Source organism: Streptomyces sp. NPDC002133 (assembly GCF_040296405.1).
Lineage (GTDB): Bacteria > Actinomycetota > Actinomycetes > Streptomycetales > Streptomycetaceae > Streptomyces.
Map to the genome: position 1 here is coordinate 1 of NZ_JBEOXF010000067.1, position 40533 is coordinate 40533.

A 40533-nucleotide genomic window follows, 5' to 3' on the forward strand; every position below is an offset into this window, starting at 1 on the left:
ACAACAACCGCATGACGGGCGCTGCTCGTCCACCTGTCCCGGGCCGTGCGCACGTAAACAGTCTGGCGACCGTGATCCGCGGTGATGGCAGCCCCTGGTTGGTCGAGGCCAACGGAAGTACTGATCTTGATAATCCACGGCATGGGCGAGCCGCCAGATGTCCCGTTTGGCCGCCACCCGGAGCAGATTCCACGGCGTTACGTGTCCCCACTCAGTCGGCGCACGGCACGGGGATGACTCCAGGCCGGCCCGCTCGGGCTCTCCCTTGGCGGTGGCTAGTTATTGGAACTGCCCGAATGCCTCCCTTCCAGCGGCCGGTGACTGTTCGCCGCGGCGTGAGTCATCGGCTGCGACGAGGAGAGTGAGCGTCGTGTGCCGGGCGGTCGATGAGGACGAGTTCGTAGTAGTCGATGCGGATAAGGCCGAAGTCGTGGAACGCTTCCTCGGGAAAGCTGTCCCAGCACTTATCTGCTGGTCGCCTTGTGGATCGGGATGGTGTAGATCTCCTGATGCAGGCGTGATGCGAGTGATCTGGGACGCGGCCAACTGCCTCACCGGTCCGTCGCCGCGCAGGGCTGCTAAGACCAGCATCGCCCTGATGGTGTGACAGAAACCTCCCCGCGCGGATGGGGACGATGTGAACGGCCCGTCTGCCCACAAGCCCCGGCCGCGTCGGCGAAGCCACCCCCGCGTCGCCCGCCGCCGCGGCTGCGGCGCGTGTGGCAGCGGTGCACGGCGTCAGACAGCTCGAGCAGCGCGTCCGCACGCCTGGTCAGTCGGGAATAGAACACGCCCCGGAAGCAAGCCAGTTCCGCGAACGCATCTTGCCCGACATGCTGACACCGGACACTCATCTTCAACGGCCTTCGCGCTGGTCACGTGTATCACTTGGTCGGAGCCATGATCAGCCGAAGGACGCGTACGGCGGATACCAGGCCGAGTGTCAAGTTCGAGCGGTGATTCGATCTCGCCGCATCTCGCGGGTCAGCCGGCGGAGGGACGAGGGGCGCGCAGGTGCGCCCGCTTCTTCAGCTCGTCCTCGTCGACCAGCGTGTACATCGGCTGACCCGGCTCGCACAGCATGAACGCGACGAACTTGGCCGTCGCGTCCGAGAGGGCGTTGGCGTCCTGGTAGTGGATCACGTCGCCACCCGGCTCCCAGAACGTGTCACCGGCGGTGACCACACGTTCCGGCTCACCCTCGATCTCGAAGCGCACCGCGCCCTCGATCACGTAGCCGAAAGCCGGCCCCGCGTGGCGGTGCGGAGGAAGGCCGGGGTGACCGGGAGGCCACTGGACGAGGATGGTCATCCCCGCGGCGCCCTCGGGAATGAAGGGCGGCTGAACGTCCGCAAGCATCTTGGGGCCGAACTCCTGCTCGGCCGTCTCGTTCACTGAGTCCTTCTCCGACACTGCAATACACCTCCGTAGGCCTGCCCGGAGCGGATGACTTGCGTCGGTCACCGCCTCCTGGGCCGGTGCACCGTCGGCTCGTTCGGCGTCGACCGGGTTCCTCAATTCCGGGCTCGCACAACGTGGTTCGCAGTGGAGACAAGGTTCGGGCCCGCATCGGTGGCACGCCGTGCGACGTGTGCCTCGTGCAGACAGCACCCCAGACCAGGGTGTCTCCTGCCGGCCGCCTCCGCATCCGGGGGCAGCGGTCAGGACCAGGCAGGACGTAGCGCACCGTCGCAGTCTCGGCCGTGAACGCTGCCACAACAGCAGCACGGTCCTAGTCCCCGTAAGCCCGGGTCCACCGGTGGGTGATGCGTGGGTCTGCGGGACGTGGTCGGCTGCGGCCTGGACAGACAGAGCGTCCTGCGCACCCGGCAGGAGCGGGAGGCCCGCTTCTTTCATCGCATCAGGTCAGCAAGGGTGTCCGCAGGCCGAATCGCGTACCGGTGGCGGAGTGGAATAGTGAGTTACGGAGTTGGTTCGTCGGTTCGCCCGCACCGCGCACGCCACGTTGCCACCCCATGCAGGGAGGGACACGCTCTCCGTGCTGTACGCAGCAGGCGCGCATACCGAGAGTCGCCGGTGTGCTCGCGCAAGGCGTGGGGGTAGCCCTCAGGAACGTCCTCCGGAGCGGAGATTCCTTGGGGCCGGCCACCATGGCGATGACGCTCGCGGCCCTCCTCACCGCGTTCGTCGTCCTCGCCGCCGCCGGCACACCGGCACACCGGCACGAGTGCACCGGCCACCACCCCCACAGGACAAGCTGGTCATCAGCGGTTGCCCCGGCGAATCGCCAGTTCGTCGCGTTCTCGCTGTGGGAAGGCCGGTCCAGGCCAGGCGGTGAACACTTGGGACCAGATAGGCGGGTTGAGAGCCCTCGTCCGTCGGGCGACCGGATCTCCGGCGCGGCCCTGGGCAAACCCCCGATGTCAGTTGTCGTTACCCGGGATGGTGCGAGTACGCGGGGGGCGGCTTCCGGGCCGAGCGTCCTTGCGGTGTTCAGCAAGGGCGGCCTCCGTGAGGTGGCGCGTGGCGATGCGAGCCAAAACCTGTAGGGCCGCTTGTGCCTCCAGATGGTCGAGGCTGTCGGCGCCCTCGACCACGAGGGGGCTGTCGCTCGTCAGGCGGGTCCAGCCGGTTTCGTCGCGTCCCACCTGAAGCGTGATGGCCCCGCCCGTCGGCAGAGTGACAGTCACACTCGCTCCGTCGGCCACCGCGTGACGGCCGCCGTGGAGGACGCCTTGTCGGTAGCTTTCGGAGCTTGCCATGAGTTCGGCTGGTTCGGCGAGGGCGGCCAAGGCCCGGCGGCTGTGGTGCGCAAGCTCCTCCCCCTCGCCCGCCAGGCTGGGCAGCGTCTCTCGGGGTGTCCAGCCAGGCCCCTGGTCCGACGGTGGCTCCAGCACGTCGGCCACCGTCTCCAGCGCGCGCGACGCAGCAAGCGCCACCCGGACAAGTGGATCGTCGGGGTCATGAGAGACGGCGGGCCGGGCGACAGCGTCGGCGATCCTGGCAACGGTGCGCACCGAGTCGGCTCGGAGGGGAATTCCGCTGCCCTTCTGGGGGCCTGGGATCTCCTGCTCGCGAGAGCCAAGGTTGATGGCTCGGGCGGCCAGATCCGCGTAGATCGTGTCGCGGGAGACACGGGCGAGGCGGGCGAGCTCGGCAACGTTGCGGGTGCCGGTGCGCCAAGCAGCGGCCACAGCGTCGGCACGGTCCTCGCTGAGCCGTTCCCGGCGTTCGGCCCAGGCGATGAGCTCGGACAGAGCGGCGAGGCGTGCTGCTTCGTTCGGGTCGGTCACACCAACGATGCTATGTCGAATGAGTCGACATGTCGAATGGATCGACATACTGCTCCGGCGCATCCAAGGGGGCCCGTACGGTCAACAGCTCTGCTCCGTAATCAGTGGTGACGAAGCGGGACAACGACGGCGCCCGCCCCGAGGACGTGCCCGCGGTGCTTGTTCGTGCGGTCGTGGCCCGGCGGCGGGATCGAGGGAATCGATGGAGGCGCTCCGCCCAGCACCCGAGGCAAGTTGCCTGTGCGCGGCGTTTGCGCCGTCACACAAGGCCACGTGACCTTCCCTGACAGCCGGAGCCGACCGTGGTCGGCAGACCGGCCGCGTCAATGAGGTCCTCAAGGCCCGGCCCTCGGGGCCCGTGCAGTGGGCACAGTGACGGCCGGCGGCGCTGTCGCTCTCCGCCTGAGCGGCCTTACGCCTGGCTGCCTCCGTGAGGACGGCGACGCAGGCGACCAGCCGACCGTCCACTGCAGCGATCCGATCGAGGTCACCAGGACGGCGCCCCGCGCCTGTGCCGCTCCCGCACCACCGACGAGAACGGCCGCAGCCTCCTCCTCTTCCTCGACCAGCTGTCCCGCAGGTGAGGCACCCGCCACAATCCCGACGGCAAACCCATCTGTGCAGAACAGCCCTTCACGCTCGGACCGTGAGACCGACCACCCCTCACAGTCACCCCATTGACAGGTGACGGAGAGGGGTGCAAGGGTCGACAGTGAACGCAGCTGAGGACACATACAGGGCCGGCCGGTAAGGAGCGGCCTATCGACACCGGCCCCGACCGTTGCCGCCCCTGACGGGCCCCGCAGGCAGCACCCCCGGCCCACGCAGCGCCTGCGGCCCCCGTCGTGGGCGCGGACCGCAACCGTTCCCCCATCCCCCACCAGAGGTTCCCGTGAAGATTCCCAAAGCACTCAAAACGGCCACGGTAGCGGTGGCCGTGCTCACCATCACGTGCGGTTGTTTCCTCCAGGTCTTCTGACGTCCGCGGACGACGGCAAAAACCGGGCATCGTGCTCGGTGCCTTACGCCGCCACCGAGTCCACAACACCGAATCGAAAGGACGCGGCACATGCCGAACACCCAGAAGGTCAAAAAGGTCGACACGGTTGAAGACACCGCCGCCTCGTCGCGGCAGGCCCGGTTCGGATCCCTGCCCGAGCGCGTCCGGCCGGAGGACACGACGGAAGTGGTTCCCCTCATAGCGCGGTACCCGTCGCAGGACCACTACGACCACGAAAAGTGGCTCACCTGCAGGTACTTCTAGCCGCAGCCCCACGGTCCCGGCTTCACCGGGCGGCGGCCCGCCGGCCCCTCTCGCCCACCTCCCCGCACAGGGGACGCCACCTGCGCCCGCATCGCGCTCCTCGGCGGCGGGCAGGCCCTCCCCGGCCTGAAGGCCGCGACCTCCTGGGAGACATCAGGTGAACAGCGCGGCCGATGCTCGGCGTGCCCGGCTTCGTTCACGTTCAGCAGCAGCGTCGGTTCACTGCGCCGAGGGCATGCGCGCCGGCGGCGAGGCACGTGGCCGTCTGGGCGACGATGCGGCGGGCCATCGGCTCGTCGGTGTCGGCGTGCTCCTTGGTGTGCGGGCGGTGAGCCGCTCCTCGGGCGGGTAAACGGCCTCTGCCTACTCCCAGGGCTCCTCGCCGTCCTCCTCACTGCTCTGACCTGGGCGAACCCGAGCCACCAGAGCGGCAGCGCGACCGCAGTCGCTCTCTGGCTCGCCCTGGAGGACATCGGCCACAGCGACATCCGCGTAGGCCAGCACCGCTGTCTTCGCCCCCATGCGATCCATCTCTCCGCTGCGTTGTGGACTCCCGCCGGGAGATTACCGATCAGGACTGACAAGCAGAGGAGCGGGCCATCCAGCACCGCGAGGCGCGCTCCCACCCCGACCCGGGCCGCGAAGCTGACCCACATGCAGCTCCAGGCCGCGCTCAAGCGTGCCGGCCGCAAGCGCGGCATCGAAGCCGACGCCAACCGGCTCCGCGAGGTCTTCCGCACCCGAGCGGGCCCACCAGCCGCCGCTCGCCGAGAACGCACTCGGCCGACAGATGCTCGCACTCCTCATCCAGCTCGAAGCTGCCTCGCAGGCCGCCGATGACCTGGCCATCGCGGTGGAGGAGGCTTGCCCCCGGCACCCAGACGCCGAGATCATCACTAGTGCTACATCAAGGCAACGATTACCCCGTCGTGCTGCGACGCCATCGTGGTTCCCCGGCGCCGGTCACGACGTCTCGATTGAGGTACGGCTGGGCGACTAGAGTCGGGTGCCCACCCCTTACGCAGAAGCTGGAAGCACCATGTCAACGGGACAGCACCGCCCCACCATCCACCCTGCGACCCGGGAAGATCTTGACACTCTCCAAGCTCTCGCGCGTCGCACGATCGACACCTGTTACCGCGGGTTTCTCGGCGACAAGGCAGTGGACTGGTTTATCGACAGTGGTGCTTCGGACACACACGTGAAGAGTCACTTGGAGCGGGGTGGCGTGCACTGCCTGAGCCAAGACGGCCGAATCGTCGGCCTCTCCATCCTCGATGGCCCCACGGTCGACCTCATGATGGTCGACTCCGATCATCACCGTCGAGGGCTGGGCCGCTTCCTGCTTCGGCACGCGGAGGAAACGCTCCTCGCTCAGTACTCGACCATCCGGCTGGAGACCTTCCCGGACAATACGGCGGCGAAATCGTTCTACGAGGCGTGCGGCTGGGATCACGGGGATCGGCTTGAGGGCGAGGGGCCGGCCAGAGTTGAGTACACCAAGGGCGGCACGGACGGCTGAGGGCTGCCCAGGTCGGATCACGCAATCCTTGCCCCCTCGATGACGACGCGTAGGCGCCGGTCGTCGGCGTGGCGGTTCCGCCAGATGATGTAGCGGCGGATCGTACTGCTCTACCTTCCGGCCGCGGTCTACTTTGCCCGGCGCGGTTAGGGGTTCGGGCGTCAGGTGGCTGTTGGCCAGGTCCGCAGCAGAGCAGCGATGTTCGCGGCGGTGCAGGTGGGGTCAAGGAGCAGGTCTTTGAGTGCGATGGCGTCGTCGCGCGTGGGCTTGACGGCGATGCCGGTGGCTTCGAGGTACATGACGCCCGTGGCGGCCGCGACGGCCATGTTGGAGCGCTCCAGCCAGCGGCACCGACCCAGGGTGTGCACGAGGGCAGCTGCCTTGGCATAGGGGCCGTCGTAGACCGGCTGTTCGAACAGCTCGGCCCGGTGCCGGGCGACCGCCGAGACGGGCACGCCGTAGTCGTCCGGGGCAGGGTCGTCAGCCCCGGCGGCCTCGGCGACCTGCAGAATCCAGGGAACGTCGATGTGCAGTTCCATCAGGCCGCGCGCGCTCCCCGCGAGGTCTGCCGGCCGTCCTCGGCCTCGTCGAAGACGTCCTGGTGCTCGGCGAGGAAGCGGGCGGCCGCATCCACCGCGCGGGCGCGCAGGCCGCTGGCGTCGTCCTGCACCAGCCGGGCGAGGTAGTCCCCGATGCTCAGCCCGAGGTCGGCGGCCCTCATCTTCGCGAGCTCCGCGACGTCCTGATCCACTCGTGCGCCCAGCTGTGTCTTCGCCATACCCGACATGGTAACAGTTGTTACCGCGGCATCCAGGCCACAGCGGCGGGAGCGGCGTCCTCACCTGCCCAGTCCCCGTCGAAGAGAACGACGATCAGGCGTTCGTGAGCGGCGTCGAGCTGCCCGGTGCGGTGCTTCGGTGCCTGGTGCGGGTCTCGGCGAACCAGGGGCCGATCCGGACCGTTTCGCCGTCGCCGGTGATCGTCTCGCGGGCGGTGGGGGCGCGGCGTTCGCGGTGGAGGAAGAGTTCGATGAGCTGGACGGTCTCCTCGAAGGTGCGGTGGGTGCTGCGGTCGGGGGCGAAGGGATTGGTGTCACGGGTGAGGCCGAGGCGGGTGAGCAGGTGCTGCTGGCCGGGGTGGAGGTTGCGCCAGGTGGTGAGCGGGCGGTGCAGCCAGGATCCGATCTTCACCGTGCCGAGTGGGCGTCGCGGGTGAGGGCGGCGGGGGTCGTGGTCGGCGGACAGGTGGTGGCGCAGGAGGTGGTAATTGCGCCAGTCCGCGCTGTACGGAGCCGCCAGTCTGAGTACGGGTCGAGCGTGTTGAGTGCGGCGGCCCGGGCCGCATTCAGCTGGTTCTTGGCTGGGAGGTGCCACTGTTCGGCCAGCCACGCCCACCGGGGTTACGGCGGGGGAGGCGAGGTGGCCGTGTGCGGCGAGGTACTCGGCCGCGGCCGTCAGGCGGGCGCGCCAGGCCGCGTCGTGCTTGTCCCGGACCATGCCGAGGGCGTCGAGCTCGGCGGCCCAGTCCGCCTCCAGGCAGGCGGCCGGCCGTCGCCGCGTCGCGCATCGTGGTGATGAACGTGCCGAGGGCTCAAGCGCGTACGGCAGCCCGACCGCTGCACCCCAGCCTGATCGTCATCATCACCGGTGCCAACGACGTCATCCCCGTCCCCTCAGGCTCCTGTCCGCCGCCCGCGTCTTGAGTGGGACCGTCAGGTGCTGGAGCCGTTCGGAGAAACGTCGTGCGGCTCGTCCACATGGGGACACGATGCGCGGCTCATGTGTCTGCGACCAGGTGCTTGATCTTGATCCAGTCACGGGAGCGACGTCCGGGGAGATAGGGGCTGGTGAGCCGTTTGGCGACCACGCCCTCGAAGCCTTCCGTGTGTGCCTGCTCAAGGGCCTGCGCGGCGCTCGCGGGCCAGGCCGCGGGTACGGCGATGCCGGGTCCGGCCAGGGCAAGGTCGTCCAGAAGATCCCGGCGGGAGGTGTAGGGCAGGTGCACCGTGGGTTCCCCGAGATACAAGACGTCGAAGATCATCAGATGGACGGGCAGGTCCTCTCGGGCGTGGGCAACGGCGTCCGAATGGTGCAGGCTCATTCGCTGCTGCAGCTGCTCCACCGAGGCATGCCCGTGGCTGTCCAGAGTGATGATCTCCCCGTCGAGCACTGCCTCCGGTGCGGGCAGCACATCGGCCAGCGACTGGAATTCCGGGTACTGAGCGGTGATGTCCAGCCCTGTCGGCGAGAGCAGGCGCACGTTGCCGTCACCGGGCAGATGGGCGATGACGCGGGCGCCGTTCCACAGCGTTTCATACGCGTACTCGGCCTCTGTCTCAGGTCCGGGTGGTGGGCCGACGACCGCGAGCATCGGTGTCAGGGAAGGCAGCGCACCATGCGAGGCGGGAGGTGGGTGCACGCTCATGGTTTCCAGCGTGCCCCCCGCGGTGCGCTTCGGCCACCTGCCCGCCTGGGGGGGTGCGCTCGGCGCACTGTCAGGGTCGGATCGGTGACGCCCGTCGGGCCGATGCCGCGGCGCGTGGGGTGAGCCGGCCGGGGCGGCGGGCGGGAAGAACAGGCACCGGGGCGGGGCATGCGGGCGGGGGGCCGGTATCCGGTGGGGCTGCTGACGGGCGGGCTGCCGCCGATCGAAGCGACCGCGCTGTTCGCACTGCTGGAGGAGGACACCGACGTGGAGCCGTTGGCGCGGGTGCGTCCATCGCGCTCACGGGGGCTTGGGTCGATCGCGGAGCCGCACCCTCCCCGCCGCCGGTGGCAGTGGTCGCCTTGCCCGAGAAGCGGGCCCATGTACTGGCCGCGAACCCGCAGGTCGTCATCGAGATCGACCAGCCGCCGTCCTGCACACCCATCCCGGCGATCGGTGGCCTGACCGGTGGCAGCATGCCCGCCCCGGCCGCTCACGCTCGCCGTCACCCGCTGCCCGGCGCGTGTGGGCGATCGGCGCCGCGCCCAACCCGACGGGATGACCGACAGGCACGGACGGTGAGCCCTAACCTGGTCGCGACGGGTGCCGCAGTGATCACCACCGCCCTCGGTGACCGCCACACCCCGGCCGACGGCACGCGATCGCAGCCGCCCACATCACTGGCCTCGCCGCGCTGCCGCCGGCCCACCACGATCACCTGTGCACCCAGGCCATCCCCCGCAGCCCGGCCCGCGCCAACTACCTCCACACCTTGCTGCGCACCGGCTACCGGCCGGTCACCAGCGCCGGCCCGCATGAAAGGCAGGGCTCGCAGATGCCCCGCTGCCCTCGGCACGCCCCCCGCCTGACAGCCGGACCTCCGCGCGGAACAGATGTACGCGGCGGCTGGGCTGTACCCGCCCCGGCCCTGACGCGGATCGCTGCCGCATGCTCCGTTGTCGGTCGAGGGTGACCACGGACCGCTATGTGGTGCCCGCCCGGGGCGTGGTGGTGGGGTCCGACGGAGTCTGATGCGCGGCGGGATTTCCGGGCGACGGTTGCTTACGGACTGGAAGCTGCCCAAGACGACAGCTGCGCTGGGCGGGCGGCTGCCTGCGATCCCACAGCCCCCACTCCGGAAACCGCGGGCGCCGTCCTGTGGCAGCTCCCATGGGCCAGGACCTTCGCGACTGGACAGAGCCGCCCGATCGGGTTTCGCTGGATTCATGCCGTATTTGATGAGCGGTCGTACGGCAGAAGGCGGCCGGGCCCCTGTCACACGTCGGTACGCAGCGAGGCCCGGCCCGCCCGCCGGCGGGGAGCCGACGCATGGGAGGCATCATCTTGCGGCAGTGCTGACCGCCGAGCCAGGAATTTCTCGCCCGGCGGCGTCGTCGACGCCGCCCGCACATTGAGTCCCCGGTCCCCGGCCCCGGACTGAAGGAGGGCCGGGCAGCACCAGGATGGTGGTGGCCTCCACCGGCCGAGCGCGGAACTTGTCCCCACAGGGTGACCGGCCCGGTATCCAGGCGGGCAGCGGCTGGCGTGCTCCCCTTACCGTCTGCGTACCTCACCCAGCAATTCCTCGGCCACGCGCAGATGCCGTGGCCCGGCTCCAGCATGCGGCGGGCGTCGGCGGTGACCCGTACCAGAGCCTCGGCCGCATCGTCGGGCCGCAGCGAGCGCACGGGCCTGGTCGAGACGGGTGTGAATCACATGCGGATGCTCCGCGCCGAGGAAACGCCGTACGACCCCGGGGGCATCAATGATCATGACACCCAAGGTGGTGAACGACGTATGTTCCCGCGCGCGTTGAGTTCGGCCTCCAGGGCGCCTTCCAGAACCATCCTGCTCAGGCTCGGGAGAAGGCCGCCGTCGCCGACCAGGTGCAGCCCGCCCCGGCGGGCCCGCTCCACCGGTTCCTCGGCGATGTTCCGGTCCCGCTCCGACAGTCGCGCCAACTCCGCCCCCGTGCCCGCGGTGTCCATGCTCCGGTCGTAACGACGGCGCCGAACCACCAGCTCTCCTTGGCAAGCACCTGCGCCGCCGGTGAGACCCCTGGTCCGACCGCACGTGACTTCCGCGGCGCACAGACGCCCGCACGCCCCTTCAACGAGTGGCTCACCGCACGGCTGTGCCGTCCGATGCCTGGTGGCCTGCCGCCGTGGAGGCTACAAACGGTCGTGGTGGAAGACCTCAATGTCGCCGGGATGCTCAACAACCGCAAGCTCGCCCGCTTCGTCGCTGATGCCGGGTTCGGAGAGATCCGCCGCCGGCTCGCCTGCACACCGTGTGGAACGGCGGTCGGCTCGAAGTCGCCGACCGCTGGTTCCGCAGCAGCAAGACATGTTCCGGATGCCGGGCGGTGAAACCCAAACTGCCTCTCCGGGTACGGACATACGTGAGTGAGACGGGGGCCTTCCCCCAGTAATGGGCGAATCACCGAGAATCGTTGAAATTCAGTGAACGGTTACCTGGCCTTGAAGGGTTGCCGGTAGGACTTGCGGAGGGACGTGGCGATGACCGGGAGCAACGTGGCGAGGATCCTGCCCTTGAACGTGCTGGGATCGCGGGTGAGTTCGATGTCGACCCGGGTGCCGTCGCTCACGGGGGTCAGCTGGAAGACCCAGCCGCCACCGGGTCCGAAGACCTTTGAGTCATGCGTGGTGATGGCGACCTGGCCCTGTGCGGCGTCCCACTCGTAGCGGGCGCGTTCCCACGCGGACTTGGTTCCTTCGGTCACTTCGGCCCAGGTGTCGCCGATCGCGTGGACGGTGAGGTGCTCGGCATCGATCGTGGGCCAGTTCCGGGCCCGCGAGGGGCCGAAGTCGGTCAGCACCGCCAGCGCCTCTGACGGGCTGAGCGAGGAGATGAGATGAAAACGTGCAACTGCCATAGGGTTCCCTCACATGAAAAGTAGCTGTTGTGGCCGGCAGACTCTGTCACCGGCATTCCGGTGGCACGCGGCGGTCCCGCGCTGCACAGGTGCTCCCCGGATGGATTCGTTCCGGCCCTGACGGCCGGGGCCCGGTGACCGGGAGTTTGGCCGGACCTGACCGGGCCCCGATCGCCGCCGCCGTTGATCAGCTGGAGACCGGGGCGGCGGCGGCAATCGCGAGTGACGGGTGTCAGCGGACGGTGGTGCGGGCGGCCTGCTCGATCAGGCGGGTGACGGCGCCGGGGTGGGAGAGCGTGACGGCGTGGGAGGACTTGACCTCGACGGTGTGGGCGTGGGCGCGCTTGGCCATGAAGCGCTGCTCGGCGGGCACGATCGCCTTGTCCTGAGTGGTGATCAGGTTCCAGGAAGGAATGGTCTTCCAGGCGGCCTCGGTGGACTCGTCACCGAAGACCGAGGCGGCGACCGGGCGCTGGGCGGCGGCCGCCAGGGCGATGAGTGGCTTCGGCACGTCGTTGGCGAACACGGAGTGGAACTTGTCGGCCTTGACGTACAGGTCGGTGCCGGTGCCGCCGCCGGGCAGCGGGAAGGGCACGGCGTTGAGGGCCGATCCCAGTTCGGCGCCCGGGAACTTCTCGCCCAGCTCCGTCACGCTCTCACCCTTGTCGGGCGCGAAGGCGGCTATGTAGACCAGCGCCTTGACGTCCGGGTCGCCCGCGGCGGCCTGGCTGATCACGGAACCGCCGTAGGAGTGGCCGGCCAGCACGATCGGCCCCTTGATGCTGTCAAGGAGGCTGCGCAGGTAGTCCGAGTCGTTCGCCAGGCCGCGCAGCGGGTTGGCCGCAGCCACGACCGGAAAGCCGTCGTGCTGCAGGCGCTTGATCACCGGGTTCCAGCTGGAGGCGTCCACGAAGGCGCCGTGCACCAACACGACCGTGGGCTTGTTCTTCACCGGGTGGTGCGTGGCCTTGGCAGCGTTGGCCGGGGCCGTGGCCGTCAGTGTGATCGCAGCGACGCCGGTGGCGGCAGCCAGCACGGCGGTGTTCTTGCGGGTCGGGCGGAAGACGGTCTTGAGATTCATGGGTTCTTGTCCTTGGGATTTGGCGGTTGCGGCGCTGGGTGTCGCCCCGGGCAGGCGGTTGTGTGCCGGGCTCGCCCGGGGCGAGTCGAGAAACCAGGTCTTGAGATGACCGGTCATTTAGAGACTGGCAGGGACGTCCCCGCGAATCAAGGAGAAACCTCCATGAGTGATCTGAGCAACACCGCCCTCGCGGTACACGGCGGCCCGGCAGCCACAACCCACCCCGGCACAGCCATCCGAATCGGCTCCGCACCGTCCCACGGCGGTCTCCGTGCGCTCGGGGTCACCGAGGCCGACGACCGAGCGCGCGGGCGGGGGGATCCGGGGCAACAGGGGCTCGCCGTATGCCCCATCGCGCCGCCGCCGATCCCGTCGCCGCGGAAAGGCTTGAGCCGACGGCGGCAAGCGGGACTGTGAAGCGGCCCCCGGCGCCGGCACGCACTCCGTTGCGGCGAACGGGCCGGGGCTTGACGGCCCTTGCGTGCCGGCTCGGCCTCTGCCGCGCGCGGCCTGCGGCCCGCAGGTGCGCCTGTGGGGACGATGACCCGGAGCACACCACCGCGACCCCATGAGACGGTTGGTCGTTTTCAAGGGAGGTGAGATAGCCAGAGCGGGTCTGCGCGAGGACATCGTCAATGCGGCGGTTGAGCAGTTCCACCTGTTCGGTTTCACCGCGGCCGGGCTGATGGACATCACCGACGCCGCCGGTGCGCCCAAGGGCTCCTGCTCAACCACTGCGAGAGCAAGGAAGCCCTGGCCGTCATCGCTCTGGAACGGGGCAGAAGCACCCTTGGCGTGGCGGTCCTCGGCGACACCAACGTGCCGCCGCTGCTCCGGTTGCGCCGGCATTTCGAGGCCCTGCGCGACGAGAACGTCACCCACGGGTTCAGCCGGGGGTGTCTGCTGGGTGATCTGGCCACCGAGATTGCCGACCACGGCAAGGTCGTACGCAAGGCCCTACAAGACGGACTGCAGCAATGGTGTGCCCCCGCAGCGGGCTCAGTTCATCGCGGAGACCGAGCGTGATTTCAACAACACCGGCTACGAGATCTGGGTCCCAGCCCCGCCCGCAACTGAACGCCCACCCTCCCTCCGGGCCCGCCTCGCTGTCACCGGCGGGGGGACGTTCAGCTTTCGGCGCACAGGCGCGCCAGTTCCGTGTCCCAGTCGATGTGCCCGGACTCGGTGCCCTGTGGCACCACGGTCTCCGTGGCCTGGAGGAAGGTCCTCATGTCCTGCGCCGGGAGCTCGAGCAGGGCCGCGTGTTCGGGGGACCCGAGGGCGAGGTACAGGACAGAGCGGCCGGGGCGCCTGGCCGGCCACATCCGGACGTCTGCCTCACCGGCGGGACCGATCAGGCCCTCGGCTAGGAGATCACGTCCCAGATTCCATTCAACCGCCTCGTCGCCGTCGGCGAGGGTGAAGGCGGCGCGGACGACATAGGGATCGGTGGCCTCGTACTGCAGTCTCATGTGCAGGGACAGGGGCGGCTCGCCCGAGACGACAAGCCGCACGGATACACAGCCCAGGACCAGGGTTTTCAACGACTCCATTGACTTTCACTCCATGACGAGACAGGCAGTTGCCACAGGGCCGGGCAACGCCGGGCGGCACGAACAAGCCCCAGGCGCCCGGCAGGCGGGGTGGGGCGGCAGGCGGCCGGGCCGCGCTCCGAGGTGGTGGATGCCCTGGAACGGCGGGATCGGTGGCCGGCGGGGGGCACCGCACGGTGGGGTGTGCGGTGGGGGTGTGCGGTGGTGCGGCGGGGTGGTCAGTCGATGCGGATGAGTACCTTGCCGCCGGAGCCGTTTTCGATGGCTTCGTGGGCCTGGGCGGTGTCTTCCAGGCGGTGGATGATCAGGGGCAGTCCGGCGTCCTCGCCGGCGGGCAGGACTCCTGCCTGCAGGGCGTGGGTGACGCTTTCCAGCGCGTTGGCCTTGGCCGTCTCCCGCATCTCGAAGGTGATCAGGAACTGGTAGCGCAGAACATGTGGCGCCCGACGGGCAGGGCCAGATCGCCGCCGTCGCTGCCGAGGTCGGCGTAGACGGCGACGCATCCGTGGTTGCGGGCGACCGCCGCGTTCAGGCTCGCGTTGGCGACGGGTGCCATCTCCACGATCACGTCGACCCCGTCGGGCGCGAGGTCCCTGATGGCTGCGGCGGTGTCGGCGGTGTGGCGGTTGACGACGTGATGGGCGCCGGCCGCCCGGGCCAGGTCCCCCTTCATGTCCGTACGCACCGTTGCGACCACCTGTGCACCGGCCCAGCGCGCCAGCTGGATCGAGGCGTGGCAGACAGCGCCGGTGCCTCCGGCCACGAGCACCGTCGCACCGGACAGGACATCGGGACCCAGCCGGGGCGGGGCGTCCTCGTGAACGGTCAGCGCGCGGTGCGCCGTCATCGCCGGGATACCGATGGCCGCACCGGTCTCCAGAGAGACACCGTCCGGCAGCACGGTCGCCAGATGCGCGGGCACCACCGTGTACTCCTGCGCCGTACCCCCCGGACGGCGGAAAGCTGCCTCCCGCAACCACACCCGCTGCCCCAACCGCAGCCGCTCCACGCCGCTTCCCACCGCATCCACGACCCCCGAACCGTCGTGATGCGGCACCACCTCCGCGAACGACGGCACCCCGTCCCGGCGCAACATCGAATCGATCGGGTTCACCCCCGAAAACGCCACCTTCACCCGCACCTCCCCAGGGCCGGGCTCCGGAACGTCCCGCTCGACCAGCCGCAATACCTGCGAAGCCGGCCCGGTCGACGAATACACAACAGCTTTCATGATGCGTCCTTAAGAAGAGGAGAGAAATACAAGACGGTCGGTCATCTCGCAATGGGTAGGAATGCCCTCCCAAGAGGAGGAGTGAGGGGCGTGAGCCGGCTCCTGGGTCTCGTCGAGGTCGCCGCCGACGGCCGACAGGGTGAGCCGGCTGAAGCGTGAGCCCCTTCGGACGCCACAGGCGAGAGGCGGCTGGCTATCTCTTATTGACACTTGCTGACACGGGGCGGGAGGTCATCCCGCCCCGAGACCACTTTCCGCGGCTGTCGGCCGAGGTCGGCGGGGAGTCAGGCCTGGGGCCAGGTCGCCGAGTTCCTCGGGCACGGTCGTGAACAGCTCCGCGTCCGGTCGGTCTCGGCCGTGGCCGGCTGCAGCGGGGCGCCGGCCCGGGCGATGGGGCCTCCCTGTAAGCGATACAGGAGCCCCTGCTGAAAGTAACATGCGTTGATTGAATGTGGAACCGTCCCTCGGCGCGACGTTCACCCGCGGTGATACGCCTCTGGTGTGAGGCCCTTCCTGCGATTCTCCTCGGTCACCGCCCTGGCGTGCGTGCGTGGCCGGCTACGGCTGGTCGTGGAACGCGACGGAAGTGCCGGCCGACAGAGTGCTACAGGCCCCACCGGAAGGAACGGAAGGTTCCCGTGGCGGCACCGGAGCACGATCTTGGACTCCTCGCGGGTCTGAAGCGGTCGCGGGCCGTCCGCCGGTGGCGGGCCTCGCGCCGGGCGGGCGAGGGTGTCGCTGGTCGAAAGTGGCGTACTCCCCCGCCGTCGGTGACGGAGGCCGGCGGCCGGGATGCCGCAGCGCGGCACCGGCGGTCGCAGTCCACCCGGCGGTCGCAGTCCACCCGGCAGCCGGCGGGCCGCCTGACGCCGAGCGCTGGCCTGCCGCAGACCCTCGCCGAACCTATACTCGCGATGGAGGGAGCGGTTCTGTGACGAGCAGCAGCGCAGCCCGAGAACACCGTCCCCAAGGCGGTTCGACGCGGATCCGCGGCACGGATCTCGCGGCGGTTCTCTATTGTGCTGTCCGCGAGGCCATGCGCCGGCTGGATGCGGTGGCGGCAGCGGTATACCTGCTGGACGAGGAGAGCAAACGGCTCCGCGTCGCGATGATCGGCGGTAGCCCGCCTTCCTTGTTCACGCTGCCCGGCCATATCGACCTGGACGCGCCCTACCCCTCCGCGCGGGCCCTGGCCACGGGCAGGGCGGCCGTCCTTTCCGAGCTGCCCGAAGCAGACCAGCAACCCGTGCTGCCCTATCCGTACGCCGTTCTTGCGGTCCCGGTCATCGCCCCGGGCCGGCGTTTCGGTACCCTCACCGTCCTCCGTCTGGACAGCCACGGCGCATACGACGCCGCGGACCGCACAGAGCTGCAGGAGTTGGGAGGCGACCTGGCCGCGGCCCTCGCCGGGCTTGCCGAACGTGGCACTGCGATCACGGCCGGGCCCACACCGGTGGTCGGGCCGGGGCACGGTGTGGACGTCTGCACGCCGGGCTGGGGGGTGTCCGGGGTTCCCGGGTCCGCGGGCATGAGCATGATGTATGCGCTGCGGCGTCTGGGCGAGATGCTGAACCAGGCCACGACCATGGACCACATTGTCGCGGCCACCCGGCTCTACATCATGGCCCCCTTCCGTGCCCGGGCCCTGGCCCTGGCGTCGGCCTCCGGGGGCCGCCTCTGGATCCTGGGGCACAGCGGCGCCTCCTCGGGCATCGTCCGCACCCTTCACGGCGCCAGGCTGGACGCCCGCACCCCAGCGGCACAGGCGGTCCGCGGGCGCCCGCTGTTCCTCTCCGGTGGCCGGCAGACCGACGGCGACACCGACGGGCCAGACAGCGAGCCACAAGCCGAGGCGTACCTTCCCCTCATCGGTGGCAGGCAGGTCATCGAGTTTCCTCGCCTCGAAAACAGGCATGTCGTGGGCGTGTGCTGCCTGTCCTTCACCGGGCCCCGTGACTTCCCACCCGAGGAGCGGACGGTCCTGAGCATGATGGCAGACATGCTGGGCGCGGCGGTGGAGCGCGTCGAACTGGGCACGAAACAGCGCGAAGCCGCCGAATACCTCCAAAGGACGCTGCTGCCGCCCACACTCGTCGAGCTGCCCCGAATGGTCACCACCGCGCGCTACCGTCCGGCCACGGTCACCTCCCAAGTCGGCGGTGACTGGTACGACGTGCTAAGGCTGCCCGGTGAGCAGATGGTGCTGATCGTCGGCGACGTGGAAGGCCACGGCATGGAAAGCGCCGCCGTCATGGGTCAGGTGCGCACCGCGGGGGCTGCCTACGCAAGCGAAGGGCACCACGCCACGGCCGTGCTCGACCGGATCGGCAGACTGCTCGCCCAACTCGGTACGGAACTGCTCGTCACCTGCTGCATCGTCGCCCTCGACACGGCCGACGGCACGGCCGACGTGGCCCTGGCCGGCCACCCCGAACCGCTGGTACAACGGCCCGACGGAAGCATCGGCTCCCTCGAGGCGCCCGCCAACCTGCCCCTCGGCGTCACGACGCGGCACGCCTACCAGTGGCGTGAGCACACCCTGGAGCCCGGGTCCGTCCTGATGCTGTACTCCAACGGCCTGGTCGACCGGCATGCGAGCGACCCGGAAGCCTACGCGCGAACCCTGCTCACATCCGGCAGCCACGAAGTCGGAACCGATCTGGAGCAGTTGGCCGACCACCTCATGGCCGAGGTCCACGGTCCCCAGCAGCGCCGCGACGACGCGGTACTCCTCCTGGCCCGCTACGAAGGCGCTCTCGGCAAGGCTGCGCCGCGCATGGGGAGGCTGCAGATCCAGCGGCGTGACCTGCACGGGGTCAAGGTGGCCCGCAGCTTCGTGGACGACCGGTTGCGCTCCTGGGAGCTGGCGGAGATGTCGGAAGCCCTCCAGCTCGTCGTCTCCGAAATCGTGACCAACGCGCTCATCCACGCGGGCAGCGATGTCGACGTCCGCCTGCGGGCGTATCCGGATCATGTCCGGTTGGAGGTGCGGGACTGCGACAGCAACCCGCCGGTTCCCTCACCTCTGGCCCTGGCCGAGGAGGAGAACGCCGAGGCCGAGCACGGTCGCGGCCTGCTCATCGTGGAAGCCCTGGCCAGCACCTGGAACACCTACCCCAACGGCCGCGGCAAGACAGTCTCGGTGGACCTGCCTGTGCCTGACATGTGAACGGCCTGCCGGCAACCGGGGCCGATGGGCCGTCGCTCAGCGCAGGACGACGCCGAAGGCGATGGTGAAGAAGGCCTCGAACGACTTCGCCGACTTGTCGGAGCGCGCCGAAACGAGCGCTCCCTCCCAGGCACCGAGGACGAACCGCGCGATGGTGTCGGCCTCCAGGGCCTTGGTGACCTCGCCCGCCTGCTGGGCTTCGGCGATCGTCCCGCTCAGGGCGTCGCACCATTGCTGCATGTTGTCTTGTACGGCCTTGCGGACAACCTCGCTGTGGTCGGCGATCTCGGTGGCCAGATCACCGATGAGGCAGCCCCGGCTGAACCCGTAGGCGAGATTCTCGTCGCGCAGGGCTTCGAAATGCCTACGCAACCGGGCCAGCGGCGGCACGCTCGTGTCACCGAGGGCCGCTAGCCCACGGGTGGCCCCGTACCGCTCCACGGCGATGACGGCCAGGGCTTCCTTGCTCTCGAAATGGTTGTAGAAGGAGCCCTTGGGCGCACCGGCCGCGTCGGTGATGTCCTTCACCCCGGCCGCGGTGAAACCGAACATGTGGAACTGCTCGACCGCCGCATTGACAATGTCCTCGCGCAGGCTCGCTCTGGCCATCTCAGCTCCCAAAGAAATACGACCAACCGTCTCACTATAGCCTACGGGTCTCCCGATCACAGGAGACCTCGCACCGCGACCCTGCGCAGGGGCCAAGCCGAGCTCACGGGCCGGTCCGCAACGAGCGTCCGGTCGGACATTGTCCGCAGGGAAGGCTTCGCGGCCGAGGGTGAGTTCACCGACCCGTCGGTGGCGGTAGCGCTTGGTGCCGCAGGGCGGTGTGCCGACGACTCGCGGGCGACTGCAGGCCGGTCGACGCCGAGGTCCCGGGCGGCCGCCGCATGGAGGAGGAGATGCGGCGGGGCCTCCTTCCGCTGCCGGCCGACAGGGCCCCGAAGCCGGGACCGCGGCGGCAACGGATCCACCGATCGAGCCTGCGGCGCCGGCGCAGCGCGGGCCAGTGGCGCGTTCGCCATCCGACAAGCCATTGACGTAGGTAAGACGGTCGGTCATATTGAACCTGTCAGTCGTTTCGAAGGAGGCGTTATGCAGAACGGAAGCGGTGTACCCCGGCGCTCGATGTTGGGTGGGGCCTTGGCCGGTGCGGCGGCGGGCATCGGGCTGACGGGTACGGCGTCGGCGGCGGAACGGGGAACGGCGGCCCGGGGCGGTTCGTCCCGAGCGGTCATTCAGCCGCGCCACCGCACCGTCGACGGGCTGTCCATCCGCTACGCGGACAGCGGCCCGGCGGACAAGGGCGGCAGGGAGGCACTGCTTCTGTGCCCCTGGCCGGAAAGTCTGTTCGCCTTCGACCAGATGTGGCCCCACCTGGCCAGGAACACCCGCCTCATCGCAATCGACCTCCCCGGCTTCGGACACTCCGAACGCCGGGAGACCCTGCTGTCACCCAAGGCGATGGGCGACTTCGTCATCAAGATCGCCGATGCGTTCGGCCTGAAGAACCCCCATGCCGTCGGACCCGACATCGGCACCGGAGCCCTGCTGTTCGCAGCCGCCGCACACCCCGGCCGACTGCGCAGCGTGGTCATCGGCAGCGGCGGCGCCGCATTCCCCATCCAACTCGGCACCGTACTCCGCGACTGGGTGTTCACCCCCGACATCACCCCCTATCGGGGCATCGGACGACAGGTGGTCAGCGGCGCACTGGACACCATCGAGAACCACACCCTGCCCGCCGACATACGCGAGGACTACCTGTCGGCCTACGAAGACGACAAATTCGTCGAATCCATGGCCTACGTCCGGTCCTACCACACCAACCTCCCCGCCCTCGGCGAACTCCGGCCCGACATCAAGACACCCGTGCAGATCATCGCCGGTCGGCACGACACCGCCGTCCCGCCCGCCAACGCCGAATACCTCCACAAGCACCTCCCGCACAGCAGACTCGACTACCTCAACGTCGGCCACTTCACCTGGGAAGAAGACGCCACCGGCTACGCCTCCCTGGTCACCGACTGGTGGAACGGCGGATACACCAAGGCGTAACCCGCAACAGCGGCACTCCCGCGACACCTGGGGGGTGGCCCCCCTTCCGCACCCGGAAAGGGACCACCCCGCCGCCGTGACGGCGGATTCCGGCAGGTCCGCCGCACACGAGTCATGCACCCGGTGCCGCAGCCGTGCGGGGCCCGGGCAGGCGGCCGGTGCTCCCCCGTGCGACGCCGCCCCGCTGCAGACCTTGGGCGACCGGGCCGGCAGGGGCGGGGGTTCGACGCTCAAACCGGCCCTCGTGCCCGCCGCACCACCGCATCGTCTGCTGACTGTTCTCGAGACGCCGCACCACTTTGCGCAACAAGCGAAATCACCAGGCTCTGTACACATTCACCTCGAAATTCCGAAGGAGCATGTCCATGAAGGTCACCGCAGCGGTCGCGACCGGCAAGGGGAGACCCCTCGCGATCAAGGAACTGGATCTCCAGGAGCCCGGACCGGGAGAAGTCCAGGTAAGGATGGTGGCCAGCGGTATCTGCCACACCGACGCCGTCGTCCGGAACGAGGTCTACCCGACCCCGATGCCCGCCGTACTCGGCCACGAGGGGGCCGGGGTGGTCGAGAAGGTAGGACCGGGCGTCACCACGGTAGAGCCCGGCGACCACGTTCTGCTCAGCTTCTCCACGTGCGGAACCTGTGAATCGTGCGCGAACGGGCATCCCGCCTACTGCACACAGTTCTTCGGACTCAACTTCTCCGGCCGCCGCGCGGACGGGACCACGGCGTTCTCCGACAACGGAGAGCAGGTCGGTTCCCACATCTTCGGCCAGTCGTCCTTCTCCTCGGTCAGCAACGTCGTCGAGCGCAGCGTCGTCAAGGTCCCACCGACGGCGCCGCTCGAGGTGCTCGCGCCGCTGGGATGCAGCGTGCAAACCGGCGCAGGAGCCGTCCTCAACGTCCTGGACACCGAAGCCGGCAGCAGCTTCGTCGTCTTCGGAGCCGGCGCGGTGGGGATGTCCGCCCTCCTTGCGGCCCGGGTGGCGAACTGTTCGACCATCATCGCCGTGGACATCGTCGACAGCCGACTGGACCTGGCGAGGGAGCTCGGCGCCACCCACGTCATCAACAGCCGCACAAAGAACGCAGCGGCGCTCATCAAGGAAATAACCGGCGGCGGCGTGGACTACGCCGTCGACACAACCGGAAACCGGGAGGTCTTCCGGTCCATGCTGGACTCGCTCGGCTCCCGTGGCCACGCCGCTCTCGTGGGTCTGGCCGCGCCGGGCACCGAAGCGACCATCGACATCGGCAGCACCATCCTCACGGGCGCCAAGATCAGCATGGTCATCGAGGGAGACGTGGTCCCGCACACGTTCATCCCGCGCCTCATCTCCCTCTATCAGGACGGCCAGTTCCCGTTCGACAAGCTCATCAAGACGTACCCCTTCACCGACATCAACACGGCCTTCGAGGACAGCGAGATCGGCACCACCCTCAAGCCCGTCGTCGTCTTCTGAACCCGCCCACAACCATGCTCATCGACGAGGAAGACCCACGCATGACCGACACAGCACAACCGGACGCAACGAACGACACCCTGACCTACGACTCCTTGTACATCGACGGACAGTGGCGCAAGCCCTCCTCCTCGGAGGAGATCTCCGTGACGTCCGCCAGCACGGGGCGGGTCATCGGACGAGTCCCGCTCAGCACGTTCGAGGATGCCGACACGGCAGTCGCCGCCGCACGCCGTGCGTTCGCCGATCCCACCGGCTGGGCCACCTGGCAGCCGGCCGAGCGCGCCAGCGCCCTGCAGCGGCTGGCCGACCAACTGGACGCCCGCAAGGAGGAGATGGCCCGGCGGGTCAGCGGCCAGAACGGCATGCCGTACTCGGTCTCCATCAACTTCGAGGCCGCGGTGCCGGCGGGAGTGCTGCGGTACTACGCGACACTGCTGGAGCAGACACCCACCGAGGAACGCCGCCCCGGCATCCTGGGCGGAACATCCCTGGTCCACCGGACCCCGCTGGGCGTGGTCGCCGCGATCGTGCCCTGGAACTTCCCGCAGACGCTGACCTTCTTCAAACTGGCTCCAGCGCTGGCCGCCGGCAACACTGTGGTGGTCAAGCCGTCCTCGGAGACCCAGCTGGACTTCGCCCTGCTGGCAGAGGCCGTCGCCGCAGCGGGCATCCCGGCCGGCGTGATCAACATCCTCACCGGCGGCGACAGCCTGGGTGCTTACCTGGTCGGCCATCCCGGCGTCGACAAGATCTCCTTCACCGGCTCCACCGCCGTGGGCCGGGAGATCGCGGGGCGTGCGGGGCAGTTGCTGCGTCCCGTGACCTTGGAACTGGGCGGGAAGTCGGCCGCACTCATCCTCGACGACGCGGACCTCGCGTCGAACGCCGAGGCACTCTTCATCGCCTCACTGCTCAACAACGGGCAGACATGCTTCGCCAGCACACGCATCCTGGCGCCCCGACGCCGCTACGCCGAAGTCGTCGACTTCTACAAGACACTCGCCGAAGGGTCCACCGTGGGCGACGCACTCGACCCGGCCACCCAGATCGGCCCGATGGTCAGCGCCGCACACCGCGCCACCGTCGAGTCCTACATCGAACGAGGCATCTCCGACGGCGCGACACTCGTAACGGGCGGCCGACGACCCGACATCGACCACGGCTGGTTCGTCGAGCCGACCATCTTCGCCGACGTCGACAACGCCTCGGTCATCGCCCAGGAGGAAATCTTCGGCCCGGTCCTGTCGATCATCGCCTACGAAGACGACGACGAAGCGATCCGAATCGCCAACGACTCCCAGTTCGGCCTGGGCGGAACCGTCTGGTCAACCGATCCCGAACGCGCCGAGCGAGTCGCCAAGCAAGTGCAGACCGGCACCATCGGCATCAACCACTACCTACCCGACTTCGGCGCGCCCTACGGCGGGATAAAGGCCAGCGGCATGGGACGCGAGCTGGGACCCGAGGGCCTGACCCACTACCAGCAGCAGCACTCCATCTACCTGTAAGCAGGCCAAGTCGACCCACCCCCATCGAAGTCAGCGGCTCGCCGACGGCCCGGCGCTCCATCGACTCCCAATCGACCACCGCCGGCCGGACAGACGAGCCGACCGTGCACCTGCACGGCCGACACGACGAGGGTGTGGGCCTGCCCACAGGCCGGCCCGCACCCTCGTCGTGCCCGCTTGCGGACTACCCGGCCCACCAGTGCGGCCACGCCGGAACGAAGGCGCACCAGTACTCCGGGCAGCCGATCCGGCAAGCCCGGGTGACCGTCTCCATGAGCGACGCACCGGAGTGGTCCACGGCGGTCACCTTCATTGAACCCTCCCCTCGTTCACGACTCCGCTGGCAAATGGACAGGGCGGACATCCTGGCTCTCACTCTGGCTGGGAGTGGATCACTTGACCTGCGGGTCCGTGAGTCATAGCGACCCCCATGGGCAGCGGTTCGTCCCTTTCCCAACGGAGTCGTGAACGAGGAGGATTCCTGGCTCACGTCGGCTGCAGGTCAGCGACCCGTCAGCTCTTTCAGGATCAGCACCAGACCGGTTGGAACCAGCACGGATGTATGAAGTTCGGAGTCGGTGTGCTGGCTTGACACTCGCTCAACACGTCGCGCGTGCTTGGTTCTCGCTACGCACGGCGTGCAGCCTACCGATCGAGTGGGCGGCGTTTCGCCCTAACGGCGAACCCCCGTTCCCTGCCCTGCTCCGCAGGAGTCCGATTCCTCCCCAGCCTGAAGGCCGGGGCACCCTCGGAGATCCCCGGTGAGATCCAGCCGGCGCTCATCGCCGGTACGGACACCCACCGGTCACCGCGCGAAACATCGGCCGACCGTTCCGAAGTGACGGGATGGCGCACTCAGCCCCCTCGGGCGGTCACTGCTGAGGAGCAGAAGGCACCAGAGGCGGCTATGCCCGCGGTCGTCGGCTGGCTGCTTCCCGATGACAGTCGATTCGAGCTGGGCTGGCAGAAGGAACCGAGCCGGCCGCGGAGGCGATCACGGACCCGAAGCCCTGGCTCTGCGCCCCCAAAGGCACCTGCCTCGTCGCCGTGGGCAACGTCCTCGTGTACCGCGACGACAGCCACACCACCGACGCCCACACCGAGGCCCTCGCCCCCGTCGTCGCCACCCGGCTCACCCCGCTGCTCTCTCACCCCCCTGCCTCCAGCGGCTCCGGACTCGACATGACCAGGCCTGCTGCCGGCGCCGACGAGAAAGCCGGCCGCGCGGAGCCTCGCACAGGCGTTCGGCGACATAGGCCACCGTGTGCTCCTCGCGATTCGGCAGTTCCGGGTGCGCGTGCAGGTGATGCCGCCATGTGATCAGCCGGGCGCCGAGGCCGACCGGCAGATCTTCCAGGGAGGTCAGAACCTTTCGGTAGCGTCCATCCCACACCACCACTCGCTTCGATCGGTTCCTGGTCCGATTCGCCATCCTGTGGCGGACCAGGCGTGTGCGCATCGGGTCGCCCAGCACCACGTCGTCTTGCGAGCTCTCTCCGGTGGGGTTGATCCTGAAAGGGAGGCATGCCCACCAACCGAATGGACCGAGCGCAGACAGCCGCGGAGCCCGTGGCTACCGCGGCCCGTGCAGGGAGCGGGTTCCAGATGAGGCTTGTTGTCGATCTCAACCGGTGCCAGGGATTCGCGCAGTGCGTCTTTCTCGCTCCGGACGTGTTCGCCCTGCACGGCGATGAGGCGCTGCGCTTCTCCCCTCGCTTCGACGAGGCACAGCGCGACCGGGTGGAACAGGCTGCGGCCGCCTGCCCGGTCCAGGCCATCCTTGCCGACTACTCCGATGTGCCGACGAAGGGGGTGGAGCCCCATGTCGGCTGACACGGACGTCGAGGTGCTGCGGCGGAACGGCCGCATCGTTGTCGTCGGCGCCTCGCTGGCCGGACTGCGCGCGGCGGAGACCTTGCGCGACAAGGGCTTCACCGGATCCTTGACCATGATCGGCGACGAGCCGTACGAGCCCTACGACCGGCCGCCGCTGTCCAAGCAGGCGTTGCTCGGGCGGGCGCGGGCCGAGGACACCACGCTTCCGCGGCGGCGCGACATCGATGCCGAATGGCGTCTCGGTGTCGCCGCCGAGGGCCTGGACCGGGACGCCAGGCAGGTACGCCTGGCCAACGGCGACACCGTTTCCTACGACCGCCTGCTGATTACCACCGGGACCAGAGCGCGGCCCTGGTTCCACCCGGAACAGGCAGCGCTGGACGGGGTGTTCGTGCTGCGCACCCGCGACGACTCCGCACGCCTGTACCGGAAGCTCACCGGCAGCCCGTCCCGGGTACTGGTGATCGGCGCCGGCTTCACGGGCTGCGAAGTCGCCTCCGCCTGCCGGGAGCTGGGTCTTGAGGTCACGGTCGCCGAACGCGGCCCGGCACCGCTGGTGGGCGCGCTCGGCGGCGTGATCGGCGCGGTCGCAGAACGGCTGCAGCGAAGGTACGGAGTCGACCTGCGCTGCGGCATCAGCGTCACCGCACTTGAGGGCGACTACGGCGGACGTCTCAGGCGCGCCCATCTGTCCGACGGTTCAGCGATCGACGTGGGGGTGGCGGTCGTCTCACTCGGCGCCATCCGGAACACCGAATGGCTCGCCGGCTCCGGGGTGGCCGCGGGTCCCCGGGGGATCGCGTGCGACGCCGGGTGCCGGGTGTTCGACGTCAACGGCATCGTCACCGACGACCTCTACGCCGCCGGTGATGTCGCACGCAGTCCCCACCCACTGTTCGAGTACCAGTTCCTGTCCCTGGAGCACTGGGGCAACGCGGTCGAACAGGCCGAGATCGCCGCCCACAACATGATCTGCTCAGGCCCCGAGCGCCGTCCTCACCTGTGGCTGCCGATGTTCTGGTCTTCGCAGTTCGGCGTCAACATCAAGTCCGTGGGTGTTCCCTCGCTGGGCGACCAGCTGGTCGTCGCCCAAGGGACGCTCGCCGAGGAACGGTTCGTCGCGGTGTACGGGTACCGCGGCCGTGTCATCGCCGCAGCCTCCTTCAACGGAGCCAAGCGGCTGGGGTTCTACCAGGAGCAGATCGCAACCCGTGCACCGTTCCCGCCGGAGTACCGCCTGGTCGATCGCCGAACCGAGACTTTGCAGCCTGTCGAGCCGGCCTTCCCCGACCCCCACCTGCCCACCCACGGGGCCACCGTCACGCTGACGGGTCACTCACCGAGCGAGCGGCGCGTCGAGTTCATTCCGTCGCGTGCCTGATCGCCGGCCCTGACCGCCCCGGAGCCCCAGGAGACACCATGACGCTCGGTTCCCTGTCCGCGCAGATCCTCGACTACGGCAATCGAGCTGATCCGTACCCGCTCTACGCGGAGCTGCGCAAGACACCAGTCAGGCGGGAGGACGACGGCACATATCTGGTCAGCACGTACTACGAGGTGCGGAGTCTGGCCAACGACCCGCGGCTGAGCCAGGACCCGCGCAACCGCCCGCCCGGCTACACCCGCCCAGCGCAGTCGGAGGAGGACACCGACACCGTCCTGCCGCCGAGCTTCATCCTCACCGACCCGCCCGAACACGACCGGCTGCGCGCCACCGCGAACCGGCCGTTCGGCCCCCCGCACAGCCCCAGGTTCCTCGACTCCCTGCGCGGAGAGCTGGCCACAGTCGTCGCCGAGCTGCTCGACGCCTTCGAAGGCAAGGACCAGGTCGACATCGTCGACGACTTCGCCTACCCCCTTCCCGTCACAGCGATCTGCAAGGTCCTCGGCGTGCCGCGCGACGACGAACCGCGCTTCCACGGCTTGGCCGATGCCGTGGCGTCCGGCATCGATCCCCAGCACGGCGGCGCCGGCCAGGAGAAGAGCCAGCAGGCACGCCAGGAGCTGGGCGCCTACCTAGCGGACCTGATCGACACCAAACGCCGCCACCCCGGCCCCGGGATCCTCAGCGCCCTCGCCCCCGAAACCGGCCCCGGCGGCAGCATGACACCGGGGGATCTGGTGGCCACCGCGATCCTGCTCCTGGTCGCCGGCCACGAGACCACCGTCAACCTGATCACCAACGCGACCCTCACCCTGCTGCGCCACCCTGACGTCCTCCAGCGGTTCCAGAACGATCCGGGCCTGGCCGTCCCCCTCGTCGAAGAAGTGCTGCGGTACGAGCCCCCGGTCCAGTTCGTCCCCATCAACGTCGCACTGGCCGACATCGACCTCGTCGGCGTCACCATCCCCAAGGGCTCACCGATCTGGCTCATGCTGGCCGCGGCCAACCGCGACCCCAAACGCTTCGAGAACCCCGACCGGTTCGATCCCGACCGCAAGGACAACGAGCACCTGGGCTTCTACACCGGCATCCACTACTGCTTCGGCGCGGCACTCGCCCGGATCGAAGCGCAACTCGCTCTGCCCGAACTGTTCCGACGGGTCAAGAATTTCCGACTGCTGGAGGACCCGCCTCCGTACCGCGCCAACGCCGTGCTGCGCGGCCCTCGCCACCTTCCCGTGGCGATCGAGGGCTTCACAGTCTGAGCACAACGGAAGTGGCGTCCCGAGCAAAGCTGTCTGGTGAGGGGCGGTCGGTGCGAGCGGGGACAGGGTGGCGTCCAGCGGCCGGTTACGCCTGCTGTCGAGTTGGCCGTCCTACTGCTGTACGAGCGCGAAGACTTGGGACTTCGACAGCTGCGCGACCCCAGGCCCTTTGCCATCCCCTCGACCCGGCGGGTGGACACCCCGCGCACGTATCAGGTTGCAATCACACTGAAGGCCCGGCCGCCGACCGTCTGGAGCGCGGGCGAGGCGGCGAGGTACCGGGCGGTCGCTTGTCGCCTCCGGACACTCCTTCGCCGCACCGATGGTGCCCTGCCGGTACACCGGCGCCGACACCTCGGAACCGACGTACTCAGCGCCACTGTGGTGAATCCGGGCGCGTGGCCGATGGGCAGCGCTCGCCGTCGTGCGCCGACCTCGGTCAGGTCCGCCTCACCGATGGCGGCCGCCCGGCCGGCGACAACAGGGACGGCCGAGCGAAGAAGCAGAAGGCGAAGCAGGGCGGCCAGCCGTGGTGGCGGGGCGACTGCGCATCGCCCCTGCTGCGGCGCTCGCTCAGGTGGAGTACGAGGCCGGCACCGGCTACCCGGCTCACCTCGTACTCGCCGAGCTCCCCCGGCCAGGGCGGTGGAGGCGGATCACGACAACGGACTGCTCGGAACGTTGTCATTACATGCGGCGCGGGCGGACTTTGGTGGGACGGCCTGCCCAAGACCGTCCCGACCCTGCCACACCCCGCAACGCTCCCAAGCACCAGGCCGTTGAACAGGAGAAATACAGAAATCCGGCTGGAGTACCAGTACGGAGCGACCTCTGCCTGGTGCGTCACGAGGACCGGACCGTGCGATGGCTGGTCGAGGGGGCAGTCGTCCCGGGATGGGCTGTGGCCCCCGAAGGATACTTCAGCGTGTCCGTGCTGGTGATCGACGATTTCACCGTCGTCGTGCTGCTCTTGGCGCTCGCCTTGCTCGCGCCGCGGGTGTCGGCCCAGGGGGCGTCGGGCTGGATTCGCTGCCTCGTCGTAGGTGTGCTGGTGTCGGAACTCATGGCCTTGCTGCGGTGGTGCCTGTTCAACGCCGTCGTTGGCGAACTCCGCGGCTGCGGGGGGCGGGAGCGTTGCGTGGTCCGGCGCGCGAAGTCGTACCGGTGGGCCGGCCGGGCGCCGAGGCGGAATCCGCCTGGGGCTCCACGGAGGACGGAGTGTGCTGTGCACGCGTGATCGCGGACGACCTGCGGTTGATCAGCACCACGCCGCTGATGATGACGATGCCGCCTGCCACCTCCAGGGGGCGGGGAACCTCGGACAGCCAGACGAAGGAGACGATGAGTGCGACCGGCGGCACCAGGTACAGGGCGGCCGTGGAGACGCTCAGTGGGAGCCGGGCCACGGCGTAGCCCCAGATGACGAATCCCAGGGCGGACGGCAGAAGCCCGAGGTACACCACCGATATGAGCGCTCCCGCCGGGGCATCGGCGACGGCACGCAGGGTCGCCGGCAGCAGCGGCAGAGCAAGGGCGGTGCCCGCCGCCATCGCGTACGTGGCGACCTCCATGCCGCTGTAGCGGCGCAGGAGGGGCTTGGAGACGACGTGGTACACGCCCTGCACGACGGCGGCCGCGAGGACCACGAGCGCGCCGGCGGAGAAACCCGCAGAGCCGCCTGCGAGCGCGACGATCACGGAACCGCCGATGGCGACGCCACTGCCGATGGCCACATGGCGCGTCACCGGTTCGGACAGGAACGTCTTGCCCAGCAGCACGCTGAAGACGGGAGCGATGGAGATCAGCATGCTCGCGGTGCCCGCGGAGACATGGACCTCGCCCCAGTTGAGCAGTACCTGGTAGGCGGTCATGCCGGTTGCGCCGGCGAGCCCGATCAGCGGTAGGTCCCTGGGCCGGGGGCGCCGGACCCCGAGGAACGGCGCGACCACCGCCAATGCGACGGCGGCGATGGCCAGCCGCAGGAAGGACAGCGCCGCCACCCCCAGGCCGTCGACCCCGACGCGGATGGCCGGGAATGCCGAGGCCCAGAGCACGACGACGCCCAGCAGGGCGAGGAAGCTGCGGGAGCCGATGTGTGCGTTCACGTCTCTCACGATGCGCCGCGAAAAGCAAAAGGTCCAGTTAGTTGTTCTTCCTTGATCGTAAAGTAGACGTGAATCATAAAGGGGCAGCGCGGCATCAAGGACGAGGAGGGCCCGGCTTGATTGTTCGGGTCCGATATATAAGGATTTCTTCATGCTCGACGTGAGGCGACTCCGCATCCTGCAGTACCTGTCCACCTACGGCACGGTCGCGGCAGCGGCGCAGGCGCTGCATCTGACCGCTCCCGCCATTTCCCAGCAACTCGCGACGCTGGAACGGGAAGTGGGCCTGCCCGTCGTGGAGAAGCGGGGTCGCACCCTGCGCCTGACCCCTGTCGGTGAGCTGCTGGTTTCGCACGCGGACATCGTGCTGAGCGACCTGGCCGCAGCCGAGTCCGATCTGGAGGCGATCCGGGGTGGTGGGCGCGGCATGGTCCGCGTCGCCGCCTTCCCCTCCGCGGCCCGCACGCTGATTGCTCCCGTGTGGCAGCGCCTCCTCACCGAGGGCGAGGGCGAGGACGTCGGCGCCTCGCTCACCTTGGAGCTCGTCGAGCTGGAGCCTGGCCCGGCGCTGGAGGCGTTGCGCCGCAGGGACGTCGATCTGGCCGTCGTCCACGGGTACACGGTGCTGCCGCGGGACGTCCCCGCCGGATGCGAGCAGACCAAGCTCCTCGAGGAACCCGTCCTCTTGGCGCTCCACCCCGACCAGGCCGCCCGCATGGGCATCGCGCCCGGGGAGATCGTGGACCTCGCGCGGCTTTCCGGCAGCTCGTGGCTCACGCCGGGTCAGGAGACGTCCTGTTACGAGATGATCCAGCGTGCCTGCGGTGCGGCGGGGTTCGTCCCGGCCATCCGGTCCCGCAGCAGCGACTTCGCGGTACTGGCGGCGCTGGTTGCCGCAGGCGCGGGAGCGGCGCTCCTGCCCCGGATGGCGCTCCCGGACGCGTCGCCGGGGCCGATCAGTCTGCATCCCCTCCTGCACCCCGTGTCCCGCACCGTCTACACCGTCAGCCGGAGCGGCACGTCCCGGCGCCCCGACATCCGCCACCTCGGGGAGCTCCTGCAGCAGGCGGCGGCCGACAGTACGGCGACGCTGCAGGAGGCCGGCGGCTGACGGCGCCGTGGCGCTTGCGCGGCGAAGCGTCCGCCGGCACGGTGTCCCTGGCCGCAAGTGGCACATCGTGGTGGACACCCTCGGGTTGCCGCTGGCCGTCAGGGTCACGGCGGCGTCGGTGACCGTCCGTGAGACCGGACAGACACGCTGGGCCGGCTGCGGCAGCGGCACTGGTGCGTGTCACGGGTCCAGGCGGGTGTAGCCGGGACTGGGCTCCCGGCCGTCGGTGCGACGCCCGTGTGAGGGTGGGCCTCGCCGGGCCGGCCCCCAAAGTCTCCATTGCCCACTCGGCGCGCGCCTGGGCAGGCGTCGATCAGGCCGTGAGGGAAGGCATCGACCACGACCGGAATAATACGCATGTTCGAATATCAGTTTCGAGCACCGTGCCGCAATCCGGTACAAATATGGTGATTGCTCCAGAATCGTGCGGCTATGTGATCGCGCTGAGGTCCCGAGGGGTGGGTGACCCGCGCAGGGCCGCTCAGGCAAGACCGGCGGCCGCACGCTCCGCTGTATGGCAGACGTCGCACGTCAGTCGTCTGGCTTCGGGCCTGGGCGGGGGGTTGGGCACGCCAGGAAGCGGATCGCTGGTGATATGCACATGCGTTCGGCACATCCCGGCCCCGCACCGGGCACAAGCGGCTACAGCGACAGCCTGTACCGGTCGAAGCGCGTTAGTAGCGCAGTCAAAGCAGTTCATGGCGACCGGCCTTTCTGGATATAAAGCCTTGCCATACTGACGAGACTTGCTGTGATTACCCCACCCCTACAGTTGAACATGCGAGCGAGTGGACCTGTTCGGTGGCTGCGCCACCCAAAAGACTGGGGAAGAGCCCTCCACTGGTCCTGTGCGACACCGCTGGATCGTCGAACATATTCCTTCCTTGGGTGCGTGGCGTAGTGTCACCGGCCAGGCTGGCGTTCTGTGATCTCCTGAAGTACCCAGCCATTGCCGTCCGGGTCGCTGAAGGTGGCGTAGGAGGCATAGGAGGTGCGGTCGGGGTGTGGGCCGGAAATCCGCTCCTGGCCTGCGTCGCGGTGGACGGCGTCTCCGCCCTCGTGGCCGTGGTGGAGAAGCCCGCCTGCGTCGTGGAACACTTCGCTCACCTTGATGCCACGGCCGACGAGCTCCGCGCGGGCCTGCTCGACGTCCGAGACGATGAGGTACAGGCCCTGGGTCGAGCCGGGGGCGGCTGAGATCATTCCCTTGCCGAAGATGATCGAGCACCCGGAGCCGGGCGGCGTGAAGTGCACCAATCGGTAGTCGTCACTGAACACGTTGTCGACGTCCAGGCGGAATCCCACAGCCGCGTAGAAACTCTTGGCCCGATCCACGTCGGAGACGGGCAGAACGATGACTTCGAGCTTCAGATCCATCTTTTCACTCCCCCTTCATGGGTTCGGGCTCCGCGTGCGTTATCAGCCGAGCAGGAGGGGTCACTCAATTCGCCACCTCTCAAAGAGATGGCGACGACGTCCCCGTCGCCGCGCCGCAGATTGGGCATCACCACTGGTAAGGAGGCCCAAGAAGGCGCCCTGAACGCGCCCTTCCAGCGTGCCTCCAGCGTGGCTGGTGCGCATTCTGAAGGAACAGCCCCGTCCTTCCGTTCTCGCCGGGTATTGATCGGGCTGCTATACCGAGGCGGGTAGCGTCCTGAGGCGTGGTGCAGCAGGTATTGCCCCGTGGGCACTGTCGCCTTGGTTGATGAGCCGAGTACCTGGGACGATCCTCAGGTCTTCTGCGAGGTCGAGAAACTGATGCTCGCCCGCGGGTGATCGTCTCGTACGAGACGATCCGGCAGTGGTGCGCGAAGTTCGGCCGGGCCCAAGGCGTGTTCAGAACTGGACTCCGTGCCGCGCGCCGCTCCGTGATGATCTCGGTGTGGGGCGTGGGGATCTCTCAGACGACCAATGGGCAGAGCAGGAGCCGTTGTTGCCGGTTGCGCCGGTCGGCAGACCATCACTGTGTCGGCGGAAGCTGATTGACGGGATCCGGTGGCGGGTGCGGACCGGTGCCCCGTGGCTGGATCTGCCGGCGGAGTACGGGCCGTGGCACACGGTCTACGGGCTCTTTCGCCGTTGGCAGCGCGATGGTGTCTGGTCCGTGATGCTGACCAGGTTGCAGGCTCGCGCCGATGGGCTGATCACCTGGGAGGTCAACTTCGATTCCACGGTCTGCCAGGCCCACCAGCACGCGGCAGGTGCTCGCCGCGAGGGCAGGGCCAGAAAGAGCCGCCGGGCGGCGTCCGCACCGAGCCCGACGATCACGGCCTGGGACGGTCCCGGAGCGGCTTCACCACCAAGATCCATCTGGCCTGCGAGCAGGGCCGGCGGCCGTTATCGCCTCTGATCACCGCCGGGCAGTGCGGTGACGGCCCCGTCCGCTTCGAAGACACCGTCCACGTCGCCGCGATCAACAAATGGTCGCGATCGTGCCGGCGGTGTCGGCCCTGCATGCCATGCTGACCACGGTGCCAGTCCAGCGTGTCGGCAAGGGAAAACTCTGCTGGGGGCCACGTACTACTGCGCGGACAGCGAGAACGGCGTCCACGTCGACGACCCCTCCGAGGACGCGCTGTTCATCCTGATCGATGAGCTCAACGGCTCGGACAGCACCTTCGTCGTCATCCGGCCCGATGAAGACGACCCGGCCTGGTTCGCCTCCGTGGCGGTCCTGGACGAAGGCGGCTACGAGGTCGTCCTCTGCGACGCCACCCGCCGCCAGCAGGAGGTCACCACGCAAGCCCGCATCGGCCACATCGCCGGCGACCTCATCCATTGGTTGGCCGCCCGCGACTTTCCCGGGCGGCCAACCAGGCAGACCAGCGACTTCCAAAACACGCCTTGGGACGCTGATGCATCCAGCAGCGCCGCCCAGTCGGCCACGGGCGTCCTCGTTTGTAGGCGACCGCGGGCCGTCGGACAATCCGCCTGTTCCCGATCCGGTCGGGAACAGGCCGGTCCGCACCCTGCGTTAGGGTTGTGGTCATGCCGGATGACCCCGTTGTCACGTCACATCCCGTGGTCGAAGCCGTGCTGGCGCACTACCGCCTCCAGATCGGCCCGGACCTGGACACCTATCGCAACCATGTCTACCGCGGCCTCAACTACCAGCGGCGACTGCTCGGGCGCAAAGCGGTCTCGAACGACCAGGCGCTCGCCTGGGCAGTGCACGACCTGGGGATCTGGACCGCACGCACCTTCGACTACCTGGCGCCCTCGGTGGAGCTGGCGCGCGAGCATGCCGGCGAGGCCGAGGTGGCAGACCTGCCGCGGGTCATCAAGATGGTGGAACTGCACCACAAGCTGCGCCCCGTGCACGATCCGCTGGTCGAGGCCTTTCGCAAGGCCGACCGGATCGACGTCATGCGAGGTCATCTCCGCAGCGGTCTCGGACGCCGGGAGGTCGATGAGATCACCGAGGCACTGCCCTACTGCGGGTTCCATCGCTTCCTGCTGCGCGAGGCGACCCGGCACATCACGCGGCACCCGCTCCATCCACTCCCCATGTTCCGTTGGTAGTCCATCGCATACGCAGACAGAGTGGACCCGATAAATCGCCCGACTTTCCCGGTCAACCACTCATCCCGAAGCCTGTCGGACTCACCCCGGGGCCGGGAAAATGGGCGCGGGTGCCCGTCCGGAGGACGTCGTATGTGCTTGGTGCGAGTGAGCCCGATAGCCAGTCGGACGCGAGGGGGCCGTGTGCAGAAGGCCCATGTTGTTGCCATGAGCACGCAAAAGAGCGTCTTTGAATCCTGCGGCGACTCCGCTGCTCAATTCCGTACGTGCGGGTGTGCGGGTGCGGGATGATCGCTCACGCGGTCGTTGTCCTGTCGTGCGGCCGCAGGGGCGGCGTGGATGTCGATGCAGCCGAAGGGGTTGCCACTTTCACCGGGCTGAGCCCGCGCTGCTTCGGGAAGTTGGTGACCGCACTGCGCCGCGAGGGCGCGGATGCCGTGCGACGGGGACGTCGTGGGGTCTGCCATTGGAGGACCGGCTCCTACTGGTCGCGGCCTTCTGGCGCATGAACTTGACGATGCGCCAGCCCGACCCATTGTTCGGGGTCTCGAAGTCCGCAGCGGATCGGATCATCGACCAACCTCGGGCCGACGCTCGCGCTGCATCCACACAAGCGGTTCCGCCAGGACGCCGTGCTCATCGTCGACGGCACGCTGGTCCCCACCTGGGACCACACTGTCGCCAAGCAGTCGAAGAACTACCGCTGTTCCACAGGCCATCAGGTGGTCATCGACGCAGATACCCGCCTCGTCGTGGTGGTCGGCCGGCCCGTTCCGGGGAACCGGCACGACTCCGGCGGTTGGGAGGAGTTCGGGCCAAGGCCGCCGTCGGCAAGGCGACGACCATCGCCGACGGCGGCTATCAAGGGACCGGACTGGTCATTCCGCACCGCCGTCGCAAGGGCGAGGAACTCCCGGACTGGAAGAGGGAGCACAACCGGTCGCACAGGCAGGTGAGGGCCCGCGTTGAGCACACCTTCGCCCGCATGAAGGGCTGGAAGATTCTGCGCGACTGCCGCCTCAGGGGCGACGGTGTCCATCACGCCATGCTCGGGATCGCCCGCCTGCACAACTTCGCTCGCGCCGGATAGGCGCACCGCCCGCTCACCCGGGCGGTCTCGCCTTCACCAGGGCGAAGATCATTTACGAGACAGCCATACCTTGGCCACCTTCAGCTCCTCTTCGGGCGTGGCAAATCGACGCAGACATCACCGTCGCCTATTTGACGGGTGTCGAATCAAGTGCCGGGCCGGCACTTGCTCAACTGGGACAGATCGGGTTGCGGAGCCCGAATCTATGAAGGTGAATGGTCTCCGACATCAAAACCACCCGCGCGGAGTTCGCCATGCGGTCACCTTCAGCGACCGGACGGCAACGGCTGGGCGTTTCAGGCCATCTGCCCTATCGAACCGCAGTGATCCGGTGAAGCCGCAGCTCCCGGCGGGGCTGACAGCCTTCGCTCCCCCAGGCCGGCCGGAACGGCCGAGCACCGCGGCCGCGGGGAGGTGGGCCTGGACAACCGCGCGCACCCTCCCCTGAAATCCAAGCCCGCGAAACCCGAGAAGGACACAGGAAACAGCTGTGAACGACACCCACCGCACCTACGACGTCGTCGTCATCGGCGCGGGCCCCGTGGGCGAGAACGTGGCCGACCGGACCCGTGCTGCGGGGCTCAGTACCGTCATCGTGGAGAGCGAGCTGCTCGGCGGCGAGTGTTCGTTCTGGGCGTGCGAGCCCAGCAAGGCGCTGCTGCGGCCGGTGCTGGCACGCGCCGACGCCCTCCGGGTGCCGGGACTGAGACGGGCGGTGGACGGGCCCCTGGACGTGGCAGCCGTACTCGCGCACCGCGACGACATCGTCAGGCGCTGGCAGGACGACAACCACGTCGCCTGGCTGGAGTCGGTCTCTGTCGACCTCGTACGCGGCCACGGGCGCCTCGACGGCCCCCGCCAGGTCGTGGTGACCACCCCCGACGGCGAGAGCGTGCGGCTCAGTGCCCGGCACGCGGTCGCCGTCTGCACCGGCACCGGCCCGGCAATGCCGGACCTCCCCCATCTGGACGACATTCGTCCCTGGACCAACCGTGAGGCGACCAGCGCCGATCGGGTGCCCGGTCGTCTCGCCGTGGTCGGCGGCGGTGTGGTGGCCGTCGAAATGGCCACCGCCTGGCGTGCGCTCGGCGCCCAGGTGACCATGCTGGTCCGCGGCAGCGGGCTGATTCCCCGCATGGAGCCGTTCGCCGGCGAGATGGTCGCGGACGCATTGCGCGAGGCGGGCGTCGACCTGCGATTCGGAGCCTCCGTCACGTCCGTGACACGAGAGGGAGGAGCCGACGGGGAGGCACGCATCACCCTGGCGGACGGCGGGCAGCTGACCGCGGACGAGATTCTGTTCGCGACAGGCCGGGCCCCGCGTACCGGCGACATCGGTCTGGAAACCATCGGTCTCGCCCCCGGCGACTGGCTGACCGTCGACGACACCTTCCAGGTCACCGCCGTCCCGGACGGATGGCTCTACGCCGTCGGTGATGTCAATCACCGCGCCCTGCTGACGCACCAGGGCAAGTACCAGGCCCGGATCGCGGGCGCCGTGATCGGAGCCCGCACCCACGGTGAGCCGGTGGACGACAGCAAATGGGGCGCACACGTCGCCACCGCCGACAGCGAGGCCGTACCGCAGGTGATCTTCACCGACCCCGAGGTCGCCGCTGTCGGCCTGACCACACAGGACGCGGAGCGCACCGGACGCAGGGTCAAGGTGGTGGACTACGACATCGGCAGCGTCGACGGCGCCGTCCAGTACGCGAAGGGGTACCGCGGCAAGGCTCGCATGCTGGTGGACACCGACCGCGGCACCGTGGCGGGGGTCACCTTCGTCGGCCCAGGCGTCGCAGAACTGCTGCACTCGGCAACCATCGCGGTCACCACCGAAGCGCCGGTCGAACGACTCTGGCACGCCGTCCCCGCCTTCCCCACGATCAGCGAGGTCTGGCTGCGGCTGCTGGAAACCTATCGTGGGTAGGCCAGCGGTTCGCAGTACGGCCAGAGGTCGTTTCTCCCGTCGTTCATTCATCCCATGTGCATGCGAGTCAGGCGACCGCACCTGGCTGATCTCCCGCCCCTCGGGATGCCGTGTCGAGCCCGACCAGTGGGGCCTCTCCGGTCACGGTGAGCGCCGTGACCAACTCCTCCAGGTCGGCTCCAAGAGGGGTGTCGCAGTCCCAGACGGCCTCGTAGGCGATCTCGAGGGGTGTCCCAGCCTGGAGGAGGGGGCGGCAGCTCGTGTGCTCGTGTGTGACCTTGGAGCGAGGCAGGAGTGCTGCACCCAGGCCCATCGCTGCCCATTCGTCCACCGCCCGGAAGCTGGCGGCTTCACCAGGGTAGGTACGCAGCGCCAGGTCGTGGCCGTGGAAGAGTTGGGTGGTGTAGGTCGTCAGTCCGCAGGTGGGGGGCCCGAGGATGTACGCGGCGTCCGCTACGGCCTTGAGTTCGACCGGGCTGTCGTCCCCGGATGCGTCGGGGTCGATCACGACCACCGGTTCACGGGCGATGACATGGTGCCGCAGTGTGGGCATGCCGGGCACGGCGGGGACGAGCACGATGTCCAGCCGGCCCGCCTCCAGGTCGGCGCGTAGGGGGTCGAGGTCCGCTTCCCGCAGAACAAGGTCACGCGGGCGCTTCAGGGTGCGGGCGGCATTGAAGGCGCGGGCGACGAGTTCGGCCCCGATCAGGGGTGACACACCCATGCGGATCGTTTCGGTGACCGGACTGGCCAGCCGTTGAGCCTCGGCGGTGAGCGTGTCGAGGGAACCGAGGACGTGGTCGATCAGGGGCAGGATCCGTGTGCCGTGCTCGGTGGGCCTGACCCCGCGCGGTGAGCGGTCGAAGAGCTTCACGCCGAGCTCCTCCTCCAGCCGCGCGACGCCGCTCGACAGGGCCGGTTGCGTCACCCCGTAAGCCCGTGCGGCGGCACTGAAGGACTTCGTCCGGGAGACTGTCTGGGCGTATCGCAGCGCCTCGATGTTCACGACTCTCTCGCCTCCTCGCCATAGCCACCCGTTATGTCCATATTCACCCCGATCCACTACCGGAGCGGTGCGGACCGCCCTACAGTCTGCGGCGTTCCCCGGACATTCGGGAACCGGTCAGATCCGAGGCCCCGGGCCGACGCCCCGAGCCAACCCCCTGAGGCTCATGAGGCACTAAGCCCGACAACGCGCCGCCCCGTACCTTCACCACTGGCGACTGCGAAACCGACGCGGCTGCCCTCGTCGAGGTCCAGAGCATTGTCGTAGCCGTCGACCCGAGCCTGGCTCGCCACTCCGCAGTGCGCAGCGACCGGCGGGATGGCCCAATTGACCGATGCCAGGGTCCACGTCGTACACGTTGCCGCGTCGGCGGTCGCCTGGGACACGGTCGTACGACTGGAAGACGACTCCCAAGGCCACGAAATTCTCGAGGAGGCACTCGGTGCTCTCCGTTGAGCTGGGAGTCGGAGCCTATGGCGAGACCGTCCACACCCTGGCCGGGCAAGCGCCCGATGTCATCAATCTCCTAGGCCGCCGAGGAGACCGGTGTGGATCTCGTCGCGCTCAGTCCGCATCACCGGGGTGCGTCCGGCGCCCTCTCCAGCCCGCGCGTCAGCGATGCCGTCTCCCACACAAGCCGGATCGCCGTACTTCCCGCCCCGGATCCGGGCCCGGACAAGGGACTTCGGCGATGTCGGTGAGCACGACAGGACCTGAGGCACACAGACCGGACATACCCGACGCGCCGGCTCAGGCCGCACGGCCATTCCGTCGCCCGGCAGGGCATCCGGGGACTGCCGCAGGGGCAATCAAGATGCTTGCTCTGGCAAGTCCGACCCGCGGTGACCGGCGTCGCTGCCTGGTCGCGGGTGTACTGACGGGCGGCGCAACTGCATTGACGCAGCCTTGACGAGGCCGCACTGGCACCGCGTTCTTCGGGAAGGAGCGGCGCCGAAGCGTGCTGCGACGGAACGCCCGGCGTCCGACCGGCCACCGGAGCAGCGAGTCTGCCACCCCGGGTCCGGGGCTGGTCGCATTGCGCCTGATTGATGAATTCCTGCCTCGCCGGCCGGTGCGCGATACGAGTGCCGCTGAGGGGCATCTCGGGCGGCGGTGAGATCGTCCGTGCGTAGCTGACGGCCCGGCGCCTTCGACGGGTGTATCAAGACCGGATACTCGTTTGGGGACAGCCGTATCTCTTTGCACAAGAGCTTCGCGCGGGTTTCCGGTCCCTTTCGCCGGCCCCCGACCGGCGCGCGGCGATCTGCCCGCCCATATCCGGCGACGAAGTCCCAGGCCGCCGCCGGGCGGGCCCGTACGGTGTGTCCGGCGACGGTCGTCGCATCAGGTCACGGGGTGTCGGTGCTGCTCTTGTCGGCCTGGTCGAAGAACTTCATGGCCATGAAGCCGTGGGCGTAGCCGCCGCCTGCGCGCAGGGCGGCGGTGATCATGACGGTCTCTGCCAGTTCCTGCTGGGTCGCGCCCGCGGAGTGTGCGGCGTTGGTGTGTGCCTCGATGCAGTACGCGCACTGGGTGGTCAGTGCCACGGCCACGGCCATGAGTTCGGTGTACTTGGGCGGGATGACCTTGGTGCTGCCGCGCAGTACCTCGTTGTCGAAGGCCATGAATGTTTTGAAGGCCTCGGGGGCGCCGGCGCGGATGTGCTTGGCGTACTGGTGGTCGGTGTGCTCGTGGTAGGCCACGGTGTGCTCCTGTGCGGTCGGCCGTGGGGGTGCGGGAGGACGGGGTGTCCCGCGGCTGGTTCCGTATGTGCTGAAAAGAAGGGGGAGAGCCGGTCAGTATTTGTTGCGTCCGGCCCTGACGCCGCCGTCGACGTCCCAGGTGGCGCCGGTGACCC

General features: G+C 68.8%; 35 protein-coding genes and 3 pseudogenes. 18 read left to right on the forward strand and 20 right to left on the reverse strand.

Annotated elements, in window-relative coordinates; genetic code table 11:
- Nucleotides 1-984 precede the first annotated feature (984 nt).
- Nucleotides 985-1359 carry a cupin domain-containing protein gene (locus tag ABT078_RS36195; protein ID WP_351235590.1) on the reverse strand — a complete coding sequence of 125 codons (375 nt, stop codon included), beginning with the start codon at nt 1357-1359 and terminating at the stop codon, nt 985-987.
- 1025 nt (nt 1360-2384) lie between these two features.
- Nucleotides 2385-3254 (reverse strand): hypothetical protein, encoded by an 870-nt coding sequence (locus tag ABT078_RS36200; protein WP_351235522.1) that lies wholly within the window; start codon nt 3252-3254, stop codon nt 2385-2387.
- A 1069-nt stretch (nt 3255-4323) separates the two neighbouring features.
- Between ABT078_RS36200 and ABT078_RS36205 the strand changes: the two genes are divergently transcribed.
- Nucleotides 4324-4518 (forward strand): hypothetical protein, encoded by a 195-nt coding sequence (locus tag ABT078_RS36205; protein ID WP_351235524.1) that lies wholly within the window; start codon nt 4324-4326, stop codon nt 4516-4518.
- A 363-nt stretch (nt 4519-4881) separates the two neighbouring features.
- Here the strand turns inward: ABT078_RS36205 and ABT078_RS36210 are convergent, their stop codons facing one another.
- Nucleotides 4882-5040: a hypothetical protein gene (locus tag ABT078_RS36210; RefSeq protein ID WP_351235526.1), complete on the reverse strand. Its 159-nt coding sequence runs from the start codon at nt 5038-5040 to the stop codon at nt 4882-4884.
- 90 nt (nt 5041-5130) lie between these two features.
- On the opposite strand from ABT078_RS36210, the pseudogene ABT078_RS42970 reads away from it, so the two are divergent.
- Nucleotides 5131-5419 (forward strand): annotated as a pseudogene (locus ABT078_RS42970) (IS110 family transposase); the annotation flags it as partial.
- 138 nt (nt 5420-5557) lie between these two features.
- Nucleotides 5558-6040, forward strand: a complete 483-nt coding sequence (locus tag ABT078_RS36215) for a GNAT family N-acetyltransferase (protein WP_351235528.1) — start codon at nt 5558-5560, stop codon at nt 6038-6040.
- Nucleotides 6041-6201: 161 nt separating this feature from the next.
- Here ABT078_RS36215 and ABT078_RS36220 read toward each other — a convergent pair whose 3' ends face one another.
- The 5 genes from ABT078_RS36220 to ABT078_RS36240 form a co-directional block, all read right to left on the reverse strand.
- A complete protein-coding gene (locus ABT078_RS36220; RefSeq protein WP_351235530.1) occupies nt 6202-6579 on the reverse strand; it encodes a fic family toxin-antitoxin system, toxin component in 378 nt (125 codons plus the stop codon).
- Nucleotides 6579-6818 (reverse strand): hypothetical protein, encoded by a 240-nt coding sequence (locus ABT078_RS36225; protein WP_351235532.1) that lies wholly within the window; start codon nt 6816-6818, stop codon nt 6579-6581. The genes ABT078_RS36220 and ABT078_RS36225 overlap by 1 nt, the downstream gene beginning before the upstream one ends.
- A 94-nt stretch (nt 6819-6912) precedes the next feature.
- On the reverse strand, nt 6913-7230 hold the full coding sequence (locus ABT078_RS36230) for a hypothetical protein (RefSeq protein WP_351235534.1): 318 nt from the start codon (nt 7228-7230) through the stop codon (nt 6913-6915).
- Nucleotides 7231-7816: 586 nt separating this feature from the next.
- The gene (locus ABT078_RS36235; RefSeq protein ID WP_351235536.1) at nt 7817-8464 is read right to left on the reverse strand and encodes an ATP-dependent DNA ligase; all 648 of its coding nucleotides are present in this window, start codon (nt 8462-8464) and stop codon (nt 7817-7819) included.
- A 1769-nt stretch (nt 8465-10233) separates the two neighbouring features.
- Nucleotides 10234-10452, reverse strand: coding sequence for a hypothetical protein (locus tag ABT078_RS36240; protein ID WP_351235538.1), 219 nt, complete (start codon nt 10450-10452; stop codon nt 10234-10236).
- Nucleotides 10453-10647: 195 nt separating this feature from the next.
- Here ABT078_RS36240 and ABT078_RS36245 point away from each other — a divergent pair, with 195 nt between their 5' ends.
- Entirely contained in the window at nt 10648-10833 is a 186-nt protein-coding gene (locus tag ABT078_RS36245) for a hypothetical protein (protein ID WP_351235540.1), read from the forward strand.
- A 101-nt stretch (nt 10834-10934) separates the two neighbouring features.
- Here the strand turns inward: ABT078_RS36245 and ABT078_RS36250 are convergent, their stop codons facing one another.
- Nucleotides 10935-11360, reverse strand: coding sequence for a hypothetical protein (locus ABT078_RS36250; RefSeq protein WP_351235542.1), 426 nt, complete (start codon nt 11358-11360; stop codon nt 10935-10937).
- Nucleotides 11361-11592: 232 nt separating this feature from the next.
- Nucleotides 11593-12441 (reverse strand): alpha/beta fold hydrolase, encoded by an 849-nt coding sequence (locus tag ABT078_RS36255; RefSeq protein ID WP_351235544.1) that lies wholly within the window; start codon nt 12439-12441, stop codon nt 11593-11595.
- Nucleotides 12442-13236: 795 nt separating this feature from the next.
- On the opposite strand from ABT078_RS36255, the gene ABT078_RS36260 reads away from it, so the two are divergent.
- Nucleotides 13237-13467, forward strand: coding sequence for a TetR family transcriptional regulator C-terminal domain-containing protein (locus tag ABT078_RS36260; RefSeq protein WP_351235546.1), 231 nt, complete (start codon nt 13237-13239; stop codon nt 13465-13467).
- A 101-nt stretch (nt 13468-13568) separates the two neighbouring features.
- On the opposite strand, the gene ABT078_RS36265 is transcribed toward ABT078_RS36260, so the two are convergent.
- The 3 genes from ABT078_RS36265 to ABT078_RS36275 all read right to left on the reverse strand — a co-directional run bounded on the left by ABT078_RS36265 (nt 13569) and on the right by ABT078_RS36275 (nt 15225).
- Complete coding sequence (locus ABT078_RS36265; protein WP_351235548.1) at nt 13569-13994, reverse strand: SsgA family sporulation/cell division regulator; 426 nt, start codon at nt 13992-13994, stop codon at nt 13569-13571.
- Nucleotides 13995-14212: 218 nt separating this feature from the next.
- Nucleotides 14213-14395 (reverse strand): hypothetical protein, encoded by a 183-nt coding sequence (locus ABT078_RS36270; RefSeq protein WP_351235550.1) that lies wholly within the window; start codon nt 14393-14395, stop codon nt 14213-14215.
- A gap of 11 nt (nt 14396-14406) precedes the next feature.
- On the reverse strand, nt 14407-15225 hold the full coding sequence (locus ABT078_RS36275; protein ID WP_351235552.1) for an NADPH:quinone reductase: 819 nt from the start codon (nt 15223-15225) through the stop codon (nt 14407-14409).
- A 931-nt stretch (nt 15226-16156) separates the two neighbouring features.
- Between ABT078_RS36275 and ABT078_RS36280 the strand changes: the two genes are divergently transcribed.
- A complete protein-coding gene (locus ABT078_RS36280) occupies nt 16157-18394 on the forward strand; it encodes a SpoIIE family protein phosphatase (protein WP_351235554.1) in 2238 nt (745 codons plus the stop codon).
- 36 nt (nt 18395-18430) lie between these two features.
- Here the strand turns inward: ABT078_RS36280 and ABT078_RS36285 are convergent, their stop codons facing one another.
- Entirely contained in the window at nt 18431-19003 is a 573-nt protein-coding gene (locus ABT078_RS36285; RefSeq protein WP_351235556.1) for a TetR/AcrR family transcriptional regulator, read from the reverse strand.
- A 486-nt stretch (nt 19004-19489) separates the two neighbouring features.
- On the opposite strand from ABT078_RS36285, the gene ABT078_RS36290 reads away from it, so the two are divergent.
- From ABT078_RS36290 to ABT078_RS36300, 3 genes are all read left to right on the forward strand, one after another.
- Nucleotides 19490-20452, forward strand: a complete 963-nt coding sequence (locus tag ABT078_RS36290; RefSeq protein ID WP_351235558.1) for an alpha/beta fold hydrolase — start codon at nt 19490-19492, stop codon at nt 20450-20452.
- 365 nt (nt 20453-20817) lie between these two features.
- Entirely contained in the window at nt 20818-21915 is a 1098-nt protein-coding gene (locus tag ABT078_RS36295; protein WP_351235560.1) for an NAD(P)-dependent alcohol dehydrogenase, read from the forward strand.
- A gap of 41 nt (nt 21916-21956) precedes the next feature.
- Nucleotides 21957-23426 carry an aldehyde dehydrogenase gene (locus ABT078_RS36300; RefSeq protein ID WP_351235562.1) on the forward strand — a complete coding sequence of 490 codons (1470 nt, stop codon included), beginning with the start codon at nt 21957-21959 and terminating at the stop codon, nt 23424-23426.
- A 184-nt stretch (nt 23427-23610) separates the two neighbouring features.
- Here ABT078_RS36300 and ABT078_RS36305 read toward each other — a convergent pair whose 3' ends face one another.
- A complete protein-coding gene (locus ABT078_RS36305) occupies nt 23611-23739 on the reverse strand; it encodes a hypothetical protein (protein WP_351235565.1) in 129 nt (42 codons plus the stop codon).
- A gap of 1292 nt (nt 23740-25031) precedes the next feature.
- On the opposite strand from ABT078_RS36305, the gene ABT078_RS36310 reads away from it, so the two are divergent.
- From ABT078_RS36310 to ABT078_RS36320, 3 genes are read left to right on the forward strand one after another with little or no spacing between them, the layout of a single operon-like run.
- Nucleotides 25032-25259, forward strand: coding sequence for a ferredoxin (locus tag ABT078_RS36310; protein ID WP_351235567.1), 228 nt, complete (start codon nt 25032-25034; stop codon nt 25257-25259).
- Entirely contained in the window at nt 25249-26643 is a 1395-nt protein-coding gene (locus ABT078_RS36315; RefSeq protein ID WP_351235569.1) for an NAD(P)/FAD-dependent oxidoreductase, read from the forward strand. Before ABT078_RS36310 ends, ABT078_RS36315 begins: the two co-directional genes overlap by 11 nt.
- A gap of 38 nt (nt 26644-26681) precedes the next feature.
- On the forward strand, nt 26682-27911 hold the full coding sequence (locus tag ABT078_RS36320; protein ID WP_351235571.1) for a cytochrome P450: 1230 nt from the start codon (nt 26682-26684) through the stop codon (nt 27909-27911).
- Between the two features lie 111 nt (nt 27912-28022).
- On the opposite strand, the gene ABT078_RS36325 is transcribed toward ABT078_RS36320, so the two are convergent.
- Together ABT078_RS36325 and ABT078_RS36330 are read right to left on the reverse strand one after the other, a co-directional pair.
- A complete protein-coding gene (locus ABT078_RS36325) occupies nt 28023-28301 on the reverse strand; it encodes a hypothetical protein (RefSeq protein WP_351235591.1) in 279 nt (92 codons plus the stop codon).
- Between the two features lie 698 nt (nt 28302-28999).
- Nucleotides 29000-30016 (reverse strand): DMT family transporter, encoded by a 1017-nt coding sequence (locus tag ABT078_RS36330; protein WP_351235573.1) that lies wholly within the window; start codon nt 30014-30016, stop codon nt 29000-29002.
- A 151-nt stretch (nt 30017-30167) separates the two neighbouring features.
- Here ABT078_RS36330 and ABT078_RS36335 point away from each other — a divergent pair, with 151 nt between their 5' ends.
- Nucleotides 30168-31127 carry a LysR family transcriptional regulator gene (locus ABT078_RS36335; protein ID WP_351235576.1) on the forward strand — a complete coding sequence of 320 codons (960 nt, stop codon included), beginning with the start codon at nt 30168-30170 and terminating at the stop codon, nt 31125-31127.
- 903 nt (nt 31128-32030) lie between these two features.
- Here ABT078_RS36335 and ABT078_RS36345 read toward each other — a convergent pair.
- Entirely contained in the window at nt 32031-32504 is a 474-nt protein-coding gene (locus ABT078_RS36345) for a VOC family protein (RefSeq protein ID WP_351235580.1), read from the reverse strand.
- Between the two features lie 505 nt (nt 32505-33009).
- Between ABT078_RS36345 and ABT078_RS36350 the strand changes: the two genes are divergently transcribed.
- From ABT078_RS36350 to ABT078_RS36370, 5 genes and pseudogenes are all read left to right on the forward strand, one after another.
- Complete coding sequence (locus ABT078_RS36350) at nt 33010-33477, forward strand: IS5 family transposase (protein WP_351235593.1); 468 nt, start codon at nt 33010-33012, stop codon at nt 33475-33477.
- A 156-nt stretch (nt 33478-33633) separates the two neighbouring features.
- Nucleotides 33634-33960, forward strand: a pseudogene (locus ABT078_RS36355) (hypothetical protein); the annotation flags it as partial.
- A 155-nt stretch (nt 33961-34115) separates the two neighbouring features.
- Entirely contained in the window at nt 34116-34649 is a 534-nt protein-coding gene (locus ABT078_RS36360) for a hypothetical protein (protein ID WP_351235582.1), read from the forward strand.
- Nucleotides 34650-34936: 287 nt separating this feature from the next.
- Nucleotides 34937-35739, forward strand: a pseudogene (locus ABT078_RS36365) (transposase).
- Between the two features lie 490 nt (nt 35740-36229).
- Nucleotides 36230-37669 (forward strand): dihydrolipoyl dehydrogenase family protein, encoded by a 1440-nt coding sequence (locus ABT078_RS36370; RefSeq protein WP_351235584.1) that lies wholly within the window; start codon nt 36230-36232, stop codon nt 37667-37669.
- 67 nt (nt 37670-37736) lie between these two features.
- On the opposite strand, the gene ABT078_RS36375 is transcribed toward ABT078_RS36370, so the two are convergent.
- Together ABT078_RS36375 and ABT078_RS36380 are read right to left on the reverse strand one after the other, a co-directional pair.
- Nucleotides 37737-38675, reverse strand: coding sequence for a LysR family transcriptional regulator (locus tag ABT078_RS36375; protein WP_351235586.1), 939 nt, complete (start codon nt 38673-38675; stop codon nt 37737-37739).
- Nucleotides 38676-40024: 1349 nt separating this feature from the next.
- The gene (locus ABT078_RS36380) at nt 40025-40378 is read right to left on the reverse strand and encodes a carboxymuconolactone decarboxylase family protein (protein WP_351235588.1); all 354 of its coding nucleotides are present in this window, start codon (nt 40376-40378) and stop codon (nt 40025-40027) included.
- Between the last annotated feature and the right edge of the window lie 155 nt (nt 40379-40533).

Coding starts and splice junctions, on each gene's coding strand:
- ABT078_RS36255 (WP_351235544.1), bottom strand. CDS start 12,441: ATGAATCTCAAGACCGTCTTCCGCCCGACCCGCAAGAACACCGCCGTG.
- ABT078_RS36270 (WP_351235550.1), bottom strand. CDS start 14,395: ATGCGGGAGACGGCCAAGGCCAACGCGCTGGAAAGCGTCACCCACGCC.
- ABT078_RS36290 (WP_351235558.1), top strand. CDS start 19,490: ATGCAGAACGGAAGCGGTGTACCCCGGCGCTCGATGTTGGGTGGGGCC.
- ABT078_RS36195 (WP_351235590.1), bottom strand. CDS start 1,359: ATGCTTGCGGACGTTCAGCCGCCCTTCATTCCCGAGGGCGCCGCGGGG.
- ABT078_RS36310 (WP_351235567.1), top strand. CDS start 25,032: ATGAGGCTTGTTGTCGATCTCAACCGGTGCCAGGGATTCGCGCAGTGC.
- ABT078_RS36345 (WP_351235580.1), bottom strand. CDS start 32,504: ATGGATCTGAAGCTCGAAGTCATCGTTCTGCCCGTCTCCGACGTGGAT.
- ABT078_RS36235 (WP_351235536.1), bottom strand. CDS start 8,464: ATGAGCGTGCACCCACCTCCCGCCTCGCATGGTGCGCTGCCTTCCCTG.
- ABT078_RS36250 (WP_351235542.1), bottom strand. CDS start 11,360: ATGGCAGTTGCACGTTTTCATCTCATCTCCTCGCTCAGCCCGTCAGAG.
- ABT078_RS36320 (WP_351235571.1), top strand. CDS start 26,682: ATGACGCTCGGTTCCCTGTCCGCGCAGATCCTCGACTACGGCAATCGA.
- ABT078_RS36360 (WP_351235582.1), top strand. CDS start 34,116: ATGCCGGATGACCCCGTTGTCACGTCACATCCCGTGGTCGAAGCCGTG.
- ABT078_RS36210 (WP_351235526.1), bottom strand. CDS start 5,040: ATGGGGGCGAAGACAGCGGTGCTGGCCTACGCGGATGTCGCTGTGGCC.
- ABT078_RS36265 (WP_351235548.1), bottom strand. CDS start 13,994: ATGGAGTCGTTGAAAACCCTGGTCCTGGGCTGTGTATCCGTGCGGCTT.
- ABT078_RS36220 (WP_351235530.1), bottom strand. CDS start 6,579: ATGGAACTGCACATCGACGTTCCCTGGATTCTGCAGGTCGCCGAGGCC.
- ABT078_RS36240 (WP_351235538.1), bottom strand. CDS start 10,452: ATGGACACCGCGGGCACGGGGGCGGAGTTGGCGCGACTGTCGGAGCGG.
- ABT078_RS36225 (WP_351235532.1), bottom strand. CDS start 6,818: ATGGCGAAGACACAGCTGGGCGCACGAGTGGATCAGGACGTCGCGGAG.
- ABT078_RS36215 (WP_351235528.1), top strand. CDS start 5,558: ATGTCAACGGGACAGCACCGCCCCACCATCCACCCTGCGACCCGGGAA.
- ABT078_RS36300 (WP_351235562.1), top strand. CDS start 21,957: ATGACCGACACAGCACAACCGGACGCAACGAACGACACCCTGACCTAC.
- ABT078_RS36275 (WP_351235552.1), bottom strand. CDS start 15,225: ATGAAAGCTGTTGTGTATTCGTCGACCGGGCCGGCTTCGCAGGTATTG.
- ABT078_RS36205 (WP_351235524.1), top strand. CDS start 4,324: ATGCCGAACACCCAGAAGGTCAAAAAGGTCGACACGGTTGAAGACACC.
- ABT078_RS36305 (WP_351235565.1), bottom strand. CDS start 23,739: ATGAAGGTGACCGCCGTGGACCACTCCGGTGCGTCGCTCATGGAGACG.
- ABT078_RS36335 (WP_351235576.1), top strand. CDS start 30,168: ATGCTCGACGTGAGGCGACTCCGCATCCTGCAGTACCTGTCCACCTAC.
- ABT078_RS36315 (WP_351235569.1), top strand. CDS start 25,249: ATGTCGGCTGACACGGACGTCGAGGTGCTGCGGCGGAACGGCCGCATC.
- ABT078_RS36285 (WP_351235556.1), bottom strand. CDS start 19,003: ATGGCCAGAGCGAGCCTGCGCGAGGACATTGTCAATGCGGCGGTCGAG.
- ABT078_RS36295 (WP_351235560.1), top strand. CDS start 20,818: ATGAAGGTCACCGCAGCGGTCGCGACCGGCAAGGGGAGACCCCTCGCG.